This is a genomic window from Shewanella maritima, assembly GCF_004295345.1.
Classification (GTDB): domain Bacteria; phylum Pseudomonadota; class Gammaproteobacteria; order Enterobacterales; family Shewanellaceae; genus Shewanella; species Shewanella maritima.
Genome location: NZ_CP036200.1, coordinates 3,345,172 through 3,402,842, shown reverse-complemented (window position 1 = coordinate 3,402,842; position 57,671 = coordinate 3,345,172). Strand labels below are relative to the sequence as shown.

At 44.6% G+C, this 57,671-nt stretch carries 47 protein-coding genes and 2 pseudogenes (2 of these 49 only partly in view); 30 read left to right on the top strand and 19 right to left on the bottom strand.

Annotated elements, in window-relative coordinates; translation table 11 throughout:
• Both EXU30_RS14490 and EXU30_RS14485 read left to right on the top strand, forming a co-directional pair.
• A protein-coding gene (locus EXU30_RS14490) for a hypothetical protein (RefSeq protein WP_130601207.1) crosses the window boundary here: on the top strand, positions 1-649 show its end. It extends 1,244 nt beyond the left edge of the window; 649 of the gene's 1,893 nt are visible here — the last part of the coding sequence; its start codon lies off the left edge, out of view; it ends in the stop codon at positions 647-649.
• Between the two features lie 176 nt (positions 650-825).
• Complete coding sequence (locus EXU30_RS14485) at positions 826-1,524, top strand: 5-formyltetrahydrofolate cyclo-ligase (protein WP_130601205.1); 699 nt, start codon at positions 826-828, stop codon at positions 1,522-1,524.
• Between the two features lie 30 nt (positions 1,525-1,554).
• On the opposite strand, the gene folM is transcribed toward EXU30_RS14485, so the two are convergent.
• On the bottom strand, positions 1,555-2,280 hold the full coding sequence (folM, locus tag EXU30_RS14480) for a dihydromonapterin reductase (RefSeq protein ID WP_130601203.1): 726 nt from the start codon (positions 2,278-2,280) through the stop codon (positions 1,555-1,557).
• A gap of 442 nt (positions 2,281-2,722) precedes the next feature.
• Between folM and EXU30_RS14475 the strand changes: the two genes are divergently transcribed.
• The 4 genes from EXU30_RS14475 to EXU30_RS14460 all read left to right on the top strand — a co-directional run bounded on the left by EXU30_RS14475 (position 2,723) and on the right by EXU30_RS14460 (position 6,696).
• Positions 2,723-3,442, top strand: a complete 720-nt coding sequence (locus tag EXU30_RS14475) for a hypothetical protein (RefSeq protein ID WP_130601201.1) — start codon at positions 2,723-2,725, stop codon at positions 3,440-3,442.
• A gap of 332 nt (positions 3,443-3,774) precedes the next feature.
• Positions 3,775-4,596 (top strand): hypothetical protein, encoded by an 822-nt coding sequence (locus tag EXU30_RS14470; protein ID WP_207234073.1) that lies wholly within the window; start codon positions 3,775-3,777, stop codon positions 4,594-4,596.
• A gap of 324 nt (positions 4,597-4,920) precedes the next feature.
• Positions 4,921-5,895, top strand: coding sequence for a linear amide C-N hydrolase (locus tag EXU30_RS14465; protein WP_130601199.1), 975 nt, complete (start codon positions 4,921-4,923; stop codon positions 5,893-5,895).
• Positions 5,896-6,057: 162 nt separating this feature from the next.
• Positions 6,058-6,696, top strand: coding sequence for a cytochrome P460 family protein (locus EXU30_RS14460; RefSeq protein WP_130601197.1), 639 nt, complete (start codon positions 6,058-6,060; stop codon positions 6,694-6,696).
• A 111-nt stretch (positions 6,697-6,807) separates the two neighbouring features.
• On the opposite strand, the gene EXU30_RS14455 is transcribed toward EXU30_RS14460, so the two are convergent.
• Positions 6,808-7,683 (bottom strand): LysR family transcriptional regulator, encoded by an 876-nt coding sequence (locus EXU30_RS14455; RefSeq protein WP_130601195.1) that lies wholly within the window; start codon positions 7,681-7,683, stop codon positions 6,808-6,810.
• A gap of 248 nt (positions 7,684-7,931) precedes the next feature.
• Between EXU30_RS14455 and EXU30_RS14450 the strand changes: the two genes are divergently transcribed.
• Together EXU30_RS14450 and EXU30_RS14445 are read left to right on the top strand one after the other, a co-directional pair.
• On the top strand, positions 7,932-9,050 hold the full coding sequence (locus tag EXU30_RS14450; RefSeq protein ID WP_130601193.1) for an MFS transporter: 1,119 nt from the start codon (positions 7,932-7,934) through the stop codon (positions 9,048-9,050).
• Positions 9,051-9,345: 295 nt separating this feature from the next.
• Entirely contained in the window at positions 9,346-9,630 is a 285-nt protein-coding gene (locus tag EXU30_RS14445; RefSeq protein ID WP_130601191.1) for a hypothetical protein, read from the top strand.
• A gap of 168 nt (positions 9,631-9,798) precedes the next feature.
• Here the strand turns inward: EXU30_RS14445 and EXU30_RS14440 are convergent, their stop codons facing one another.
• The 3 genes from EXU30_RS14440 to EXU30_RS14430 form a co-directional block, all read right to left on the bottom strand.
• Positions 9,799-10,527 carry a hypothetical protein gene (locus tag EXU30_RS14440; RefSeq protein WP_207234072.1) on the bottom strand — a complete coding sequence of 243 codons (729 nt, stop codon included), beginning with the start codon at positions 10,525-10,527 and terminating at the stop codon, positions 9,799-9,801.
• A gap of 1,816 nt (positions 10,528-12,343) precedes the next feature.
• The gene (locus tag EXU30_RS14435; protein ID WP_130601189.1) at positions 12,344-12,619 is read right to left on the bottom strand and encodes a hypothetical protein; all 276 of its coding nucleotides are present in this window, start codon (positions 12,617-12,619) and stop codon (positions 12,344-12,346) included.
• A gap of 180 nt (positions 12,620-12,799) precedes the next feature.
• Positions 12,800-12,997, bottom strand: a complete 198-nt coding sequence (locus EXU30_RS14430; RefSeq protein ID WP_130601187.1) for a hypothetical protein — start codon at positions 12,995-12,997, stop codon at positions 12,800-12,802.
• 274 nt (positions 12,998-13,271) lie between these two features.
• Between EXU30_RS14430 and EXU30_RS14425 the strand changes: the two genes are divergently transcribed.
• The 5 genes from EXU30_RS14425 (at position 13,272) to EXU30_RS14405 (ending at position 20,129) form a co-directional block, all read left to right on the top strand.
• Complete coding sequence (locus tag EXU30_RS14425) at positions 13,272-14,492, top strand: efflux RND transporter periplasmic adaptor subunit (protein ID WP_130601185.1); 1,221 nt, start codon at positions 13,272-13,274, stop codon at positions 14,490-14,492.
• Between the two features lie 5 nt (positions 14,493-14,497).
• Complete coding sequence (locus tag EXU30_RS14420) at positions 14,498-17,617, top strand: efflux RND transporter permease subunit (RefSeq protein ID WP_130601183.1); 3,120 nt, start codon at positions 14,498-14,500, stop codon at positions 17,615-17,617.
• 118 nt (positions 17,618-17,735) lie between these two features.
• A complete protein-coding gene (locus EXU30_RS14415) occupies positions 17,736-18,044 on the top strand; it encodes a hypothetical protein (RefSeq protein ID WP_130601181.1) in 309 nt (102 codons plus the stop codon).
• Positions 18,045-18,446: 402 nt separating this feature from the next.
• Positions 18,447-18,866, top strand: coding sequence for a hypothetical protein (locus EXU30_RS14410; RefSeq protein ID WP_130601179.1), 420 nt, complete (start codon positions 18,447-18,449; stop codon positions 18,864-18,866).
• A 99-nt stretch (positions 18,867-18,965) separates the two neighbouring features.
• Positions 18,966-20,129, top strand: coding sequence for a BamA/TamA family outer membrane protein (locus tag EXU30_RS14405; RefSeq protein ID WP_242620218.1), 1,164 nt, complete (start codon positions 18,966-18,968; stop codon positions 20,127-20,129).
• Positions 20,130-20,263: 134 nt separating this feature from the next.
• On the opposite strand, the gene EXU30_RS14400 is transcribed toward EXU30_RS14405, so the two are convergent.
• Entirely contained in the window at positions 20,264-21,151 is an 888-nt protein-coding gene (locus EXU30_RS14400) for a LysR family transcriptional regulator (protein WP_130601177.1), read from the bottom strand.
• A gap of 156 nt (positions 21,152-21,307) precedes the next feature.
• Here EXU30_RS14400 and EXU30_RS14395 point away from each other — a divergent pair, with 156 nt between their 5' ends.
• A complete protein-coding gene (locus tag EXU30_RS14395) occupies positions 21,308-21,724 on the top strand; it encodes a thiol-disulfide oxidoreductase DCC family protein (RefSeq protein ID WP_130601175.1) in 417 nt (138 codons plus the stop codon).
• Between the two features lie 142 nt (positions 21,725-21,866).
• Here EXU30_RS14395 and EXU30_RS14390 read toward each other — a convergent pair whose 3' ends face one another.
• From EXU30_RS14390 to EXU30_RS14375, 4 genes and pseudogenes are all read right to left on the bottom strand, one after another.
• On the bottom strand, positions 21,867-25,001 hold the full coding sequence (locus EXU30_RS14390; protein WP_130601173.1) for an efflux RND transporter permease subunit: 3,135 nt from the start codon (positions 24,999-25,001) through the stop codon (positions 21,867-21,869).
• A 12-nt stretch (positions 25,002-25,013) separates the two neighbouring features.
• Positions 25,014-26,165 (bottom strand): efflux RND transporter periplasmic adaptor subunit, encoded by a 1,152-nt coding sequence (locus tag EXU30_RS14385; RefSeq protein WP_242620217.1) that lies wholly within the window; start codon positions 26,163-26,165, stop codon positions 25,014-25,016.
• A 207-nt stretch (positions 26,166-26,372) separates the two neighbouring features.
• Complete coding sequence (gene mdh / locus EXU30_RS14380) at positions 26,373-27,308, bottom strand: malate dehydrogenase (protein ID WP_130601169.1); 936 nt, start codon at positions 27,306-27,308, stop codon at positions 26,373-26,375.
• Positions 27,309-27,517: 209 nt separating this feature from the next.
• Positions 27,518-27,819 (bottom strand): annotated as a pseudogene (locus EXU30_RS14375) (hypothetical protein).
• Positions 27,820-27,957: 138 nt separating this feature from the next.
• Between EXU30_RS14375 and EXU30_RS14370 the strand changes: the two are divergent.
• Together EXU30_RS14370 and EXU30_RS14365 are read left to right on the top strand one after the other, a co-directional pair.
• Complete coding sequence (locus EXU30_RS14370; RefSeq protein WP_130601167.1) at positions 27,958-28,404, top strand: GNAT family N-acetyltransferase; 447 nt, start codon at positions 27,958-27,960, stop codon at positions 28,402-28,404.
• Between the two features lie 225 nt (positions 28,405-28,629).
• A complete protein-coding gene (locus tag EXU30_RS14365; RefSeq protein WP_130601165.1) occupies positions 28,630-29,334 on the top strand; it encodes a hypothetical protein in 705 nt (234 codons plus the stop codon).
• Positions 29,335-29,341: 7 nt separating this feature from the next.
• Here the strand turns inward: EXU30_RS14365 and EXU30_RS14360 are convergent, their stop codons facing one another.
• Both EXU30_RS14360 and EXU30_RS14355 read right to left on the bottom strand, forming a co-directional pair.
• Positions 29,342-30,106 carry a ribonuclease H1 domain-containing protein gene (locus EXU30_RS14360; protein WP_130601163.1) on the bottom strand — a complete coding sequence of 255 codons (765 nt, stop codon included), beginning with the start codon at positions 30,104-30,106 and terminating at the stop codon, positions 29,342-29,344.
• A gap of 159 nt (positions 30,107-30,265) precedes the next feature.
• The gene (locus EXU30_RS14355; protein ID WP_130601161.1) at positions 30,266-31,096 is read right to left on the bottom strand and encodes a DUF4097 family beta strand repeat-containing protein; all 831 of its coding nucleotides are present in this window, start codon (positions 31,094-31,096) and stop codon (positions 30,266-30,268) included.
• Between the two features lie 489 nt (positions 31,097-31,585).
• On the opposite strand from EXU30_RS14355, the gene yjjX reads away from it, so the two are divergent.
• The 7 genes from yjjX (at position 31,586) to fliB (ending at position 38,620) form a co-directional block, all read left to right on the top strand.
• On the top strand, positions 31,586-32,137 hold the full coding sequence (gene yjjX / locus EXU30_RS14350; protein WP_130601159.1) for an inosine/xanthosine triphosphatase: 552 nt from the start codon (positions 31,586-31,588) through the stop codon (positions 32,135-32,137).
• Between the two features lie 41 nt (positions 32,138-32,178).
• The gene (locus tag EXU30_RS14345; protein ID WP_130601157.1) at positions 32,179-32,742 is read left to right on the top strand and encodes a GNAT family N-acetyltransferase; all 564 of its coding nucleotides are present in this window, start codon (positions 32,179-32,181) and stop codon (positions 32,740-32,742) included.
• A 129-nt stretch (positions 32,743-32,871) separates the two neighbouring features.
• Positions 32,872-33,912 carry an NADP(H)-dependent aldo-keto reductase gene (locus EXU30_RS14340; RefSeq protein ID WP_130601155.1) on the top strand — a complete coding sequence of 347 codons (1,041 nt, stop codon included), beginning with the start codon at positions 32,872-32,874 and terminating at the stop codon, positions 33,910-33,912.
• A 178-nt stretch (positions 33,913-34,090) separates the two neighbouring features.
• Positions 34,091-35,446, top strand: coding sequence for an aminotransferase class V-fold PLP-dependent enzyme (locus EXU30_RS14335; RefSeq protein WP_130601153.1), 1,356 nt, complete (start codon positions 34,091-34,093; stop codon positions 35,444-35,446).
• 37 nt (positions 35,447-35,483) lie between these two features.
• The gene (locus tag EXU30_RS14330) at positions 35,484-35,927 is read left to right on the top strand and encodes a SufE family protein (RefSeq protein WP_130601151.1); all 444 of its coding nucleotides are present in this window, start codon (positions 35,484-35,486) and stop codon (positions 35,925-35,927) included.
• A 125-nt stretch (positions 35,928-36,052) separates the two neighbouring features.
• Positions 36,053-37,216, top strand: coding sequence for a membrane dipeptidase (locus EXU30_RS14325; protein WP_130601149.1), 1,164 nt, complete (start codon positions 36,053-36,055; stop codon positions 37,214-37,216).
• A 228-nt stretch (positions 37,217-37,444) separates the two neighbouring features.
• A complete protein-coding gene (gene fliB / locus EXU30_RS14320) occupies positions 37,445-38,620 on the top strand; it encodes a flagellin lysine-N-methylase (RefSeq protein ID WP_130601147.1) in 1,176 nt (391 codons plus the stop codon).
• 31 nt (positions 38,621-38,651) lie between these two features.
• Here the strand turns inward: fliB and cobA are convergent, their stop codons facing one another.
• Entirely contained in the window at positions 38,652-39,461 is an 810-nt protein-coding gene (gene cobA, locus EXU30_RS14315) for a uroporphyrinogen-III C-methyltransferase (protein ID WP_130601145.1), read from the bottom strand.
• A gap of 284 nt (positions 39,462-39,745) precedes the next feature.
• Here cobA and EXU30_RS14310 point away from each other — a divergent pair, with 284 nt between their 5' ends.
• The gene (locus tag EXU30_RS14310) at positions 39,746-40,690 is read left to right on the top strand and encodes a phospholipase A (RefSeq protein WP_130601143.1); all 945 of its coding nucleotides are present in this window, start codon (positions 39,746-39,748) and stop codon (positions 40,688-40,690) included.
• Positions 40,691-40,803: 113 nt separating this feature from the next.
• Here EXU30_RS14310 and EXU30_RS14305 read toward each other — a convergent pair whose 3' ends face one another.
• The 4 genes from EXU30_RS14305 to EXU30_RS14290 form a co-directional block, all read right to left on the bottom strand.
• The gene (locus EXU30_RS14305) at positions 40,804-42,510 is read right to left on the bottom strand and encodes a hypothetical protein (RefSeq protein WP_130601141.1); all 1,707 of its coding nucleotides are present in this window, start codon (positions 42,508-42,510) and stop codon (positions 40,804-40,806) included.
• A 580-nt stretch (positions 42,511-43,090) separates the two neighbouring features.
• Entirely contained in the window at positions 43,091-43,897 is an 807-nt protein-coding gene (locus EXU30_RS14300; RefSeq protein WP_130601139.1) for a phosphoadenylyl-sulfate reductase, read from the bottom strand.
• The gene (cysI, locus tag EXU30_RS14295; protein ID WP_130601137.1) at positions 43,890-45,581 is read right to left on the bottom strand and encodes an assimilatory sulfite reductase (NADPH) hemoprotein subunit; all 1,692 of its coding nucleotides are present in this window, start codon (positions 45,579-45,581) and stop codon (positions 43,890-43,892) included. The genes EXU30_RS14300 and cysI overlap by 8 nt, the downstream gene beginning before the upstream one ends.
• Before the next feature lie 117 nt (positions 45,582-45,698).
• Complete coding sequence (locus EXU30_RS14290; RefSeq protein WP_130601135.1) at positions 45,699-47,495, bottom strand: assimilatory sulfite reductase (NADPH) flavoprotein subunit; 1,797 nt, start codon at positions 47,493-47,495, stop codon at positions 45,699-45,701.
• A 437-nt stretch (positions 47,496-47,932) separates the two neighbouring features.
• Between EXU30_RS14290 and EXU30_RS14285 the strand changes: the two are divergent.
• From EXU30_RS14285 to EXU30_RS14275, 3 genes and pseudogenes are all read left to right on the top strand, one after another.
• Positions 47,933-49,458, top strand: a pseudogene (locus EXU30_RS14285) (Re/Si-specific NAD(P)(+) transhydrogenase subunit alpha).
• Between the two features lie 11 nt (positions 49,459-49,469).
• Positions 49,470-50,960 (top strand): Re/Si-specific NAD(P)(+) transhydrogenase subunit beta, encoded by a 1,491-nt coding sequence (pntB, locus tag EXU30_RS14280; RefSeq protein WP_130601133.1) that lies wholly within the window; start codon positions 49,470-49,472, stop codon positions 50,958-50,960.
• 279 nt (positions 50,961-51,239) lie between these two features.
• On the top strand, positions 51,240-52,571 hold the full coding sequence (locus EXU30_RS14275; protein WP_130601131.1) for an alpha/beta hydrolase: 1,332 nt from the start codon (positions 51,240-51,242) through the stop codon (positions 52,569-52,571).
• A 197-nt stretch (positions 52,572-52,768) separates the two neighbouring features.
• Here the strand turns inward: EXU30_RS14275 and EXU30_RS14270 are convergent, their stop codons facing one another.
• Together EXU30_RS14270 and EXU30_RS14265 are read right to left on the bottom strand one after the other, a co-directional pair.
• Positions 52,769-53,248 carry a TetR family transcriptional regulator gene (locus EXU30_RS14270; protein ID WP_130601129.1) on the bottom strand — a complete coding sequence of 160 codons (480 nt, stop codon included), beginning with the start codon at positions 53,246-53,248 and terminating at the stop codon, positions 52,769-52,771.
• A 306-nt stretch (positions 53,249-53,554) separates the two neighbouring features.
• Entirely contained in the window at positions 53,555-54,502 is a 948-nt protein-coding gene (locus EXU30_RS14265) for a hypothetical protein (RefSeq protein ID WP_130601127.1), read from the bottom strand.
• A 318-nt stretch (positions 54,503-54,820) separates the two neighbouring features.
• Here EXU30_RS14265 and EXU30_RS14260 point away from each other — a divergent pair, with 318 nt between their 5' ends.
• The 3 genes from EXU30_RS14260 to EXU30_RS14250 form a co-directional block, all read left to right on the top strand.
• Positions 54,821-55,747 carry an LpxL/LpxP family Kdo(2)-lipid IV(A) lauroyl/palmitoleoyl acyltransferase gene (locus EXU30_RS14260; RefSeq protein ID WP_130601125.1) on the top strand — a complete coding sequence of 309 codons (927 nt, stop codon included), beginning with the start codon at positions 54,821-54,823 and terminating at the stop codon, positions 55,745-55,747.
• A 247-nt stretch (positions 55,748-55,994) separates the two neighbouring features.
• Positions 55,995-56,885 (top strand): L,D-transpeptidase family protein, encoded by an 891-nt coding sequence (locus tag EXU30_RS14255; protein WP_207234131.1) that lies wholly within the window; start codon positions 55,995-55,997, stop codon positions 56,883-56,885.
• Positions 56,886-57,003: 118 nt separating this feature from the next.
• A protein-coding gene (locus EXU30_RS14250; RefSeq protein ID WP_242620216.1) for a M16 family metallopeptidase crosses the window boundary here: on the top strand, positions 57,004-57,671 show its 5' end (the start). 859 nt of this gene lie beyond the right edge of the window; 668 of the gene's 1,527 nt are visible here — the first part of the coding sequence; its start codon is at positions 57,004-57,006; the stop codon falls past the right edge of the window.

The window sequence follows — 57,671 nt, the reverse complement described above, 5'->3', positions numbered from 1 at the left end:
CCGCTTAGGCTTGTTAGATCATCATAGGTTCTATTTTGGCGCATTTATTGGAGACTTTGGCTTATTTGGTTTTCCTGTTTGGGCCAACTACCTCATCATCATTGCCTGGTTTGCCCTGCTATACCACTTGCTCCCTAAACTGTATTGGAAACAAATTAGCCAGCAAAAAAGATGGTTACTCACCTTATCAATCGGCTTTGTCATGTCATATTTCATGCTCTCATTAGTGTCGTTTAGTCTTTCTATTGGGTACTTTGTCATGGAACCAAGCAACATGATTGTAGGGCTAGCACTATTTGTTGGTATCTACATGGTGTTCTTTGGTGCCTTTAGTCCCCAAAAGTGGCACATGAAACTGCTGGGCGGTGTGATAGCAACTATCACTGCAATAGCGCTGCAATTTTTAATGATGTACTTGGATAAGCAAATGGGGTTATTACCAGATAATAATCAAGACTATATTGAGGGACTCGCAAATTTAATCATCCCTGCGGTGGGGTATGTTGTGTTTTCAGCTGTTGAAATTGCTGCTTTGAGTATTCCATTGGCAATTATGTTTACTCGAAGACGTTTTTGGCTAAACGCTAAATCAGCCATATCTGAATACAATAGCGCAGTGTTACTCAAGTCATTAAAGCTCGATAAATAACCGTATAACAGTAGACAATCGAGATGAACGAAGGCGGCCTAGGTCGCCTTTTTTATGCTAGTAGAAGCAATATTTTAATGATACGTTTATCAATAACGCTTGGCCGCTGTAACACGCTAACAGTACCATTGTGAGTTAATCCCCTCTTAATGCCATTCACCTCAAGAGATTATTGAATGACCTTAACCCGCTTTATGACTGAGCACATGCCTCACGCAGTTCCTGCCAAAGGCAATATCTCTATTAGCACTTTTGCCAACTCGGCAAGTCAAATTCAATTATTCGACTCAAACAATATGAGTCGTCAGGCAATTCGCCGCCATATTCGTCAAGAGCGCAACAGCATAACGCAAGATGAGCAGCAACAATTAGCACTTATTGCCAGCCGCCATTTACTGGCAGAAATTCAGCGCCTCAACGCCAAGCGTGTCGCCTTGTATTTAACCCATGACGGCGAGCTAGCTACTAACAAGATTATTGATGCGCTTTGGCAGCAAGGCGTCGAAACCTACCTACCAGTGGTGCACCCGTTTAGTCCGGGTAACTTGTTGTTTTTAAAATACGACAAGCAAACTGAAATGGTAGAAAACCAGTACGGTATTGGCGAGCCAAAGCTTGATGCATCTAAGGTGATGCCAGTTAATCACTTAGATGTCATCGTAACGCCATTAGTGGCATTTGATGCCAGTGGTAATCGCATGGGAATGGGCGGCGGTTATTACGATCGCACCTTAGCTCAGGTTGTCGAAAACCAGCCTCTGGCTGTGGGTTTTGCTCACGATTGCCAGCAAGTCAGTAAACTACCTGTTGAATATTGGGATATCCCACTACCGCTCATCATCACTCCAACGAGACGTTTTTCGAGTATTGGGTAGCGTGCAAGCCGAAGTAATCCAAACATTGGATTACTTCAAATGCCGACCACCATCAACAGCAAAACTGCGGCCTGTGACGTAGTGGCTGCTTAGCAAATACTCCACCAGCGAGTGAATTTCACTGTTGCCCGCCTCTTTTGGCAAAATCGCTTTGGCAAGGGTTTTGCTCTTGTATGCATCATCATCTGACTCATTAAACAAGATCATCGCCGGCGCAATGGAATTAACCTTTACCGCTGGGGCTAGGCTAGTTGCAAAAGAGAGGGTTAAGTTATGCAAAGCAGCTTTACTCGCTGCATAGGCAATGTGCTTTTTACTGCCCTTTTCTGCGACGTAATCGGTAATGTGGATAATATTGCTCGCGCCAATGCAGTCGTCATGCAGCTTAGCATTGGCTTGTAACAATTCACTCAGGCCCAAGTTAATTTGGTATGGGGCGTTAACATGTACCTGCATCATGCGCTGCATAATCTGCTGCGGCGGCATATCGGCATTGTCTGGTAACCAGTCAGATGCGTTATGAATAATGGTATCAAGTTGAGTATGCTGGCTAACTTGCTCTATTAGGGCATCGATGGCGCCCTCTTGGCAAAAATCACAAGGGATCACCGTTGCCCCAAGCTTAGCAAGCTGCTCAACACTGCTATAGTGTGTGCGATAAGTGCCAATCACTTTATGCCCTTTCGCTAACAAATACTTGGCTAATGAAAAGCCAATGCGCTTACCAATACCTGTTATTAATACCGTACGACTCATATCCCGCTCTCAACTTTGTTTTATATTGCCATCATGACTGATGTGTCAGAATTAAACCATTGCAATTTAATGAATTATTTAGTTTTTCTGCAAATTCACTTGCCTATGTTACTCACCAACCAATACGCATCTAGGGTAAATTCAGATCGCTTTTAGCCTTAACGGGCCACAATCACCTTTGAATAAGCTCGCCTCTCAAGCAGGCTTTTTACTGCTGGGCACACCAGGTAAAAAATAAGACAGAGCATCGACCAATTCTATTTCATTTATTTTCAATGGCTTAAGTTTACACAAAACTAACGTATTAATAGATCGAATAATACCTCATTAAATTAATACGTAAATCGATAGGATACTAGCCGCCACCAGACAAGGTAAACAAGCAATTTTTTTATCTAGTCGCTTGTTATTAAACATTATTATTAATCATGAGGGTTTTAAAATGAAGAAATCAGCAATTGCTGTTGCAGCACTGTTGGCATTGTCAACTGGTATGGCAAATGCGAGCGTACTTAACGGTTTTACCGGTAAAGTAGAAAGCGAATACACTACACAAGACAAATCAGCATATGTTGAAGGTCGTGTAGGTTACGACTTCAACTTTGGCGCGGTATCTGTAGTGCCATTCTTATCTGCTGAAACTAACTACAACGACCTTGGCGACAAGCGTTGGGACAGTGGCAACCTAGGTGGTGGTATCACTATCCAAACTAACTTTGACAACTTCTACGCGTACGTTGATGGCCGTGCAATGCGTAAAGACCGCATCAAGGTTCCAGCACCAACTGGTGAATTACCAGAGCTACCAACTCCAGAACTACCTGAAATTGGCGGTGCAACACCATATGCAAGTGGCGTTAACTCTCCAAATGGCATCAACTCAGTTCTAAAAGAGTACAAACTTGAGCTAGGTACAGGTTACAAGTTCGACAACGGCATCCAAGTTGGTGTTGAAGGTAGCTTCATCCGTGAGCGTTTCGAAGGTGTTAACAGCGATCAACGTGAGTTCTTTGGTGTACTAGGTTATGAAGCATTTGAAGGCTTCACTGTATACGGCAAAGTTGGCCGTGCAGACACTAAAGAGCCACAGCCACAGCTAATGTCTAGCAAGAAAGACGAGTGGGAAACTAAGTCAGTAATTGGCGTTTCTTACCGCTTCTAAGCAGCTAGCAACCAATTTGGGCTCAAGTGAATAAGCTTCATCTTTATCCAGTCCGTAATATGGATGAAGCTTAAGATCACTCACCGGTGCACACTCTCTCATCTGTATCGCATTGCGATCTTTGAGTGGTAAATGATTTTTAAGGGTCGCACTTGATAGTCACTGGGTTAGTTAATGCGCTCTGAGCATAAGCAGAGTCGTTAATTAAACAGTTAACTATACCGGTCATTTACTTCTCACACTTGAGCCCAACCTCTTTTTGTTAATTGAGCTTCTGGTCATTGAACCAGCTTTAGCTCTATTTTCACATCTATTGCATCAAGGTGGCTCTTATGAAATTCAGCAATCAAGCGCGTCTGCTGTCAGTATGTTTTGCAACACTTCTATGCAGCCAGACTGCGTTAGCAAGTGATACTCAAGCGAGCAACTCAACCCCTGAACAATCTAAAGTAGCGCAAGCTAAAAGTGGCGCAACTTGGGTTGGTATTCTCGGTTTTGAAACTGCCCGCACGGTTAAGCCAGAATCAAAGCAAGACATCCAACAGGTTGAAGCCATTGTAAATGGCATTGGAATTAACTTCGCTGGTCTAAAATGGGACAACACCCTAGCAGCTAAAGTCAATCGCCGAGGCGAAATCAGTGTCGCCCGCAACTGGGCATACGGCTACTGGAACGACAACTTTGGTGTATCGATAGATCTCATCAAGTCAGATTGGAAAGGCACAGGCCCAATTATTGGCGCTGTGGGTTTAGCCTACAAAAATCGCTGGGATAACTTGAGCCTACGCATTAATCCAACCGTCGCTAGATTATCTAACAAACTCACCAACGGCAGCACCTTTGATGATACCGGTATGCAGTTAAACGTGCGCATGGATTATCAAATCAACGATCGTTTGAGCCTAAGATTGCACCCGCAATATGCTAGCTGGCGCTCAGACCAAATGGGCGAAACTTTAAAAGTTGAACTTGGCGCGAGCGTCAACCTTACCGAAGACAAGCGTCATAAGTTGATGCTGGTCAATGAACACTTTTTAGTGAAGAACTCAGGTACAGGAATGCGCGTAAGATACGTTGGTGAAGACTCACCTATCGGCGGTTATGTACCAGGTACAGAGCAAACCTTCAAATTGCGTTATGCCTATGTATTTTAGTTAGAACAACAAGACCTTGAGTGCCCTACACTCAAAATAAAAATGAAAGCCCTTACCAGGCTGTCATCTGGGATTCTAATAACAACAAGCCGCTTGTTCGGTGAACGTCTCCCACTCGCCACCTAGATAGGTGGCTTTTTTTTGCCTTGCGAACTCTGAAACGTAATTCTGAAGCGTAACTGAGAAACAAGGCCTTCAACCTATTAGATAAACTTAAAGGTGCTAATTCGACCTAAAAGTCGAGTTTGGGGATAATTCACTCAAGCCAAACGGCACTGAGATTTAAAACCAAATTAGCTTACACAGCACATTGAGGACACTACTATGAAAAAGTCAATTATCGCATTCGCTATCGCTGCAACAGTTTCTGCAGGTTTCGCTCAAGCATGTACCACAGCAGTATATGGCAATGACCAAGCACAAATGACCATGCGCACTATGGACTGGTTTGGTCAAGACCAAGCAGTTGTAGTTGGCACAGGCAAAGGCATGGCGACTCAGTACAGTGAAACTGACGGTGTAGAAACCACCAGCAAATTTGCTGCGCTAAAAATTGAGTCTTTTAATCCTGGCGTTGTAGCAGAAGCCATGAACGAAAACGGCTTTGAAGCACGTATTCTTTACCTAGGTAAAGAAGCAGGTACCAAGTTTGCGGCTGACACAGCAGAAAAACCAAATGTAGATGCTGGCATGGTTCCAACTTGGGCGGTAGACAACTTCGATAATGTTGCTGACGTAATTAATGCTCTGCAACAGGTGGACGTAGTCCCAACAGGTATCTGTGACCTACCAAACCACGAAGGTGAATGTATTTACCCACCAGTGCACTACCAATTTGCTGATGCAAGCGGCAACGCTGCAGTCGTTGAGTTCATCGATGGTGAAATGAAGGTATACACCGAATATGGTGCAAACTACATGAGTAACGACCCAGCATTTGACCAACACTTAAAAGCTGACGCTGAAAAAGTAGAGCCTAACGCAACGATTAACCCATTAGATCGTCGTCTACGTGCCAAGGTCATTGTTGAGGACTTATATACTCGCAATGTAACCGACATTAACAAAGCTAAGCTGTCACTAAAAGCAGTTGGTGCAACAGTATTCGCGGGTTACGACCAGTTAGACAAAGAAGTGAACGATATCTTCCCAACACTTTGGACTAACTACACCGACCGTACTAACAAAACCTGGACGCTAGATCGCTACGACAGCTGGGCAGCAGAGCAATATAGCTTTGAGCAATTCGACACCACAGCAGCAAAACGTGTGGTACTAGGTCAAAACCCAAACCTATAACTCAATAGGTAACCCACTCAAAGCGCTAGGGTCTTTACCGCGGCCTTAGCGCTTTTTCCTTTAGGTCATGTTTCGTTTGTGGTTGTGAAAACAAGCATAGACAAAACATGACTCTAACTGTCACCTCTTTAATGACAAACATTGGCAACAAGCGAGCGGACTATGAGCAACACAATCAACAAATCACGAGTATTAATGGCTGTAACGGCATTAATTAGTACCATGGTGTTAAGCATGAATGCTAACGCTGAGGTTTCCTACAAAGACACCTTTGCTGATACCAAATCAAGAACAAGCATCGTGGACGAGCAAGGGCAAATTCATCTACCTGAAGACTATGCACTTCAAGGCTTTGTGCATCTAGGTAGCAATACAGTGACTCGTCCTGATGATGGCGTGTTGCAAAACATTAACTCAGCCTACACTCAAGCCGATGCGTTAATTGAATTCAACAAAACCGGTGTGTGGCCAGACGGCACAGTCATTATAAAAGACATCCGCTTTGTATCAGAAAACATGTCATTACTGTCAGGGGAAGTGCAACATCAAGCTAGCCGTGACATTGCCTTTGTGATGGTAAAAGATTCGACCATGCGTTTTTATCAGTCTGAGCACAAGCAGCTATGGGATAGCAGCTGGGGTTGGGCACAATATGATAATCCAGAGCAACCACTCACCAATACCAACAAGAATGCCGAGTATTGTCAGGGTGCCACTTACCGCAAAAGGCAAACGACTGGTTACATCTTGAAATTTATCATCGTATTAAATTGCCTAGCTTGCCCGCATCACCCAAGCTAAAAGCGCAAAGTAAACGCGCCAATCCAACACCTGTCATCAAGCTTATTGAAATTGAGCCAGGAAGTGATTTAACCAAGGTTGCAGATGATAAGTCTGAATAGGCTCTAGGCTTTACTCGTCAAGTAAGCTATCAATAAACCATTGACCCGCCTGCCCGATGGCCTGAGACCAACACACCTCAACAGGCCATTCGAGCAAATCTGAGTCGAAATCAACCTTGAGCACTTTAACGCTGCCGTTATCAACAAGCTCTTTGGCTAAACGTTTTGGATACATGGTAAAACCAGTGCCATTAAGCAGTAGTGAGCGGATTTGGTATGTTTGATCACATGAAATCACTTTAGGGCTGTAACGCAACGACTCTATTAACTCAGGTGTTGCCACACGGCCCTGAGACGACAACAATTGAAAATGTTCAATTAAGTCTAATTTAGTTAACTCGCCGCGGCGTTTCGCCAGCGGGTGGCTGGTCGCAGCCACGAACTGCCAGTGTACTTTATCAAACATTTTGCTTTCTAAACCGCGAAGCGGAACCAGCGATGCTGGCGAGATAACGATATCGACAGAGCTACTTTCGGATGTCAGGTCGGCCTGCTCACTATCAACAATATTCACCTGCAGCTGTGGAAACTCCTGGGTTAACTCGTAAATGGCATTATTGACCTGCTCGGTAAAAGTAAAACCATGAACGGCTATGGTTAAAGATGTCTCAACCCCATCTTTTAGCGACTGCACTTTCTTCTCAATCGCTTCAAATCTTGGCATTAACTCTTGCGCCTGAAAATAAATCGCCTTTCCTGCATTGGTCAATTTGGGCGCTTTACCTGCAGTTCGATCAAATAAGCTTAAGTCGAGATCGACTTCCATATTGTTGATCATTTGGTTCACTGCAGACGGGCTAACATTTAGCACTCTGGCCGCAGCCGAAAACGAACCTTGGTCGGCTACTGTAACCAAATACATTAAACGTTCAGATGTAATAAGCATGGCAACGCAGCCTCATTTGTTGTGGATTAAACAGTGGTACTAATCGTTTGAGAATCATTACCACAATAACAAGTCATCTAACTAATACCAATCCAATCAATTACCTTGCACATCTGACATCATTGCAAGCAACAGCTTTACCAAATCTTGCTCGGTAACCTAATATTGGAGATGAGCTGTACAAATGGTAACCTCCACCCCATACAACTCACAAATTTATACGCCTGCAAATATTTAAAAGGGATAATTTGAAATTCATCGGCCAAACAAACAGTAATAAGTGGCTTATTGCCAGTATAAAAATGGCGATTGCTTCGAGTGTGTTCCAATTGCTGCCTTTATATCTGGATGCTATTTCTCGTCATTTATCATTGTCACCTTTTGAAATCACCTATATCGCCACCATCGAGATCCTCGGTTTTGCGCTGGCATCCTTTATTTGCTTTATCGCCAAGAAAACAAAGTCTTTTGAAATTAAAGAAAACGTTGCTCTGATGGTATTAGTCGTTAGTCATGTGCTAAGTGCACTGGTGACCGCAGAAGCTATTTTCTTTAGCTTGCGACTGGTTGCAGGCATTAGCGCAGGGGTTGTTATCGTAAAAACTTATGAAGTGCTGGCCAACGAACCCAACCCAGACGTGGCTTTTGGTAAAGCAATGGCGGTGCAAATGTGCTATGCAGCACTCATGTTTGTCTGCTTGCCATCAATACTGCACGGCTTTGGGTTTGACTCACTATTCTACATCTTTGCCGCGGCAGCTTTTTTAATGCTACTAGTACCAGCCAGCCCAGACTTTACAATTAACCATGCTCCTAGCCAAACACCAACTGAAGCTGCTCAGCTTTTAAAAGGCCTCGCCGCACTATTTTTATTTTCGTTAACACACTCTGGAGTATGGTCAATACTTGCGGTACTTGGACAAAAGCTCAGTATCGAACCTCAAGCACAAGGTAATGCTCTCGCTGTAGGCACTATTATCAGTTTGTTTGGCGCCTTACTTGCAGCTTGGATAGGCAAAGGAAAACATAAAACTCAGGCATTGATGCTCTGCGTGGTATGCCAACTTGGCATTATCACCTTACTATTTAACAACCAATCCCAATTTGGTTATTTCATTTATATCTCGGTATTCATGTTCTTATGGAATACCATCTTGCCTTTATTCATCGGCACTATTTCGATTGCAGACAAGCAAGGGCAAGTAATTGGTTTTATGGTTGCAGCGCAAACGATTGGCGCAGCGATTGGCCCTTCTGCTCTGGTTCATGGCTGGATAGTTGTTGAGATGTCTGTATTAATTTTAGTCTCTGTATTTTTGCTCTACCCACTGTTACCAAAAGCAAAATGTCAAAACCAGAGTAACTAGATCACAGTAACTAAATTAGAGTCACTTGGCTCAACTAACTAAACAAAATCAAGCACGATAAGTGTTTCTGCTAACCCATCAATGAACCGAATACATACTGATTCGTTGTAAAAACGAAATCCCGCTAATATCAGCCGCAGCTGAGCTAAAAGCAAGAGCTTAGCTAAAGTAGTGCTTTCGGCTGCGCTTTGCGCTAACCCTCTCAGGTCGGGAGCGCTACTTCAGCTAAGCTTTAAGTCAAACTCCAACGCTTTCCCGGCAGCTCAGCCTTTCAGTTCCTACCTTAGGAGGCAATATGAGCATCAATAACAGCCGTCAAACTTGTACGAACGAGACTTCTAAAGTAAATATCAGGCGAGTAACTAAACTTGCTTTAGTAGGTATGATACTGACGATTTCAGCGTGCAGTAATACACCATCTGGCAATACGCATACCATTCATCATGGTTGTGACTTGCGCTGCCAACATGATCTAGAGATGGAACGCAGAGAACTGCGTGAGCGTAGACTAGTGGATGAGATAATCATTCGAGATATTATTGAACGTGAACAAGAGCCTATCCCTGAGCTATATGACTAAAGCTTGGGAAATCAACTAACTACCTATTCAACAGCGCTCTAAAATTTTACTCTGACCCAAATGTTAAAAAAGCTACCTTTCTCAATTAAGAAGGGTAGCTTTTTTTGTGCTAATTTCTGGTGCAGTTAAGTCAATCTTTGACTTAACTGCTGGCATTAAAGCCTTTGTTTAGAAGTAGTAGTTAGCTTGTAACCAAGCTACTGTGTCTTCTTTCATTTTGCCGTGCTCAGTTTTCACTTCGCCTGTGTACTCAACCTTGAAGCCTGCTGATAGCTGTGGTGCTAGCATAAAACCGCCACCCACTTCGATCTGGTTGATAAATTCTTTGCTCTTGAAGTGATAAGTCGACTTAGGGTTTGCATATAACCAGTGACCAGCATCAAACGCGTACATAGCATACACACCAGCTTGTGCTAAACCTGAGCGGTCATACTTATTGGTATATTTGTTCGCATCGTCGTCAAAACGCTTCGCCTGAGTACCACCTACGCTTAGCATAGGGAATACCATGACATTGTCAGATACTTGAAACTTGTAAATCATGCCACCAAGAACGGTTTGGTTGTTTTGATCGCCAATCACGTCAACAGAATAACCAAGGCCATCAGTCACGTGGAAGTAGCGTGCGCGGCCGCTTAAGTCGCCGGCTTTGCCGTCTCGAGCTGTATTTTCGCCGTCTTTGTTCTTAAAGGTTAGGTCTAACTGGAAGATGTTCGCACCTGCGCCATACATACCGTTGATTTGAGTGTTGTCTTTCGAAGCACTCACACCAAGCGTAGTAAAGCTTGCGGTAGGATCACCATAGTTAACGTCTTCTTTAGCTTCATCTGCCATTGCGCCGAAGCAAGTCATTGTAGATAAGGCTAAAACTGATAAGGCTTTGTTGATTGATTTCATTGTGTCACCCTCGTGTTGTAATCATTGACGGGAGACATTATCTCAGCACTATAGCGATACGTTTAATTAATAAGTATCAAATATATTAATACGTCAATCCAGCCCATGCTAATTTAGCAAAGAGTCATCAACCGGTTTGGCAAAGAGTCATCAACCGGTTTGGCAAAGAGCCATCAACAAAGTTAGCAAAGAGCCATCAACAAAGTTAGCAAAGAGCCATCAACAAAGTTAGCAAAGAGCCATCAACAAAGTTAGCAAAGAGCCATCAACAAAGTTAGCAAACAGCTATCAACAAAGTTAGCAAACAGCTATCAACAAAGTTAGCAAACAGCTATCAACCACTTTAGCAAGCAACCATCAACCAAAACGCTCGACCAAAAAAATTGAGGTAAAAAAAGCTGCCTCAATAGAAGCAGCCAAAACAGGGAGTATGATGAGAGGTTAGTCATTAACCTGGCTTTAGTATCTAATAGTTTTTTGAAAACCTTTAACCAGGTACTATTCGATTTACATATATATATTACTCACCTTCAGATTATCTCTTAAGCGGCCACCAATCTGGCACCATTAAGGTCAATGCCCCAATTCGTAGATGACACTAAAAAGTTAACACTGAGGACTAAACTGGAAAACAAGCAAAAAAAAGCTGCCTCAATAGAAGCAGCCAAACAGGGAGTATGATGAGAGGTTAGTCATTAACCTGGCTTTAGTATCTACTAGTTTTTTGAAAACCTTTAACTAGGTACTATTCAATTTGCATATACATCACTCGCCTTCAAATTATCTCTTAAGCAACCACCGACCAGGCATTATTAAGCTGAATGCCCCCATTTTTAGATGACACTAAAAAGTTAACACTGAGGACTAAGCTGGAAAACGAGCAAAAAAAAGCTGCCTCAATAGAAGCAGCCAAACAGGGAGTATGATGAGAGGTTAGTCATTAACCTGGCTTTAGTATCTACTAGTTTTTTGAAAACCTTTAACTAGATATTATTCGATTTGCATATATATCACGCGACTTTAAATTATCTCTTGAGCGACCACCAACCAGGCATCATTGCGGTGAATGCTCCAATACGTAGATGACACTAAAAAGTTAACATTGAGGACTAAGCTGGAAAACAAGCAAAAAAAGCTGCCTCAATAGAAGCAGCCAAACAGGGAGTATGATGAGAGGTTAGTCATTAACCTGGCTTTAGTATCTAATAGTTATTTGAAAACCTTTAACTAGATATTATTCGATTTGCATATATATCACGCGACTTTAAATTATCTCTTGAGCGACCACCGACCTGGCATCATTAAGCTGAATGCCCCAATTCGTAGATGACACTAAAAAGTTAACATTGAGGACTAAGCTGAAAAACAAGCAAAAAAAAGCTGCCTCAATAGAAGCAGCCAAAACAGGGAGTATGATGAGAGGTTAGTCATTAACCTGGCTTTAGTATCTAATAGTTTTTTGAAAACCTTTAACCAGGTGCTATTCGATTTACATATACTTATAACTCACAGCAACTAGCTTAAATCCGTCATTAACGGGAAGCCGAAGTTAACGACAAATTAGCGTTAACAGAATGCGATAGGTACGCTCAAAACACAGCTGGATATATAAAACTGTCATGACAAATGATACGGAGCTGAATTCAAATGGAAGTAAAATTTAATTAAGCGGATACATAGCAAGAATAAGCGGATTCACAATAACAAAACGAAGCCAGAAAGGAGAGCAAGGTTGCGGATATAAACCTAAGACAGAAATGTTGAACGATCGTATTTGTAACAGCGATACATCTTAGCAAAAGGATAAATTAACTCACTACACACCAAGCTTATAAAAAAGCCATGCAGCCACTTTTTGAGCAAAAGCAAATGCCATGCTTCCATAAAGAATTGCACTTAACACATATGTTGAAGAGGCAATTATACTCACTTCACGTATTGGTGCTTGATAATCGAAACCAACATACGTGGCGGCCAACGGCCATATGACATATATCGGAGTTAACACAAAAAACCAAAGGGTGAAATAGATAACATTCCGAGCAAACTTAGCTCGCGACGTTTTTGCATCTGTTACTTTATATGATCTCATGCACTCTTCCCTGATTAGTCAGCTTCAGCCAGCCGTGGCTATTGTTTGTATATGCTAAAAATGTAAGCGAGCGCAAATCATCTCTATCCACAAGCTAGAAGTCAATCATGTCTAACTAACCAAGACTTAACTTACAATGTAAAGTAAAACACTAGTAGATAAATTGACGAGTAAACTCAACTAAAAGGTTAACCAACAATACACTTCATTGGTTCGAACCAGCATTAAATCAAACAAAATAAAGCCAACCACTAAAATTGCACTCAAACCATAGTAAAATGTGGTTAACAGTTCGCTTCGATTACGCTTACTAGCACCTGATTTTAACTTCGCCAGTTGCGACTGAACTTGTCGGTTAGATGTATATTTGTTTAGCATTGCCTCTCTCCTGCTGTGCTTCGAGGCTGCTAATTATCTACCCGTTATTAATATCATTTTAATTAGCTTGTATTCAAAAACTATATACTTCAATTCAAAGCTCCACTGAAATCACACCTTGAGCGCAAGTACAAAAACTAAGCCTTTGTTTTTATACCAATAAATCAACCCATTCGTTTTACTTATAGTACCTAACTCAAAAGTAGTATTAATTCAGGTTAATGTTGCCCCATATGCCAATCCGGCCGTTTTCTATCGAGAGGGGATTACGCCAATGAAAAGCTCGACAACACTAACCAAGATTTACCGCAATGCTCACGGCTTAACTGCCCAAAATAGCGCGGCTACGCGCAAGCTAAACTCTACAAAGAAGCTAACCGCTGCATTAAGCCTAATTGCACTGAGCTGCATGGCTACCGGTTGCAGTGACGAAGACATGCAGCAAGCCGAAGCCGCGCTGGCTAAAGTTTCAGTGCAACAGGTTTCACCTCAGGCTATGCAACTAGAAGAAGAGTTCATGGGTAAAACTCAAGCTGTTCATTCACTTGAGATTAAACCTAAGGTTTCTGGTTACATCATCAATAAAGCGTTTGAAGATGGCGCAGAAGTCAAAGCTGGCACTTTACTGTTTGAGATAGACCCAACGCCATTTGAAGTTGAGGCGAATCGTTTACAAGCGGTACTGGCGCAAAAGCAAGCACTACTTACCATGAAGGCTAAGCTAGTCAACAAAGCAAGTGCACTGGTAGAGCAAAAGGCCCTGAGTCAGATTGAGCTGGAGCAACTAGGCGCTGAGTTCAACATGGTTAAAGCTGAAGCCAAAGCTGCTGAAGCGGCGCTTGATAACGCCTTACTGCAGTTGTCATACACCAAGATTTACGCACCATTTGACGGCCTAGTCAGTGACAGCCAACATACTATTGGCTCACTCGTTGGCCCACAAAGCGCCCCGCTAACTCGTCTTATCAGCTTCGATAAGATGCACGTTAACATCCACCTTGATGAAAAAGACTACCTCAATACACTGCAAGCTATGGCTCAATCTGGCGAGGAAATTACCAACCCAGCAATGACCTTAAAACTTGCCAACGGCACCCACTATTCACACAAAGGTGAAGTTGAATTTATTGACAACGAAGTCGACAGCAACAACGGTACGATTCGTTTCCGTATCACCTTCCCTAACCCAGACAGATTGCTGTTCCCAGGCCAATTTGTCTCGGTGACATCGCAACAAACCACACCAACTCAAGCCATTGTTGTACCGCAAAATGCTGTGCAAGAGGACCAAGGTGGTCGCTATGTGTTGACGGTTAATGAGACCAACACAGTACAAGCTAAATACCTAACCCTAGGTCAACGAGTAGGTAACGATTGGTTGGTCACCCAAGGGCTAACTTCTGGCGAGCAAGTGATTGTGAGCGGCCTACAGGGTGTTCGTGCTGGCGCGCAAGTTGAAGTCGAGCCTGTGATTAAGTTAGCAAATAAGGGGTAATCACTATGGTTGAGTTTTTCATTAAACGCCCCAAGTTTGCCATTGTGTTATCGATTGTGATGACACTAGCAGGCTTGATGAGCTTAATACGTATGCCGGTATCGCAATTTCCAAACATTGTGCCGCCGTCTATTGAAGTATTCGCCGTGTTCCCAGGCGCTGATCACAACACCATTCGTAACACGGTAGCAACTGTTATCGAGCAAGAGATCAATGGTGTAGAAAACATGATCTACCTGGAGTCGAAGTCCAATAACGACAACACCTATCTTGCTTATGTCACCTTTGCTATCGGCACTGATCCAGACAAGGCTCAGGTACTGGTGCAAAATCGAGTTAACAAAGCCATGGCTAAGCTACCTGAAGAGGTAAAGCGCCAAGGTGTCACGGTTGAGAAAGTCGCTAACTCTATCTTAATGACGGTTAACCCATACTCACCAAATCAGAGTTTTGACAATCTTTATCTGTCTAACTATGCCTCACTCAATATTAAAGATGCCCTATTAAGGGTTAATGGCGTGGGTAAAGTGCAGGTCATTGGTGAACAAAACTACGCAATGCGTGTATGGTTAAACCCAGAAAAAATGGCAGCCAAAGCCATTACTGCGGGTGAAATTGCAGATGCGATAGCCACGCAAAATACCACAGTAGCGGCAGGTAAACTGGGTGAGCGCCCATCAACTGGGCAACAAGTATTCCAATACACCATTCAAACTCAAGGCCGCCTAGTTAACGCAGAAGAATTTGAAAATATTATTCTGCGCGCTAATAACGACGGTAGCTTTGTGACCCTAAACGATGTCGCGACGATAGAGTTAGCAGCAGAGCAATACTCAGCATTTGCAACATTTGGCGCTAACGACAGCCCGATTCTGGCAATTTATCAGGCACCGGGTGCTAACGCGCTTGAGGTTGCACAAGGTGTACGTCAGGAGATGGAACGTTTAAGCAAACGTTTCCCTCAAGACATGGATTATGCGGTTACTTACGACTCAACGACCTTTATTGAAGTGTCGATGGATGAGGTATTTGAAACCTTATACATCGCACTAGGGCTCGTTATTGTGGTGACCTTCCTATTCCTGCAAAGCTGGCGCGCAACCTTAATCCCGACTATCGCGATTCCTGTATCGCTTATCGGTACCTTTGCGGTGATGGCAATGCTAGGGATTGATATCAACACCTTGTCTATGTTTGGTCTAATCCTCGCTATCGGTGTGGTAGTAGATGCTGCAATTGTTGTAATTGAAAACGTAGAGCGTTTAATGGCTGACGAAGGCCTCGCAGCGCCGCAGGCCACCTCGAAAGCAATGAAAGAAGTGACAGCACCGCTTATCGCGTCAGCGTTGGTATTACTGGCAGTATTTGGCCCAGTATCAGTCGCACCAGGTATGGTAGGCCAAATGTACCAACAATTTGGTGTAACGATTTCTGTTTCGACCATTATCTCTACCGTCGTTGCACTAACACTTACACCTGCACTTTGTGCCATCATGATGCGCCATGAGCATCCTAAAACCACTGGCTTTTTAGGCATGTTTAACCGCTGTGTTACCCGTGTCACTCAAGGCTATGTTGGCTCTGTGGGCTTTTTAGGTAAACGCTTAGCATTAAGTGCAGCCCTATTTGCCATGTTGATTGCGGCTATCGCGGTGTTTGGCAATAAACTGCCATCTGACTTTATTCCAGCAGAAGATCAGGGCTCATTTATGGTGGACTTAAATCTGCCTGAAGCCTCATCGCTGGACCGCACTGACGTGATGGTAAACGACATGCTCGCTAAAATTGAGCAGCTCGATGGCGTTAAGCACATAGTCGCCGCTAAAGGTTATAGCTTGCTAAAAGGCGCTGCGTCACCTAACTCAGGCATGATGATTGTTGTGCTAGAGGACTGGACTGAGCGTACTCGCCCAGAGCAATCTGAATTTGCACTAGTGGCACAAACTCAAGCGCTAATTGATGCAAACAGTGATATTTCAGGTATGGCATTTTCAATGCCTGCGATTCCAGGTTTAGGTACTGCTGGCGGTTTGACCTTACAAGTTGAAGACTTACAAGGCCGCAGTGTTGAGGCGATGGGCCCAGCCATTGAAGACTATTTAGATGCCCTAAATCAGTCTGAAAAAATTGCCATGGCATTTTCAACCTATAGCGCCAATGTGCCGCAGCTTTACCTAGATATCGACCGTCAAAAAGCCTTTGCACTTGGTGTAAACCTAGCTGACGTAAACCAAACGCTATCAGCCATGATGGGTAGCATGTACGTCAACGACTTCACTAAGTTTGGTAAGAACTATCAAGTCACACTACAAGCTGAACAGAGCTTTCGTAATGACGAGAAAGACTTAAGCCAAATCTATGTGAAATCTGCCTCGGGCGCCATGGTTAAGCTGTCAAACTTTGCCCAATACAAGTCGCTTGTAGGTGCTGACAGCACAGCAAGATACAACCTGTACAACACAGCTCAAGTGATTGCGATTCCGGCAGAGGGTTTTAGTAGTGGTCAAGCCATTGCTGAAATGGAGCAAATTGCAGATACCGTGCTACCAAATGGCTATGCCTATGAGTGGACCGGTATGACTTATCAGGAATTAGCAGCAGGTGACAGTGCCCCTTACCTATTTGCGCTAGCACTACTGTTTACTTACCTGTTCTTAGTTGCTCAGTACGAAAGCTGGATGATCCCACTGGCCATTATCTTGTGTGTACCAACAGCACTGTTTGGTGCCTTAGGTTACACCGCATTAGTTGGCGGTACGATTAACCTTTATACCCAGGTTGGTTTAGTGCTGTTGATTGGTATGGCGAGTCGCAACGCGATTTTGATTGTAGAGTTCGCCAAAGTGCTGCGAGAAGAGCAAGGATTGTCGATTCTTGATGCTGCAAAACAAGCCATTGCCCTACGTTTACGTGCGGTATTGATGACAGCATTCTCGTTCATCCTAGGTGTACTGCCACTAGTTATCGCAACCGGTGCAGGCTCGGCGAGTCGTAACGCACTAGGTGAAGCAAGCTTTGGCGGCATGCTCGCGGCAACGGTTGTGGGTTGTCTGCTAGTGCCAGTGTTCTTTGTCATGCTGCAAAAGCTGCGCGAGAAGCTTAACCCGCAAAGCAGCGCGCAATAAATCGAGCTTAAATTGCCACAAGCAAGTTAGCCGTTAACTCAAGTTACTAATCGCCTTTGGGCTACTAAAGGCGATTAGCGTTTCCATAAAATTAGAGCCATGCGCACCGGTGGAAGCCATGTCACAGACGATTTCTGCAAACTCAATCTATACGCAGTTCACTGCCGGTGAGCCACTGAATCGCATAACCGACTCAATAACAACAAGACTAAAGAGGTTTAGCCTGCCTATGCGCCGAATCAAATACATGAACTATCAAATCGAGTATCAATTCCAGGATGAGATTAATGGCAGCTGGCGACGCTTTGGTGGCAGAGTGATCGTTCGAGATACTAGCCTTAACAACGCGAAGAAACAGGTCATGTTGCGTGCTTTAGATAAGTCACTGCAACACTTCTCAATCTCTTCTGCCGAGCTGCTTATTTGAGCTGTTAATTAATTGATTAGTTGCTGGATTCAGTCATCAGTTGTCTAAGCTGCTTTTTGTAACGCCTCATTAAACCAATAGAAGCTTATCCAAAGTACGCGGTTTCATAACATTCCAATCAACGGGCTTTACTTAGGTAGCACTCTTCGCATGAGTGGCTATAATCACATGAGCCGTAATACCTGCTTACGCGCTAGTGTACTTGCTCGTCTTACTATTTTTACCGCTTGATAGCGGCCGCAAGTTACTCCCTCAACTTTGACGCTCAGCTAGCCCCTTAACTTTGACGCACTGTTAACCCATTAAAAAACTTAATACAACCTAATTATATCAATCAAAAAAACTCCTATAACATTCGCCTCAAGTTAAACCCCGAATCTGATTTTTCAGTAGGAGACAACAATGAATTTCAAGCAATTAATGATCGCATCAACCATGGGCGTAGCGATGGCATCGACCCCAGCATCTGCTGACTACTGTGACGATACCCTAGGTAACACTGTCGGCGGCGCTGTTGAAGGCGGTCTAGTTGGCGCAGCCCTTGGCGCAATTGCTGATGGCAAAGAAGGCGCTAAGCGTGGCGCTGCTATTGGTGCCGGTATTGGTGCAATCGATGGCCTAGTTGAAGGTGAAGTTCGTCGTGAGCGTTGCCGCCGTGACCGTGAAGACCTTGAATACGCCATTGTCGAAGGTGAACTTGAAGACATGTACACAGAAGAAGTTGTCGGTGACGCCATTGTCGAAGCCGAACTTGAAGATGCGTACGACGAAGCACTGATTGAAGACGCGATCATAGACGACGCGCTTTATGGCGACTACTAAGAAGCCCAGCTAAGTAAATTTAGACATTTTCCATCAGCATCAGCCTACGCAATTTGCAACAGGCTGGTGCTGATTTAAGTTTTGAGAGAGTAACTTAAAATGAACACACAAAATCAGCGAAACAAGTTTGTGCCGCTAAAAACCATTACAGCCGCAATTGCGCTACTAGGCTGTGTATCTCACAGTCAAGCTGATTTTATGGAGCAATTTCGCGACTCAAAAGATGGCAAGTTTGATGTCAGTCAATGGATTCTAGATAACGCGGTCGGTTTTATGCCAGTACCACTTATCGTAACTGAACCTGCCGTTGGCGCAGGTGGCGGTGCTGCACTGCTGTTTTTCCACGAAACAGACGAGCAAAAAGCGATCCGTCAACAAAACCCTGACGATGTTTCAGGTATTCCACCAAGTGTAACCGGTGTTGTTGGCTTAGCGACAAGTAACGGCAGTAAGCTTGCTGGTGTTTTTCACTCAGGCAACTGGAAAGAAGATAACATTCGTTATTTAGGTGGTTTTTTCGGTGCGAGCTTTAACCTAAAGCAATATGAAAATGGCAGCGATAAGCCCAATGAATTCAATATGCAAGGTCACTACTTTTTCCAAGATATTGATTTCAGAATCGCTGGCTCAAACTTCTTTGTCGGTGCTGACTACGTCAATATGTCATCAACTACCTTGTTCAAGCTAGCCGACCCAATTGAAGGGGTTCCGTCACCTGAATTTGATAGTGTTGATGCTCATGTGGGCGTTAAACTGACATATGACAGTCTGGACAATACTTTCTCAGCTCGCTCAGGAACTAAAGCCGGTATTAAAGCTAAGTTTCACGGCAAAAAAGTCGGTGGTGACTTTGACTATCAGGACTACCATCTATTTGTTAATAACTACACTAGGCTATCTCCAAAGTGGGGCTTAGGTGTACGCCTTGATGGTAAGTCTGCTACCGAAGGCGTGCCTTTCTATGCCAAGCCATTTATTGATATGCGCGGTATGGCAGCAATGCGCTACCAGGCTGATAACACTGCTTTAGGTGAAATTGAGCTGAGTTACGATATTGATGACCGCTGGACTGTGCTTGGTTTTGCCGGCACAGGTAAAGCCTTTGACCATAACCAAAGCTTTAGTGATGCAAAATGGCAAAGTGCGCAAGGCGGTGGTTTCCGTTACTTGATTGCAAGACAGCTAGGGATCCGCGCTGGTATCGATATAGCCAAAGGCCCCGAAGAGTGGACAACTTATATTCAGTTTGGCGGCGCTTGGTAAGCAAGCCTTTCAAAAACAAGGCGAACACCAGAATGTCTAACTCGCAATAATCAGCACTTAGACATACTGAGTTTGATAAAATAAAACAGGCGATGCCCTAACGGGTATCGCCTGTTTTGCTTGTTTGAGTGCTATTACTGTTTGCTGCCAAGCTCTGTTATTTGATCAATAAAAAACTGAGCTGCTGGGCCATGTTGAATATTGGTGCGCCAGCAAATATCCAGCGAGTTAATCATAGGCGCCAAGTTAAACTCAGGCTTAAATACATTGAGTGTGCCTAATGCTTGCCTATCGCCTAACATGGCTTGTGGAATAAAGCCCCAACCAATATCTTGCTCGATTAAGCGGACTACATCATCTTGATCAGATGCTTCCCAGACATCTTGCGACAATATCGACTGGGTTCTCATGACTGAATTGTCCATCAATCCAGAGCAAATAACCTGCCTATGCGAGATTAAAGTTTCGTTATCAACCACGTCCATGTCGGCAAAACTGGAGTCAGGACTACATACACAAACCCACTCAACATTCATACACGACAGAAAGTCTAAATGCTCTGGTACGCCCTCATCAGGGAACATCATGGCGACTTGTATTTCACCACTGTGAACGGCATTAGCCAATTGGTTATTTGCTAGCTTGATCAACTTAACATTGGTAAATGGGAACTTCTGTCCGAGCTTTTCCAGGGGAGCTTCGATGAGCGCTAAAGGTGCTAATGAATCGATCCCAATAACCAAGGTATCTTCAACTTCTTCGTTAACCCCAAGGGCGTAGCTTTCCATACGCTCAGCTTGACGCAGCAGAATTTTAGCTTGCTGATACAGGCGCTCACCTTGCACCGTTAAGGTTGGATACTTAGTGCTGCGGTCAAACAGTGAAATACCTAAATCTAACTCTAAGTTATTAACGCTAATACTCACAGAGCTTTGGCTTTTACCAATATGCCTTGCCGCGGCTGAAAATGATCCCTTCTCTGCCGCTGCCACAAACGCATTAAGTTGTTCAATATTTAACATCGGATATCCATTCGAAATTAATGTAGGTTAAGTATATAAAACCAGCGCAATTTAGCTAGTGCTATATTGAGCAGTTACAACAAAGATCGCTTTTTGCTTGCCCTACGTATAACTTAGTAATTATCCAAATTTCGCGACATGTAGCGGGAGGAAACTATGCAGTTAACGATTTTCTACGACAGTGCGTGCCCGCTTTGCAGCAAAGAAATGGCGCAGCTAAAGAGTTATGACAGGTTTAACAGCATAGTGCTTCAAGATCTCAATGCTGAAGATATTAACGAGCGCTTTCCTACACTAGACACTGATTATGCTAATACCATTTTGCATGGCTGGCTGCATAGCGGGCGATCGAGCGATATTATGGAAGACAGCGGTGAAATGCTATTGGGATTAGATGTAACGGCAAAAGCCTGGCAAATGGTGGGCAAACACCCCTGGATTCAACTACTGCGACTGCCCGGCATTAAATGTGTTGCAGACAAGGCCTACTTGAAATTTGCCAGTAATCGCTATCGTATTTCTTACCTACTGACAGGTCAAAAGCGCTGCGACGGAGATTCATGTTCGCTCTAGCTGTTCGTGCTAAATATGTTTTCAGGCAATACAGCCTTTCAAATTTAAAGCTTCTGGTTTTTCTGCCCTTAAACCCGTTTGAGAAAACAAAAAGCCCTCACATCATCGTGAGGGCTTTGTTAGTTAATCTTGGCATAAACGATTAGCTTTCGGCTTGCTCGGTTGAGTTCACTTTAGCTTTAGTGCGCTCACGCATCTTCTGCATAATCACATAAAACACTGGAACTAACAGCGTGCCGACTAGGGTTGCCGCTAGCATACCGCCAAATACTGAATAACCTAATGCACGGCGACTACCAGAGCCTGCACCAGTTGCAATAACCAGTGGTAATACGCCTAGCAAGAACGAAAATGCGGTCATCAATACAGCACGAAAACGCAGCTTAGCTGCAGTTTCAGCCGCTTCCAAAATGCTCTTACCGTCTTCACGCAGCTGCTTAGCGAACTCAACAATCAAAATCGCGTTCTTACAAGCGAGACCAATCAAGAGCACCAAGCCAATCTGGGCATATAGGTTCAAGTCTCCGCCCATTGCGAGGATGTAGGCGAATGCACCCAGTACCGCAATCGGTACCGCTAGCATTACCGCAAACGGAATAGTCCAGCTTTCATATTGAGCAACAAGGAACAAGTATGTGAACACCAGCGCTAAACCAAAGATAAGCGGTGCTAGGTTACCGGCTTTAATTTCCTGATAAGTCTGCCCTGTCCATTCAAAGCTGTAACCTGCTGGCAAGCTTTCATTTGCCGCGCGCTCCATTGCAGTAATCGCATCACCCGAGCTATAACCAGGTGCTGGGAAACCGTTAATGGTAGTTGAGCTAAACATGTTGTACGAGTTCATCACATCAGGGCCAAGAATTGGCGTCACGGTTACTAACGTGCTCAATGGGATCATCTCGCCATCGCCAGAACGGACATAGAACTTATTAATGTCACGGTCTGAGTTACGGAACTCACCCTCAGCCTGCAACATCACCCTAAACACCTTACCGAAACGGTTAAAGTCGTTCACGTACATAGAGCCAAGCATGGTCTGCATGGTGGTGAAAATTTCGTTGAGTGAAATGCCTAATGCTTTCGCTTTATCACGGTCAACATCAACATACATTTGCGGCACATCAGCACGGAAGTTACTAAATGAGAAGGCTATCTCTGGCTGCTCATTGGCTTTCATAATCAGCGCGCGCATGACTGACGATAGCTCTTGTGGACTGCGCCCTTGGGTATCTTGCAGCACAAACTCAAAGCCACCGACGCTACCCACACCAGGAATTGGCGGCAGCGAGAAAGCCATTGCCTTAACCGATGGGTTAGCTGAATACTTGGCTTGCAACTTAGCCACAATCGCCGACTCTGCAAGCTCTGGTGTGGTGCGCTCTTCCCAGTCAGACAAGGTGACAATCATCAAACCACCGTTTGACGATACCGAGCCCGTCAAAATACTAAAGCCACTGGCGTGAATAACATTTTCAACCCCAGGCTCTTGAAGCGTTAAGGTCACTAGCTCACGCATCACAGCTTCAGTACGGTTGAGCGATGCGCCATCTGGCAGCTGAATATCCACCATAAAGGCTTTTTTATCTTCCATAGGCACAAAACCTGTTGGCAGAATTTTCGCCGCGCCGCCAGTTAAGCCAATCAGCACTACATAAGCAATACCCACGAGTGTAAGTTTACGAACCAGACCAGACACCAGCCCCATGTACTTGCCAGTGGCAAAATCAAAGTACTTGTTAAATGTGGCGTGGAATCCTTTGGTATGCTCTTTTGGTGGGCGCATTACCGAGGCGCACAATGCCGGACTTAAGGTTAATGCGTTGATTGATGAAATTAACACCGAAATACAAATCGTCACCGAGAACTGGGCATACATCTGCCCGGTAATACCAGGCATAACAGCCGTAGGCGCAAATACCGCGAGCAGTACCAGCGTAGTCGCGATAATCGGCCCAGTAACCTCTTTCATTGCTTTAGAGGTCGCATCTTTAGCAGACAAGCCTTCGTCTTGCATCAGGCGGGTAACGTTCTCAACCACAACAATTGCGTCATCTACTACCACACCAATAGCCAGGATTAGTGCAAACAAAGAGACGGTGTTGATGCTCATACCAAACAGCAGTAAGAAGGCAAACGTACCAATCAGTGATACCGGAATTGCAATAGCGGGTACAAGTGTGGAGCGTGCATCTTGCAAGAAGATAAACACCACGAAAATTACCAGCAAAATAGAGATAACTAAGGTTTCAACAACTTCTTTAATCGAGGTTTCTACGAAAGCTGTCGTGTCGTAAAGCACATCGTAAGTAAGATCATTAGGGAAACGCTGTGACAGGTTTTCCATCTCTGCTTTTACCGCTTTGGCCACTTCAAGCGCATTAGCATCTGGTGACTGATAAATCGCGATAATCGCCGATGGTTTATTGTTTAGCTTACCCTGAGCGTCATAGGTTTGTGACCCCAGCTCCACGCGAGCGACATCAGACACCGTCACCTTTGAGCCGTCGTTATTAGCGCGGATCATCACTCTGCCAAACTCTTCCACGTCTTTTAAACGACCTTTGGTTTGTAGCGTGTACTGGAACTGCTGATTCGGGTCGACTGGCGCTGCACCAATACGACCAGCCGCCACCTGAATGTTTTGCTCTTGCAGAGCAGCAATGACATCGGTAGCAGTCACACCTAAACTTGCCATGCTATTGGGGTCAAGCCAGATACGCATGGCGTAATCCATACCACCAATAACCTGTACTTTCGATACACCACCCTGACGGGCCAATGCATCTTTAATGTTAAGGCCGGCATAGTTGGTAATAAACAGTGAATCGAAGGTTTCTTCAGGTGAATAAACGTTGACCACCATCAGCATATTAGGGCTTTGCTTCTCTACTTTCACCCCTTGTCGCTGAACCTCTTGAGGAAGACGTGGCGTAGCTTGTTGCACTCTATTTTGTACTTGCACCTGCGCCATGTCAGGGTCAGTACCCACCTCAAAGGTCACGCTGAGCGAGTATGAACCATCATTAGAGCTCTTTGACTCCATGTAGATCATACCTTCAACACCATTTACTTCAGCCTCAATAGGTTGAGCAATGGTGTCTTTTACAATCGCAGCACTTGCTCCTGAATAGCTAGTTGAAATGTTAACCTGTGGCGGCGCAATTTGCGGAAACTCAGCCACCGACAATACTGGAATGGCAATCAGCCCCACCAGGGTGAGAATAATTGAAATAACAAACGCAAATTTAGGTCTGTTAATAAAAAAATCACTAATCATAGCAATCCCTCACTAAGACGCATCGGCGTTTGATTTGTTTAACTCTTCGAAAGGCTTCACATCTTGCTCGACAGCGTCAACCTGAATGCCTGGGCGAATTTTTTGTAAACCATCAACTACAATACGTTCGCCTTGTTTTAGGCCGCTAAGAACGCGCCAGTCGATACCAAAACGCTCACCAAGCTCAATTACACGTTTCTCAACCTTGTTTTCACTAGTCAAAACCATTACAAAGCGACCCTGTTGGTCTTCTTGGACCGAGGCTTGCGGAATAAGAATGGCTTTTTCAACAACAGGTGACTCAACAATCAAGGTGACAAACAAACCAGGCAATAGCAGGCTATTGGCGTTATCAAAACTTGCTCGTAGCTCTAGCGTACCGGTTGCGGCATCAACACGGTTACTAATAAAGTCAATATGACCTATCTCATCGAAGATGGTGTCATTTGGTAGACGCAGTTTAATTACTACGTCTTCAATTTTGACATTGAGATTTGGGTTTTTAGCAAGTTCCTGCTGGAATGAAATCAGTGACTTTTCAGCCACCTGAAAGTTAACTCGCATAGGTTGAAGCTGAACCAGACTCGCCATTTCCGTTTGCGGGGTGATAATGTCACCAGTACTCACTTTAGAGCTACTAATACGACCTGAAATTGGCGCGTATACCTTTGTATAACTAAGTTGCAATTCAGCCGCTTCCAGTGCAGCTTCCGCTTCAACAACACCCGCTTCAGTGGTTAGCTTACGACTAGTTAGCTCATCCATATCTTGCGCACTGATCATGCCGTCTGGCAGCAAACGTTTACCACGCTGCCAGTTCATAATAGCAACATCTTTAGACGCTATCGCCTGCTTTAACACCGCTTTTTGTTGAGCAAGCTTGGCTTCATATGTTGATGGGTCGATTTCAAACAACAAGTCGCCAGCAGCAACATCTTGACCTTCTGCAAAAACGCGTTTTAGCAGCTGACCCTGAATTTGCGACTTAATCACCACGTCTTCAGATGCGCGGGTACGCCCAACAATTTCTGACATTGGGCGAATTTCTTTCAACTCAGCTGTATTAACAATCACACTCGGCAGGCTTTGCGCTGCTTGCTGCTGCGGTGCATCCGAGCAGGCCGCGCCGAATAACATCACACTCAGCACCAGGCTGATTTTCATCCAAGAATTTCCAACGCGAACCATACAAGCCTCCAAAGACTTTCGATAAATCAGTATCATAAATGAGGTTATTGAAACACCTTTACACCTCAATAACAATAGCACCCAACAACACAACATACGCAACAATTACGCTTCAGTTATCGAATTTGAAGCATAAAAAAACGCGAAGTAAAAACTTCGCGTTTTTTCAATATCATTGTGAGCTTATTTTACAAACTCAACGCCGATTTTGATGTCACCTTTTAAGGTGTCTAGCATTTCGTCACGCGCATTCGCTTCGAACTCGCTAACATCACCATAAGGAAGTACTTTCTCAACACCGTTCTTACCAAGTAGTACTGGTTGAGCGAAGAATTCAGCGTGCTCGCTGCCACCATCAACGTAGGCACACTCAACAACGTTTGCTTCACCTTGAAGACCACGAACAAGTGATAAACCAAAGCGGCAAGCTGCTTGCCCCATAGAAAGTGTTGCGCTACCGCCGCCGGCTTTAGCTTCAACTACTTCAGTACCTGCGTTTTGAATACGCTTAGTTAGTGAAGCTACTTCTTCATCAGTAAAGCTCACGCCTTCAACCTGTGAAAGTAGTGGAAGAATAGTCACGCCGCTGTGACCACCGATAACGTTTAGCTTAACGTCTGCAACGTTCAAGCCTTTTAGCTCAGCAATGAAAGTTTCGCTGCGGATAACGTCTAGTGTTGTCACACCGAATAAACGGTTTTTGTCGTAAACGCCAGCTTTCTTTAGTACTTCAGCAGCAATAGCAACAGTTGTATTAACTGGGTTAGTGATCACACCAACTAGCGCTTTAGGACAAGTAGCAGCAACTTTTTCAATTAGGCTACGAACGATACCAGCATTGATGTTAAATAGGTCGCTGCGATCCATACCGGGCTTACGTGCAACACCCGCAGAGATAAGTACTACATCAGCACCCTCTAAAGCAGGAGTTGGATCTTCACCAGCAAAACCTTTTACTTCAACAGCGGTAGGAATGTGGCTTAGGTCAACAGCAACACCTGGTGTTACTGGTGCGATGTCGTATAGAGACAATTGTGAGCCCGCAGGCAATTGAGTTTTCAATAGTAAAGCTAAGGCCTGGCCAATACCACCAGCAGCACCAAGTACAGCAACTTTCATAATTATCTCCATCAATTATATGCAATTTGTGACATAGATCTTATTTCTATGGGCGTCACATTACTTCAATGTCACACTAATTTCAATTATCCATTAGTCGCTGAGCGCAATTAAGCAAAGGCTTAAGCGTAAAGCTCAGTCACTGGAATACATTAAACACTTTATGAAAATTTGGACTTGTCTAGAAGAAAACAAACTAGAGGAATTTATTACGCCTCAAACTTACCTTGGGCACGTGGGTTAACTCGAAGTTGATAGAGCGCAGCAGGTGGCTGCTCACGTTCAATAAGGTAACTCCAATAATCATCGTCTAGCGCTGTGATAAAGTTATGCTCGCCGCGACTTTTGAGGATCAGGTGCCACCACACTATCCCCAAAAGCCGAAGGTACAGATTGTTAAACAAAAATGAAGAGGATGGTTAATACTCGAAGGAAGATTAGACGCCGCTGCGCCGTGAGGAAGTCGACGTACCCGAAAACGATACCGTTTAGCATCATGTCGAATGGCCATTTTCACCTCCGGCGGCATGTTTTCTAAACCAAACATTAACAGCGACATGTTAAGCATAGTAGACTTTAGTCGAATGCCAAGTTTATAAGCTCGACATTTACTTACGACTTAACACTGCCCACTTTGGAACAGCCAAAAATGATAATTAGAAAAGCGCTTAATACCGACCTTGATTCACTAGTTGCCTTTAATCAGGCTATGGCACTAGAAACCGAAGATTTAAAGCTAGATGAGCAAACCCTGCAACGCGGAGTTAAGGGAATGCTAGAACACAGTGAACGCGGCTTCTATTTGGTCGCAGAAGTTGAAGGAGCAGTCATAGGCTCGCTGATGGTGACATTTGAATGGAGTGACTGGCGCGCCGAACAGTATTACTGGATCCAAAGCGTTTATGTGAGCCCAGAATATAGACGCAAAGGTATATATAGCGCCTTGTATAATCAGGTAAAACAAATAGCCAGAGACAAAAACGACGGACGCTGTTTTAGACTTTACGCCGAGCACGACAACCACAATGCTCACAGTACCTACAAAAAACTGGGAATGAGTGAAAGTCACTATCTGATGTTTGAAGAAACTATTTGATAATAGAACGAGTCATATATTCACTGAAGGCGCTTGAATTAAATCTGATGGTAAACTTTGCCTCGCCACACTGAAATACAACCCATACCAAACAAAAAGCATACATTCATCCAGAGCTAGTTACATCTAATGTTAACTAGCCCTTAGTTATGGGTAATAGTGATGCTTAGAATTCCAACCAGATAGATAATTCTCTTCCAATTCTTAACGGTTTGAGAGGCCGATATGTCAAGTTATTCAAAAGCTAATTCAATTGATAGTGCTCAACACACTCGTCAAGCTGAAAGCAAACACAATGACTATAGCCCTCAAACAAAGCCTTTAAAGCAAGCACATGAACAGGCACTAGAGCTATCTACTCAATCGTCTCCATCACTCGATCAACAAGCTCAGCAGCTTTTTAAACAAGATCAACAACTAACCAATGAGCAACTATCCCTTGAACAGTTGTCTCCAGAGCAAGTGGCACGCTTAGCAGTCATTGAACAACGCCGCGACCACATTGTTTTGCTGGCTATGAAAGGTAAAAAATTTAGCGATATGCCCTTGCTAACGGCTCTGGCAAACAAGTATCACTGTAGTGTACTGGATATCATGGATGACCTAGAACTGTTGACGCAACCAGCGGTTTGGAAACAACATAAATCTCGCCTTAAATCGACACAAGAGCTGCAAATTATGCGCAAACAACAATTGCAAAAAGAGCGTAAAAATACAGTTGGTGAATTTATGGATGAGTCGGTTAAGTTCAATTCAGACTTGCTAATCGCTTTATCTAAGCAGTTTGAATGCAAACCAAAACAGATTGTAGCTGACATCATGCACTACAAGAGCTATGACAACTTAATAAGCGGCTACAAACAAGCCAAGGCCAGCTTGCCCGGTGTCCGTGCTGCACTTCGTTGCGCTAAGTTAAACCTTAAATACTAAAACCAAATTAGCCAGCTCTAAGTGCCAATACTGCACTAACATCAATAGGTTGAGGCAAAGCCACAAAATCTAACTCAGTTTGGTCGACTGCGTAAATCGACATGCGGTCGGCTAGCTCATTGCCCTCAATACCCACGTGTGCGGCAACATGTTCAAGCTCAATCGCATCTTTTAAACTGTCATAAAGCTCATGGGCCTGTTGGATCAACTCAAGGTTGGCAATCTCGCCACCTTTACGTGTCCAGCCTTTGGCTTTCCAGCCATAAGCCCAATTGCTAATACAGTTAATTGAGTACTGAGAGTCACTAAAAATCTTCACTGACTTACCTTGAGCACTTGCTTGCTGAGCCATCTGTAAAGCTTGCGTTAATGCGTTAAGCTCAGCGGTATTATTGGTGCCATTCGGGTTATACAGCCCGTACCATAGATTAGTCAGCACGCCAGATTGATACTCAGCAACACCTGAACCTGCTTGCCCTGGGTTTGGGTCACAGCCGCCATCTGTGTATAACACAACATCATATTGCCCCAATACTACTTGATGCTCTGAAACCCCAGCTTTCGATTTTGCCGCAGAAGGCTTAACAGCCTTACTTGCCTGACCGATACTCTTATCAGCCGCCTGGCCAAAAGCCGCTTTTGCTTCAGCAAAGCTTGGAAATGATTTGTACTTGGCACCAGCAAACTTATCGACTTGCGCCTTGGCCTCGTTCCAATTGTCATAAATGCCAGGCTTGCGTCCTTGCCACACTACGTAAAACTTCTTCGCCATTCGGTTTGCCTTAATTTGCAATCAATGAGTGCATATGATGCCACAAAAAAACGAGCCTTAAGCTCGTTTTTAATCTGACCTTTAACCTGTTGGCTGAGATTTAGCTCATAACAAGTTATTGCACTTACGTTCTGAATTCAGGGCTTTTACCGCAATCGACTACATACGCTTGTGCTTACTCGGAACAGATATTGGGCCATTAATGTGCTCATAAGCCACTGAGCCGGAGCCTGCAGCAGGAATATTCAAACCTTGAGTGTGGGCAACATCAATACCGCCTGAACCATCATTAATGGTTACCATGCCAGCAATATGCTCCACCGTGACGCTACCTGAACCGTCATTGATATTTAAATCACCTTTAACATGCTCAACTTTAATTGAGCCTGAGCCATCATTAATTGAAACGTTACCGTGCGCTTGCTCAAGCGTAATTGAACCAGAGCCGTCATTAATATTCACAGTGTTACCGCCGCGAATATCAATACTACCCGAACCATCATTAATATTTAGATCTGCACCACCGTCAATTTTAATCGAGCCAGAACCGTCTTTAATATTGATGTTATTGTTCACTTTACTGATCTTAATCGGCCCCGAACCATCCTCAATTTCAAGTAACATCGAATTAGGTACAGTCACTTCAAGGTCGATATAAGGTGATTCTGAAGATAAAGAAAATAACGACATACCGGCTTCTGCATCCGCCTTCAGTATCGCTTTATCACCACGACGTTTTAAACTCAGCTCAATGTCACTATTATCTGTTTGGTAAATATCGGCAACCACAATCACCTGTTCGATATCTGCACCCGTTATCACCAGTTTACCTGCGCCAACCTTTGCTTTTAACGCTTCTAGATCGCTAGCTTTAAGTTCTAGCTGTTGTTGGCTATGCTGCAATTCATCCGCTAACGCAGCGCCACTTGTTGTTAATGCGCCAGCCAAACACAGCGCGACAGTTAATGGTTTGATTAAAGAAGAGCTCATAAAAATTTATCCTTAAATTCGTTTGCTTAAGCCTTACCTAAACTAATGATAACAGCTTGGCATTTATTATTGTTTACAGCACATAGGGCATTCGACTTAAATCAACAATTTTATCCTTGTGCAGCCTTACTCCAATCAAAGAAGCAAAGACTTTGCCAACTTACAGAAAAGAAAAATAAGCCAATACAAACAACAGATTAAGATTGGCAGGCAAACAAATAGGCTCTGTTAAAAATTAAATAATTAAGTCAGATCCACAAATTTTAGTGAAACTCACCAACTCAGTCAGCCTTGAAGCCCTAACCCCTGAAACCCTGAACTCCTGAAACCCTGAAACCCTGAAACCCTGAAACCCTGAAACCCTGAAACCAAAGTAACACTCCAACACTTGCTTGGAATAACCATGATTCAATCAGTAGGCAGTGACCAACACTACTGCTATGATTGCCCACATCAAGTTAAAAGCCGTGTTGATAGAGATCCCGCCAAATGACCACAACTACCATTCGCCTTATCGTTGGTTCAAAAAATCCGGTTAAAGTAAATGCCGCCAAAGAAACCTTAAACCTGTACTTTCCTGATGCCGAAATTGACTGCATGGGTATTGCGGCACCATCAGGCGTAGCCGACCAACCAATGACAGATGCTGATACCAAGCTTGGCGCCATTAATCGCGCCAAATATTGCCAGCAGCAACATCCAGAGGCTGATTTTTTTATCGCAATGGAAGGCGGCGTTGACTTATTTGACCATGGAGCCGCAACCTTCGCTTATATGGCAATCATTCATCAGGGCAAACTTTCAGTTGGTCGCGGCGCTATGCTACCTCTCCCTAAGCAGGTCTATCACGCATTAGAGCAAGGCGAAGAGTTAGGTCATGTAATGGACAGACTATTTAATACCGACAACATCAAACAAAAAGGCGGCGCGATAGGCTTGCTGACAAACAATCTAGCCACTCGTACTAGCAACTACACCCATGCCTTGATATTAGCCATGGCGCCATTTGTTAATCCTGAGCTGTTTGTTAATCACGAGTAATTTGTTCCCCCAAGAGTTGTTTGAATAAAACGTGGAAAAGAATGACTAATATCACCACCGACAATATAAATCAGGTTAGCGATCAAGACTGGCAAATCCGCCCAATTGAAACGCGAGATAATCCAGCTGTGGCAGAGGTTATCCGCAGCGTATCCGGAGAGTATGGATTAACGGCAGACAAAGGCTATGGCGTAGCAGACCCAAACCTAGATGATATGGAAGCAACTTATGCTGCAGATGGCTGGCAATATTGGGTGATTGAATATCAAGGCAAGGTACTGGGCGGCGCAGGTATCGCACCACTAAGTAGCTCATTGACGCAAACCCAATGTCAAACTAGTACCACTGGTATCGCCGAGCTACAAAAAATGTACTTTAGCAAAGCTATTCGCGGTAAAAAACTTGCGCTACCTATGTTTGAAATCTGCCAACAATTTGCCATCGCAGAGGGTTATAGCCAGCTTTACCTTGAAACCACAGCCCTACTGCCCGAAGCGTTAAACTTTTACAATCAGCTTGGCTTCAAGCGCTGCCGACACCTTGGTGACACAGGCCATGATGCCTGTGAAATCGCCATGATACTGCAGCTGACTGCTGATAAATAAAATCATCACTTCAACACTCAACGCTTGCTTATAACCTAAGCAGCTAAAACGGATACAGCTCGTCACCACTTTTCAACTCCCACAAAGCTTGTTAGGGTGAAATTACCTATCATCTTGCGGGAGTAACAAATGGAATATCAACGACTTGGTCTATCGACCTTAGAAGTCAGTAAATTGTGCTTAGGCACAATGACATGGGGTGACCAAAATACTCAAGCAGATGCATTCGAGCAGCTTGATTATGCTATCGCCCAGGGCATTAACTTTATTGATACTGCCGAGATGTACCCAGTGCCGCCACAAAGTTCAACTCAGGGCGAAACTGAGCGCATCATAGGCAACTATTTAAAACAACGAGGTAATCGCGATAATCTCGTTATCGCCACTAAGGTTGCCGCTCCCGGCGTCAAAGGCGACCCACTCAGACCTAACATGGCGCTAGACTGGCGCAATATTCATCAGGCGGTTGAAGAGTCGCTTACCCGCTTGCAAATCGACACCATTGATTTGTATCAGGTGCATTGGCCTGAGCGTAACACCAACTATTTTGGCCAGTTTATGTATGAGCATGATGAGGATGAACATGCTACACCAATCTTAGACACCCTTGAAGCGCTGTCGGAATTAGTCAAGCAAGGCAAAATTCGTTACATAGGTATTTCCAATGAAACCCCTTGGGGCTTTATGAAGTATCTAAAGCTTGCTGAAAAGCATGAATTGCCAAGAGTGGTGAGTATTCAAAACCCTTACAGCCTGCTAAATCGCAGTTTCGAAATGGGCAATTCAGAGATCAGCTTACGCGAAGAAGTACCACTGCTCCCCTATTCTCCAATGGCATTTGGTGCATTAAGCGGTAAGTACCTTAACAATCAAGCACCAGCAGATGCGCGCATGACGCTCTCGCCACGGTTTACTCGCTATACCAGCACGCCGATGGCAATTGAGGCAACTCAGGCTTATGTGGATTTAGCCCGAGAGTTTAACTTATCGCCCGCGCAAATGGCGCTCGCCTTTGTACAATCACGTAAGTTTGTTGGCAGCACGATTATTGGTGCATCAAAACTTGAGCAATTAAAAGAGAATATTGCCAGTCAGGAATTAGTACTGTCTGGTGAGCTACAAACAAGAATCGATGAGTTATCTGCACTCTATCGCTTCCCTTGCCCTTAGTCGTTTCCCTTGACCTTGATAAGAGAACGCTGGGTAAAAGCATATATAGCCAGTTTGATAGGCAGTAAATCAACTTAGAGGAAGCAAGCTTAACTTCTACTTGCAAAGGGGCGGCAATTACTTGAAGATCTTCAAGTACTGTCGTCTTTTTTATTGCCATTTATAAGCGCCACTTGCTATGACCTCTGCTAATCAATCAACCTCTACTCACTTACAACCTGCTTCCACGGAGTTTGACCACAACGCTGTTCGCGCTCAATTCCCTTTGCTTACCCTAGGGAATACTCAACAAGATGGCGACAGCGATGGCGACAATAGTGGACAAGGTGAGCAGCAAGTTTGCTATTTAGATACCGCAGCCACTAGCCAAAAACCACAGTGCGTGATTGACGCAATGACGGCTTATTATCAACGCAGTAACGCTAACGTGCACCGCGCCGCGCACCAGTTATCAGCCGCGGCCACTCGTGATTATGAAGCAGTACGAGAGCAAGTCGCCAGTTTTATTAACGCCGCCAGCAGCCGCGAGATCATCTTTACTCAAGGTACGACAAGCGCGATTAATATGCTTAGCTATGGCCTAACTGAGCAATTTGCGAAAGGCGATGTCATTTTAGTCGACGGCGCCGCCCACCACGCCAACATAGTACCTTGGCAGGAACTCGCCAAACGCACAGGCGCGATTGTTAAACCCATTCCGCTAACGAACAATGGATTAATCTGTCAGCAAGGTTATCAAACCCTACTAGTGCAAAAGCCAAAACTTGTGGCACTAGCCCACGTCACCAATGCGTTAGGCACAATCAATCCTGTGGCAGATATGCTTGCCCAAGCTCAGCAAGCAGGCGCAATGACGTTTGTTGATGGCGCACAAGCAGTGGCGCATTTAACGGTTGATGTTAGCGCACTCAATTGCGACTTTTATGCCTTTTCAGGTCATAAGATGTATGGCCCTACAGGCATCGGCGTACTTTACGGTAAGTTTGAGCAACTCGATAAACTCACGCCTATGCTCACTGGGGGCGAGATGATCAAAACGGTGAGTTTTAGTGGCACCACATTTGGTGAGTTGCCAAATCGCCTCGAGGCCGGCACCCCAGCAATTGCAGAAGTTATAGGTTTAGGTGCAGCGATTGAATTTTTAAACTCACTAGATAAAACCCACGTATCTAACCATGAGCGCGGCTTAATGAGTTATCTTCAGCAGCAGTTAAGCTTGTTAGAGGATATTAACCTATATGGTTTGGACGATAGTAGCGAAGATGGCAGCTGTGGCACACAGAGCGTTCAGCCGCAGTCAACCAATGTCGGCGCCCTTGCCTTTAACATCAAAGGTGAGCACCATCAGGATGTTGGCATCTTGCTAGATCAGCAAAACATTGCCGTGCGCTGTGGTCACCACTGCGCTATGCCATTGATGGAACATTTAGCTTTAGCGGGCTGCTGCAGAGTTTCGATTGGGGTCTACAGTAACAAAGCCGATATCGATAGATTTATTAATGGCTTAAAAGAAGTCATCGACATTTTGGTATAGAATCTCAGTAATCGTATTTAATAAGAGATAAACACCCATGTCAGCGCGCCCAACAGCTGAATCATCGTTATTCGCCGAGCTTCCACCGAGTATTTTTGATGGCGTCACACTCATCGAAAATGCCAAGAACTGGCAAGAAAAATACCGCCAAATTATGCTGCTAGGTAAGCAACTGCCAGAGCTACCTGAAAGCCTAAAACATGAGTCAGCTCAAGTAAAAGGCTGTGAAAGCCAAGCTTGGTTGTATCATCAACTAATTGATGGTAAACATTATTTTATTGCTAGCAGTGATGCACGAATCGTAAAAGGGCTCATTGCAATCATCCTAAGTCATACTCAAGCGAAAACGACCAAAGAGATTGCCGATTTCAGTATCTCAGATGAGTTTCAACGCTTAGGATTAAGCGGTCAATTGAGCCCATCAAGAACCAATGGCATTACCGCACTAGCGAACGCAATTGCCGCGTTTAGCCAAGAATAAGCACAGGTAGCCAAAAATAGACCAGGCTAGACAAACGTCGCTAAGTCTATGTTACAAAACCAAATGCAAGCCCGTATTATAGAGAACCCAAACAAGCAGATATATTCAGCATAAGAGGACACGCCATGCCAGGCTCGTTATATGACCCGAAACGCCGTCATTTACTTCAAGGGCTTGGCGCGTGTGCGCTACTCTCTCCCTTTGCCTCCATGCCAGCATGGGCAAGAAGGCAACGGCTTTATATCGACGGCCTATGCTTCCTACCAGAAGACGTAAACGACGTAAAAGCCTCTAAGCTCAACGCCTTTATTGCTGATATTTCAGATATTGAAGCGGTAAAACAAGCCGATGGCACCACCAACTACAAGCGTACCTACAACGCCTGTATCAAGAGTATTGCCAAAGCCAATGCGACTGTCGACGCTCACCCAGATGTGTATCAAAGAGGCTTAACCGGGCTGGATATCGAAAAAGCTGTCGCCCAGGACAAAACAGCGGTGTTCTTTCAAATCCAAGGCGCGGATTGCGTTGAGGGTGACAGCAACGCCAACAACTGGCAACAGCTAGAAGAGTTTCGCCAGCAAGGTTTGCGGGTACTGCAGCTAACGCACCACTATGGCAACGAGTTTGCGGGTGGCGCGTTAGACAATGATGGTAGCCTGGGGCTCGATAAACCGCTGACAGAACAAGGCCGTGAGTTGATTGCTGCGCTAAACCAAAAGAACATGCTCATCGATGTTAGCCATTCAAGCGTACAAACCGCACTTGATACTGCACGTTTAAGCAATAAGCCAATAGTGCAGTCACATGGCGCAGTGCGCAGCATCGTCAACCACGCCCGCTGTAGCCCAGATGAAGTTATCCGTGCCATTGCCGACACTGGCGGCGTATTTGGCGTATTTATGATGAGTTTTTGGCTAACTAACAACCCTGTTCCTACTGTTGATGACTTTGTACGTCAACTTGAGCATGTATCTCGCGTGGGCGGCGTCGAGTCTGTCGCCATCGCCAATGACTATCCACTGCGCGGTCACTTAAAGCTGCTTGAGCTAGAGAATGATAACGCCCAAGGGGTTAAACAATACCTGGATTGGTGGCATAGCTTGCGGGCTAAAAATGTGCTTGGGTTTGATGTTGAGCCAAGACATGTGGTGATACCAGAGCTTAATCATATTGATCGCATGAGCCGCATTGACGATGCGCTGCGCAAAGCGCGATTCAAATCTTCCGATCGCGACCGCTTTATGGGAGGCAATTTGGCTCGAGTATTGCAGTCAGTCGTTGTTTAACACCATATTAGCCAGTTTCGTCAAAAAGCTGGCTAATACCAATTAGCACAAGTATGTGATCTTTCTTACTGGCTAAAATCGCTTATAACTTCGTTAAAAATTTTGTGGGTAGAGCAACTAGCTAGCTGCAATTTCCGCCTTGTTCTAAACGATTTTTCCTGCGTAATATCTGAACACTTATTTATCCCAATTGGTATAACATCGTTTAGCAAAGACCTAGGGAATACTATGGAAAGCCTGATCATCAAGCCAAGTTACGTCGAAATGTTCAACTGCATTGGCCCGCATTGCAGTGACAGCTGTTGCAATGACTGGATGATCACCTTCGACAAACAAAGCTACAAACGCACAGTAGGCAATAAGCAACTTGCAGATATTGCCAAGTTTGCATTGACCGAAGTCAAAGACAATGAATCAACCTGGGCCATCGTTAACCTTGACGAGCAAGGCGCTTGCCCATTTCTTGATGAGAAAAAGTGGTGCCAAATCCACAGTAAAGCAGGTGAAGATGCGCTAAGTTACACCTGCAAAACCTACCCTAAACGAAACCAAATTATTGACGGGCATAAGTACATGAGCTTGTACCTGTCATGTCCTGAAACTGCCAGGTTAGTGCTGTTTGAAGATGCGTTTCAATTTAGTGCGAACCCTAGTGGAAACAATGCACCTGCAAAACCCGGCGCGCCATGGTTAGAGAAAGCCTATGACTATAGCTTAGATTTATTGGTCAACTCAGGTCTTCCGTGGCAACAAGCCTTACTGGCAATAGGCTTTTTAATTAAAACGGCTACGCAGGTAAAGCTGCGCCAAGCGCCACTATCACAACTTGATAGCCGTCATCAGCAACTATCAGCGATGGCACAAGCGGGTATGTTCAGCCAAAGTTATGGGCAAATTCCTTATACTAGTGCACCGCAGAATCAAACCTTCGTTGCGATTCATGACGCGGTAGCTAAGCTGCACTCTAGAGGGATTAGGGACAGATTCTCATCGTTAAATGACATTATTAACCAAGTATGTAATGAGCAAAACAACTACTCTATTGAGCAGTTAAATCAAGCTTGGGAGAAGGGTGTCACTAAAGTGGTGACTGATCACGACGAGCTGTTTACGCGTTTTATTTTGTATTCTATTTATCACAACCACTTCCCTATGGACGAGCAGCATGATCCAGAGTTTATGCTGCAACAACTGATCATCGACTGTTTTATGGTTCGCTGTTATTTAAGCGCACTATATTTCAAGCAACAAACACTCAGTCAAGATGATATTGTCAAATGCTTCCAAACTTATCACGTGGTTAGACAACACAAACCTAAGTTTACCGACCGTTTAAAAGAAGTGTTACTGGCAAATAATCTGACATCACTGCCAGCGGCGATTAGTTTGTTGAAAACAACATAAAATATGCATCAACAACAATAGAAGCACTCAATTACAAGGCTAGCGATTGCTTGCCTTGCAAGGATGTTGAGTTCGGTTCAAACCAATTTAAACTGTCAGAGAGCTCTACCACTTCACCGATAATCATCAGCGCTGGCATTTGCAGTTCAGGATGCTTTGCTAGGGTTGCGAGCTCACCTAAGCTGGCTTTAAATACTTGCTGCTCTTGAGTGGTCGCTTTTGAAACAATGGCGACAGGAGTTGACGCTGCGCGACCTGCATTGAGCAAACCGTCACGAATAATCTCGGCGTTTAAAATTCCCATGTACACTACTAGCGTATTATTTGGGTTGGCATAGCCTTGCCAGTCCATTGGGCGAGACTCAAGCTGGCAATGACCTGTAATAAAAGTCACCCCTTGGGCGTGATCGCGATGAGTTAATGGAATACCTGCATATGATGAAGTCCCGCTTGCTGCAGTAATACCCGGCACGACTTCAAATGGCACCTTAGCGTCGACTAAAGTTTGCAGTTCTTCACCGCCGCGGCCAAAAATAAATGGGTCGCCACCTTTTAAGCGAATGACACTTTTACGGGTATACGCTTTGGTCACTAGTAGTTGGTTTATTTGATCCTGACTTGCACTGTGTTTACCGGCGCGTTTTCCCACGGCAATTTTCTCAGCACTTGCTGGCAACAAGGCTAAGATTTCCGGACTTACCAGTGCGTCATAAAGCACCACTTCTGCTTGTTGCAGCAAACGAAAGGCTTTTACTGTCAGTAGATCGACATCACCAGGCCCTGCTCCTACGAGCCAGACCTTGCCGATTGCCTGTTGATTGGGGATTGAAATTAGCTCCATCACACCTTCCGCTATGTTTGATTTGGATCAAATATAGCGGCTTACATATTCCATATATAATAGTTAATAGTTAGTTTTTATAACCATAATGAATATATAGAGGATTTGTGATTATTAAGCGGGGCAGAAGAAAAACAAGCTAGACGCATAATTTTCATGCAGATTACTTAAAAGTTTGTTTAAATCAGAAACTAAAGAACCTCAAAAACGCAGGATACAAGCTCGACACTAGATAACATTTTTGGTGACAATATCAGCGCTGTACAACTTAGCTAGGAAGCAAGATGAATAAACAACAGTTTGGAACTATATCAAGTCGTGGGCCAGTTAGATGGGTGGCACGAAGCGTAAAACACACTATAAGCATATTACTGTTAACACTGGGCATAACTTCAGTTGCAAGCGCACAAGACTCGCTGCTAGAAGCTCGAGTTAAAGATGAGCTTGAAACCTCAGATCACGCCTTTGTGATCACCCCGCACAAAGCCAATTATATTTTACCTGTGACTTACCAAACTCGAACTAACTTTGAGCCTTTTAGGGAAAAGTACCCAGATGAAGAAGGTAAGGTCGACAACATTGAAGCTAAGTTTCAGATTAGCTTTAAATTTCCATTGTGGTACAACATGTTTGGCGACAACGGTCACCTATTTTTTGCCTATTCTAACCAGTCATATTGGCAGGTGTATAACAAAGACGTCTCATCACCATTTAGAGAAACCAACCATGAACCGGAAATGTTCATGCTGTTCAATAACGACTGGGAAGTGGCAGGCCTAACCAACTCATTTTGGGGTTTTGGTATGGTGCATCAATCTAATGGCCAATCAACAACACTGTCACGCAGCTGGAACCGCATATACGGCACCATGGTATTCGACAAAGGCCCTTTCGCACTTGGTTTAAAGGCATGGTGGCGTGTACCTGAAGATGACAAAGAGTTCGACACTGACCCTCGCGGCGATGATAATCCAGACATTGGCGACTACATGGGTAACTTCGAACTGACATCAATTTATGGTTTGGGCGATCATCGCTTTACCATGATGCTACGCAACGATTTATTTGGCACTCAGCGCGGCGCAGTAGAAGTCACCTGGAGCTATCCGATTGTCGGTAACTTGCGCCTGTATACTCAGTATTTTAACGGTTACGGTGAAAGCCTTATCGACTATAACCACCATAACCAACGTATTGGTATTGGCTTAGCGCTTAACGATATTTTGTAAATACTTCATCGAGCAAGCAACAAAAAAGGTGCTAATTAGCACCTTTTTTATTGTGATTATATGTTTATAACCAAGCTTGATAGTCTATTTAGGGAATAGGGTTATAGTACAGCTTATTTATCGCCATATTCCACTTTAGAGCCTAGTTCAATACCATTGTCGGTAAAGCGAATATCCATCGACATGTTCATATCATAGTGCTTGAACATCTCAAGCTCTGGTGGCATTTCTTCACCACTATTTTCAATCACATCAATTAACGGACCAATGGCTTTCTTGTAGTCGATTTGTGTCGCAATAAAGCCATTATTCTCAAGCTTTTGACTTGCTAAATTATCAACCATAGCAGCGCCCTTCTCACCACTGAATAACACTAAGTGGTTGCCGCGAAGCGCAAGCTTAGCCGTTACACCGTACTCAGGTGGTAGCATCAGCATCGAAGATACATCGACAGCCTCACCACCATCAGTTAATTGCACTTGGGCAAGCGGCGGATAAAACGGCGCTACCATATTCAACAACAATGATGGGTCTTGAGCAGAGACCGCAACTAATGCATCGAGGTTATCAACCTTTGGCTGGCCATTTTGCTCAGACAATTGATAACCATTGACGCTGATGCTGATACCTTTAACACCATCAGCCATGCCAGTCATCATGCCAAGCATCATAGGATTTTGCTGGGCTATCTCCTGCTGCATTTGCGCTAGCGGCGCACACTGATAGCTCGGAGTTTGTAAATCGCTCCAAATTGCATTGATGCTAGATGAAACTTCACCAACATCAATACCTAAGCCCATAGCAAACAAACTTTGCTCGCCAAAGCTAGGTACAAAACCTTGTAGCTTACTCAACGCCTTTAAAATTTTTGCGTTCTTTGACTCAACAATCACTCTGCTTGCCATGGTTGAATAACCAGATTTAACTTCTAGCTTATCGATACCCATGACAGTTTTTGGCCAATTGTTAGCAATCGACATTAGCTCAGTGTGACACTCAGTACTGCGCATCATAGCCAGCTCTTGTGAGCCTTGTAGTGCGGCGATACCTGAGATTTGTTTCGCCAGCGTATTGCCGCTCTCTGACGTCAAACCATTCACAAGCGCCTGATGGTTAATAAAGCTCACGCCATCTTTAGTGAAGTTATATTGCTTGAAAATATCTTCAACATAGCTAGTTTGCGTAATCGGGTTGCTAACTTGAGCAAGATCCAATGCTTGTGCGGTGTACTCTTCATCGATCAATGACGATTTAAAGGTAAAAGTAACCCAACCGTCTTTTTCTGCAATAACCAAATCAATTGACTCTGGCTCGCCGCTATCTAGCACAGGATAACTACGCACAGCCAAACCGCGGAGGTTTTGCGCTTGATGTAGCACACCACTTTCTACTTCAGCTCGGTCAATTTCAGCCCAGAAAGCCGCAGGATTTGTCACTTCGAACTTCATTACAGGCAATGCGCCAATAAAATAAGATGAACTACGCATGGTATCGGCGATACCAAACTGAGCCAGCACAGCTTGTGGGTCGTCTAACTTTGCCATTGCACTATTAAACAAACTAATAAACAGTGGCGAGATAGGTAGCTCTGGCGCCACATCTAACGGAATAGGCTCATGTGGCATCGCCTGATATTGCTTAGCAGACGAGGCTAAATACTGCTTAATAGGAAACGGCGTTAACTGGGCCGATAGCATCACAGTGTCTGCCGGTACATTGGCAAGCACCTGGCTATTGCTCGAGGCAGAATCTTGCATAGTGGCGACATAACCTAATGCGGCGAGTGAGACAATCCCTGCCCCGACGACGAGTTTTTTCATCTTTGCTCCATTTTTATTGTTGGACTATTGCGACTAGATTTTTAACTATCTTTAAATTAACAATCTATAAAGCGCGCATAAAACAGTGAGTTATTGTGACCTATATAAGATTTAAGTGCTATGAATTGTTGAAGTTTGTTTATGGCGGGGCGATAAAAAATAAAATCCCCAGCAGGGCAATCTTGCCCTGCTGGGGATAACTGATTTGATTTTCCTGCGCTAACAAGTCAATCAAGTGCTCGTGGAAGCGAGCGAAGCTTTTGGAGGTACTTGGATTGCAATTACAGTCCTAAAGTGTCGACAAAAACCGTCTACGGGAACTTCTAAATTTAGACCACCCTAGAGGCTTTTGCATGAGTTTTTTAACAAAAATTCATAAAAACAGCCTTTAACAGCGATTTATATGCCTATCTCGCAAAAATACCACAAGGATATCGGTCATTTAGTAAGTTCTAGCATAAATAACTGACAAGGCGTTTTTATTACAGTTTCATCGTCACTGATAAAATTCACCAAATTCACACTTTTGGACTAGCGCTATTTGACCTATCAATTAGCGCTTAAGCGCACGCAATATAGGTTAGATCTCGTAGTGCAAGCCACACTCGCGTTTCATACCGTTAAAACGTGTTTGCTCCTCTGTCATACCAGCTTCAAGTGGTTGAGATGAGTGTGTATCACCGACCGACACATAACCTTGCTCCCACAGAGGGTGATACGGCAAATCATGCTCAACTAGGTACTCGTGGATCTGCTTATTTGACCAATCAATAATCGGTAAGAATTTAAATCGTTTACCGTGAATCGCCAAAATAGGCAGCTCTTCTCGCGTACTTGACTGACTTCTGCGCAACCCTGCAAACCAGGTTCCTACACTTAATTGCGCTAGCGCTCTTTGCATAGGCTCTACTTTGTTAATGCGATTGTATTCATCTAACGCATCTAGGCCTTTTTCCCATAATTTTCCTGTAGTTGCCTCTTGCCAAGCAGCACTTTTGGTTGCGCTAAACACATGAAGATTTAACGACAAGCGCTCTGTTAGCTCTTCAATAAAGCGATAGGTTTCAGGAAACAGATATCCCGTATCTGTCAGTATCACCGGAATGTTAGCTTTAGCGCTATTCATCATATGCAACATCACTGCAGCTTGGATCCCAAAGCTTGACGACAAAGCGTGACAGTCAGGTAAGTAGGCAAGGGCCCATTCCACTCTCTGCTCGGCTGATAAGCCTTCAAGAAACTGGTTAACCTTCGCTAACCCCTGCTGCGCGGTCGCTTTTGGCGCTGCGAGCAAACTCAACAATTCATCTTTAGATATTGGCGAATTTATCGAGCCACTAACGCTTAGGGATTCATCGCCAACAGCTTGCGTGACTTGGTTATCCATGAAAATCCTTAGCGGCATCAACAACGGCCTTTACTACACCAACACGCACAGTAAAGTTACCGAAAGTTTCGCCTGCATCTCGCTCGGCTGCATAACGGCCAAATAATTCGTCTAACTCAGCCAATATTCGCGCTTCTTGGATGTTTTCTTTGTACATTTTATTCAGGCGCGTACCTTCAAAACTTGCACCCAGATATAAGTTGTAACGCCCTGGCGCTTTACCCACTAAGCCGATTTCTGCGGCAAACGGACGCGCACAGCCGTTAGGGCAACCCGTCATTCGCACTACAATAGCTTGGTCTTCAATACCATGCTTTTGCTGTAGGGCATCAACGTGGTCGATAAACTCAGGAAAGTAACGCTCAGCTTCTGCCATCGCTAGCGGACAAGTTGGCAATGCCACACAAGCAATTGAGTGGCCGCGAGTTGCCGATAGTACTTTACCTAATAATCCATGCTTACGCGCTAAGCCTTCTATTTCAGCTTTATCTTGCTCTGCAACACCGGCAATAATCATATTTTGGTTTGATGTCATGCGGAAATCACCTTTATGGATTTTGGCAATTTCGCGCAGGCCAGTTTGCAATGTTTGCCCTGGCATATCTTTAATTCGACCGCTTTCGATAAACAAGGTTAGATGCCACTTGCCATCGATACCTTCAACCCAGCCGTAACGGTCACCGCGATCGCCAATCACCACATCGCGCTTAGGCTCAAACTTCACACCAGCGCGTTTTTCAACTTCAGCTTTAAAGGCATCATAACCATGGTCGACAATGGTATATTTCAAACGCGCACGCTTACGCACCACGCGGTTACCCCAGTCGCGCTGCACAGTCATCACAGCTTCGGCAAACTTGATCACATCTTGGGTTTTAATAAAGCCAAAATCATCAGCCAGACGTGGGAAGGTTTCCACCTCACCATGGGTAGAACCCATGCCACCGCCAGCTACCAGGTTAAAGCCAACTAACTCGCCGTTTTCAGCTACGGCAATAAAACCAAGGTCATTGGTATAAACATCAACGTCGTTATCAGGTGGCACTGATACCGCCATTTTGAACTTGCGTGGCAAGTACGTTTTGCCATAAACAGGTTCATTGGTTTGGGTATCAACTAGCTTTTCTTCATCGAGCCAAATCTCAGCATAAGCGCGGGTGTGAGGCAGCAGGTGATCAGATAGCTCTTTTGCCACTGCGTACGCTTGCTCATGCAACTTTGACTCAATCGGGTTTGGATTACACATCACGTTGCGGTTTACATCACCACATGCGGCAATTGAGTCTAACGCAGCTCTATCTAGCCCCTGAATTAGTGTTTTAAGATTACGCTTAGGAATACCATGGTATTGGAACGTTTGACGAGTAGTTAAACGAATACTGTTTGATGTAGTTAAGGTAGATGAAATTCTATCGACATCTAACCACTGCTCCGGCGTACAAATACCACCTGGTACACGGGCACGCAGCATGAAGCTATATAGCGGTTCAAGCTTTTGTGCTTTACGCTCATTGCGTAAGTCTCGGTCATCTTGCTGATAAAAACCGTGGAATTTAATTAGCTGCTGATCGCCATCACTAAACGAGCCCGTCACCTGAGTATCTAACCCCTCTTGAATGGTGCCGCGCAAGTAATCACTGTCGGTTTTTAAATATTCATTTACTGCTAACTTTTGCTCACTCATGTGAAACCTCAAAATTTGTCTTGGCCGCGCCCATCGTTATTGCTTTTAGTCTGACTAATTAGTGGCGTGACGAATAATCTGTTTGCGTTCTCTAGTTCTTATCTCTAGTGAGAAAAGTTAATAAACGTCTTTCTGGTAACGTTTTTCTACGCGTAATGTATCTAGGTAACTGGCGGCATCATCGCTTGATAATCCGCCCTGAGTTTGGGCAACATCTAACAAGGCTTGATGCACATCTTTTGCCATACGCTCAGCGTCACCACATATATATATATGCGCGCCATTTTGCAGCCACTGCCATACCTGCTTAGCTTGTTCACTGATACGGTGCTGCACGTAAATCTTATGCTCTTGATCACGGGAGAACGCCACATCAAGCTGAGTTAACTCGCCCGACTTAAGGTACTGCTGCCACTCGGTTTGATATAAGAAGTCTTGCTCAAAATGTGGGTTACCAAAGAACAACCAGCTATTGCCTTCAACGCCATCACTGCTGCGTTGTTGCATAAAGGCACGAAACGGCGCTACGCCAGTACCAGGGCCAATCATAATCACTGGCGTGTCAGGGTTTTCTGGCAAGCGGAAGTTGTTGTTAGGCTCAACGTAGACTTTGACTTGTTGGCCTTCCTCGGCAGAGGCTAGGAAATGTGACGCGCCGCCAAAGCGAGCCTGACCATTACGCTCATCTTCAACTAACGCCACGGTAAGGTGGACTTCTGCTTCTACTTCAGCCTGACTTGAGGCGATAGAATATAAACGCGGCGTTAATGGGCGCAGTAAATCAACAAAAGCCTGCGCCTCAACTTTGGCAGGATAAGCCTTAATGATGTCTACCACTTGCTGAGTCAGCATAAACTCTCTGGTTTTACTCTTGTCGCTCGCAAGTGCTTGCAAAGACTTATCAGCGCTGAGTTCAGCCCAGTTTTGAATAAAGCCAGGATATAGCTGAGTTAGCTCTTTGCTGTTGATAAGTGCCTGCTTCAAAGTCGTGCTTTGTTTGCTCACTTCAACCGACTCATCACCAGATAACTCGAGCTGAGCTAATACTTCATCAACTAACTCAAGGTTATTACTAAACCATACACCTAGGGCATCACCCACCTGATACTCAATACCTGAATCACCTAAGTCAATTTCAACATGGCGCACATCGCGATCTGAGTCGCGGCCAGTCAGCTTCTGACTCACAAGGATTTCAGCTGTATATGGCGCTTTTTTGGTGTATTGACTCGCGCCTGCTTGCGCAGCAGAAATCGGTACTACACTCGCTGAGGCTGCGTTAGTTGAAGATTCAAGATGAGGTTTTACCGCCTCTAATACAGAGTCAGTCCATGCATCAGCGCTATCCTCATAATCAACGTCACACTCAACCATTGGTGTTAACGCTTTCGCACCTAACGCAGCAAGGCGCGCATCAAAGTCTTTACCGGTTTGGCAGAAGAACTCATAGCTAGAATCACCGAGCGCCAATACCGAGTAATGTAGGTTATCCAGCTTCGGGGCGCGTTTTGAAGCTAAAAACTCATGTAGCTGCATAGCATCATCTGGCGCTTCACCTTCACCATGGGTACTGACCACCACCAACAGTAAGGTTTCTTGTTTTAGCGCGCGAGCTTTGTAATCGGCCATTGAGGTCAAATTAACACTGTAGCCTTGCTCCTGCGCTTTTTGCGCCAGAGTTTCGGCCACGCCACGACCATTACCCGTTTGGCTGCCATATAAAATGGTGATGATTTGACTAGCTTGCGCTGCGGGTGCACTCGCCACAGCGCCAACAGCATTAGCACTAGCAGCAAGATAACCACTCACCCAGGCTTGCTGGATTGGATTTAGCTCGGCGGTAAATTGCTTTAGCTTTTCTACCTGCCCCTGTGATAGGGGGGAAGCTAATGCAGATAATTCTTTTAACAACATAGGGCGGCCTTATAACAAAATAATGCTGTTAGCTTACTCCTTGGCCAAATTGTCAAAAAAGAATAAAAGATAATTCTTTATACGTTTATGGAATATGCAAAGGTTATTTTTTGAGCTACAAAAGTGTGGCTTAGTTAAAAGTTTTAGTGATCTACAACGCAAAACAGTGGGATTTCTCTAACTGGCTCTTGTCACGTTTATGGCTAATGCTTCAAGCTAAGGGGCTAATTTCTTATTGAATTTACGCCACTTCGATTGTCACAAAAACAGAACAACAATCACAAAACGCGATACAAGTAAGAACTAAATCCTGGTTTCCATCACTAAGATGGGTCTGGGTCACACCATCATGTTCGACCTTACATAATGGGATGCCGTAACCGCCTAAACATCAAGGTTTAGGTACAGCCTTTTTTATTAACCATCAGGGAACAGTCATGCAGATTGGAATACCGAGAGAAAGTATTGCAGGTGAAACCCGCGTCGCAGCGACGCCGGCGACTGTAGTACAACTACAAAAACTCGGCTTTAGCGTGGCCATCGAAAAAGCAGCAGGCAATTTGTCTAGCTTTGATGATGCTGCGTTTGAAGCTGCTGGGCAGAAGTTGTAGATAGTGCGTATCAAGCTGACTTAGTGTTTAAAGTTAACGCACCAACGGATGACGAAATCGAGCAAATGCAAGCAGGCACTATCTTAGTGAGCTTCATTTGGCCTGCACAGAATCCTGAGCTGGTTGAAAAACTTTCACAAAAGAACATCACAGTAATGGCAATGGACATGGTGCCGCGTATTTCTCGCGCCCAGTCATTAGATGCGCTTTCGTCAATGGCCAACATTGGTGGCTACCGAGCAGTGGTTGAAGCAGCACATGAATTTGGTCGCTTCTTCACCGGACAAATCACTGCCGCAGGTAAAGTACCACCAGCTAAAGTATTGGTCATTGGCGCAGGTGTTGCGGGCTTAGCCGCAATTGGCGCAGCAGGCTCACTAGGCGCGGTTGTGCGTGCATTCGATACCCGCTTAGAAGTTGCCGAGCAAATCGAGTCAATGGGCGGTGAGTTTTTAAAACTTGAGTTTGAAAACGAAGAAAGCGGCTCATCAGACGGTTACGCTAAAGTGATGTCGGATGAATTTATCGCTGCTGAAATGGCGCTTTTTGCCGAGCAAGCAAAAGAAGTCGATATCATCATCACCACCGCGCTTATTCCAGGTCGCCCTGCTCCTAAGCTTATCACCAAAGAAATGGTTGATAGCATGAAGAGCGGTAGCGTGATTGTTGACCTTGCAGCGGCAACTGGCGGTAACTGTGAGTACACAGTAACAGGCGAGAAAATCGTTACTGATAATGGCGTTAAAGTACTTGGTTACACTGACCTTCCAGGTCGCCTACCGGCGCAATCATCACAGCTTTACGGTACTAACCTAGTTAACCTAATGAAGCTTATGTGCAAAGAAAAAGACGGCAATGCAGTCTTAGACTTTGACGATGTTGTCATGCGTAACATGACAGTGACTCGCGATGGCGAAATCACCTTCCCACCACCAGCAATTTCGGTTTCTGCCGCGCCGCAACAAGCCGCGCCCAAAGTAGAAGCACCCGTTAAAGAAGAGAAAAAGCCATCTAAGCTCAAGTACATTCTTGGCGCAGCAGGTATTGCCGCCTTTGGCATGATTGCCCAGGTTGCACCACCTGAGTTCCTGTCACACTTCACGGTATTCGTACTGTCTTGTGTGGTTGGTTACTACGTCGTTTGGAACGTAACCCACGCACTGCATACTCCGCTAATGTCGGTCACCAATGCTATTTCAGGCATCATTGTGGTGGGCGCATTACTGCAAATAGGAAGTGGCTCAGCACTGGTCACCGCACTATCGTTTATCGCGGTTCTCATTGCCAGCATTAACATTTTTGGTGGCTTCACCGTCACTCAGCGCATGCTGAAAATGTTCCGTAAAGATTAAGGGGTATTATCGTGTCTCAAGGACTGGTTACAGCATCATATATCGTTGCCGCAGTATTTTTTATTCTCAGCCTAGCTGGGTTATCAAAACAAGAAACGGCTAAGAACGGTAACATATTCGGTATCATCGGGATGACCATTGCGCTTGGCGCGACCATCCTAAATCCAGAAACACACGGCGTTCACTGGATCATCCTGGCGATGGTTATTGGTGGCGCAATTGGTATTCGCTTCGCGCTTAAAGTTGAAATGACTGAAATGCCTGAGCTAGTGGCAATTTTGCATAGCTTTGTCGGTATGGCAGCAGTATTAGTTGGCTTTAACAGCTTTATTGACCTGCACCCACAAGCGGTCAATGAAGTAGTGGTAACGCTAGGTGATGACGTTCATGCGTCACTGCAAGCAGCCAAAGCCGCGATTGTTGAAGCAAGCCAGCAGGCAAGCGCTCATGACGCGCACCTCACTGGCGCTATGCTAAACATTCACCTAGTTGAGGTGTTCCTAGGCGTATTCATTGGCGCAGTGACCTTCACAGGCTCTGTGGTAGCTTTTGGTAAGCTGCGCGGTTTAATTCCATCTAAAGCGCTAATGCTACCTCACCGTCATAAGCTCAACCTGGCTGCCGTTGTTGTGTCATTAATCCTAATGATCCAATTCGTACAAGCTGGCGGCGCTATGACACCGCTGATCATCATGACGCTAATTGCTTTTGCCTTTGGTTGGCACCTAGTTGCATCGATTGGCGGGGCAGACATGCCAGTTGTCGTCTCTATGCTCAACTCATACTCAGGTTGGGCAGCAGCTGCTGCAGGTTTCATGCTATCAAACGACCTACTGATTGTAGTCGGTGCGCTAGTAGGCTCTTCTGGTGCAATCCTGTCTTACATCATGTGTAAGGCGATGAACCGCTCATTTATCTCGGTCATTGCAGGTGGCTTTGGTAGCGATGGCACTGCAGCATCTGGTGATGAAGAAATGGGCGAGTTCCGAGAAACTACAGCTGAAGATGTAGCTGAGCAGCTAAAAGCATCTAGCTCAGTTATCATCACCCCAGGCTATGGTATGGCGGTTGCCCAGGCGCAATATCCAGTTGCTGAAATCACTAAAAAGCTACGCGATTTAGGTATTACTGTGCGCTTTGGTATTCACCCGGTTGCGGGTCGTCTGCCTGGTCATATGAACGTACTGCTTGCTGAAGCAAAAGTACCTTATGACGTAGTGTTAGAGATGGATGAGATTAATGATGACTTCTCAGACACAGATACCGTACTGGTTATCGGCGCTAACGATACGGTTAACCCAGGGGCAATGGAAGATCCAAACAGCCCAATCGCAGGTATGCCAGTATTAGAAGTATGGAACGCGCAAAACGTAATTGCCTTTAAACGTTCAATGAATACAGGTTATGCCGGCGTGCAAAACCCATTGTTCTTCAAAGACAATACCCAAATGCTATTTGGCGATGCGAAAGACAGCGTAGAAGCGATTCTTAAAGCGCTTTAAGCTAAACGTTAGATAGAAAAGCAAATACCAGCTCGTTGTTAACTATGCGAGCTGGTATTTTTTTACCTAAAACTCAACACTCGCCTGCAGATAAACGGCACGCCAGTAAACTTAAGCTAACACTAAACAAGTGTTTCAGCGTTTAACACTTTAGTCTAACAGCTAGCATTTTCAGTCACTTAAGCGATAAAGTGCCTGCCGACCTTTGTTTATTAACCTTTTTCTTCTCAACCCATTTTTTCAGTTTATAGAATTAGCTTTTGCCAAAAGGAGATCGGCATGCGCACTGTTTCTTCTCTGCTTAACGCCGTTATCGGTTTATTTACTGTGGTAGCTCTGCTTAGCTATAGCGCTAAGGTAAATGCAGACGACACTCACAAAAACCCTGTTTCACATAGCCTTGCTTCACAAACCCCTGTTTCACAAAGTCTTAGCTACGGTCAGGTGTTTGAACATCAATCTCAAATATTTGCCGCTAAACGCCGCTATATGGTTGCATTGCCTGAGCGTTATCACATGCAAATTCCGGGCACCCAAAGACACTACAGCGTGCTGTATGTTATTGATGGCGACTTCCAGTTTCGCCACGTTTCTGCCGCAGCCCACACCCTTGCGCGCATGGGCAAAATCCCACCGCTAATCGTTGTGGGCATCGCTATGCAGGGGCAAAAAGATTATCTGTACGCCAATACCTGGGAGTCTGAAAAAGAAGGCAGCGAATTTGGCGGCTCAGATAAACTGCAAGCCTATTTAAGCCAGGAATTAATCCCATTAATCGATAGCGAGTATCGCACCACTGACGCTAAAGCCCTGTCAGGCTATTCATTGGGAGGGCTATTCACCTTGTATAGCATGATACAAGAAAGCACACCTTTTAACGCATTTTTGGCTTTTAGCCCAAGCGCGTGGTACGACGGCAACAATATAGAGCAGCAACTACAGCGCTTTTTGAAAACTAAACCAAAAACCGAGCTGTTTATGACACTCGCTAACGAGAAAGGGATGGGCGTTGCCGAGTTGGATAAACTTTTTAGTGCGCATACAGATCAAAACTTGCGCTACGGCTATCAGGTGTTTGCTGATGAAACCCATTATTCGACAGCTATGCCATCCATTGTTGCGGGATTGGAGTTTCTTGCGCCCAACTATTACGTTGATTTAGACCCAATGCTGGAGTTTGCTGACTATCAGGCACTGTTGGCGCACTTTAAGCGAAAGCAGTCGCAATGGGCAGGGTTTCGCTTTGATTGGCTACAAGCCTATCACCTAGCAAAATACCTATTTCGCTCTAAACAGCACACCAAAGTTGACCAAGTATTAGCAGCTATCAAACAGGACTTTCCAGAGTCGTATTTAGAAGTTGTCATCGCATTTTCAAAGGGCTTTGTCGCCACCAAAGATCCACAAAAGTCACTGCAAATCTTAAAGCAAGTTAGCGCTCAAGGTGAGCATCACCCGAACTGGCATCAACAAATGAGTAAAACATATGAAGCCCTTGATAACAGTAGGCTTGCCAAACAACACCATCAACAAGCTGTTAAGCTCGCCAAGCAATATCAATATGAGTCATGGGGTTATTGGGAGTTGGCGCCAGATGCTTTTACCGACTAAACGCATTTACCAACTAGAGATACTTCAAGCGGGTTGAAACTATCTTCACCGCTTCGTTTGCTAGCAGGCTGAGTGACTGAGTTATAGGCATTAAAAAAGCGCTTGCTGTTTCCAGCGAGCGCTTTTTATCAGTAGGTAACTGACTTGAATTCGAATGTCTAATGCCTGATATCTAATGCTCAGGTCATCAATCATTACTACGCAGCAAGTTCTTCTACATTGTTAGTTAGTAACATCACTGAGCTACGGCCGATCAAGTTATCGATACAGCGCTCACCTTCTGCGCCTAATAACTCACCAGCTTGTTCTTTAGCATGCTCAATTGCAGTGAAGAAACTAATGCCTTTTTGACTCGCACCACACAAGCTAAAGTACAGCTTTAACACAGCAAGGTGTCGTGGCTGTTTCATAGCAGCATTCCATGACGATTCAAGCAGTTCCAGTGATGTGAAATTTAACTCATCAACAAACAACTGACCGATACGCATGTCCAGCTTAGCTAGAAACTCGGTTTTACGAGGAAAATGATGACTGATCCCGGTTCGACTTATCCCTGTCGCATCTGAAAGCGTCGTGTAAGACATGGCTTCAAATCCGATCGTCAAAATTTGGTTTAAGGCTTCATCTAAAATGTAGTTAACTGTGCGTTCAGTTTCTACGCGTGAACGTTTTGCCATACAACTAGGTCTCTCTCATCTAATTTCAAAATGAGCTTACCAGACGGCATTAGAAATATCTGCTAACTAATTTCGATTTAACAACATTTTTAACCGCATAACATACCAGCACATAACACTTTACCGAACAATAGGCTTGTAAATAATTTTTTTGCTTTAAAAATCAAAGACTATCACTTTCACAATATGTTCAGTAAATACACAAAATTGTAATCGTAAATAAATGTTTCAAAGATCTAATATTTCACAAAAAGCTTACAGAATAGCCACCAAAATACACACATGTATAGCTTGTTAATCTATGATTTATAGCGATAAATTTTCAGCCATTACAAACTGACGGCTAAGCCAAAGCTGAGTTTTGTGCTTACCCATTAATTTAACGAGGGTTGGCGTTAAGGTATGGATCAACTGCTCTTGACGCCAAAACATATAGCGGGGAAGAATTTGTATGACATCATTACCAAAAGTGCGCTGCACTAAGCTTGTAAACTCGGCAAGCTCATCATCATTCCAGTTTGGGATTTGTGCCAACGCATCAGTTGCAAAACTCGCATACCCCGTAAAACTTTGCAGTATCTGCGGCGAATATGTCTGTAACAAATACTGCAACTGCGGCGCACTCCAATGGCTAATACGACTACTATCACTCATCATCGCCAAATTACGTCTATGCAATTGCTGCCAAATTAAATCACGCCCAGCTTGATCTCGCGCCATGTGCCAAAACAAGTACATATCGGCCAGCCACTCATGCTGATAGCGGGAAAGCCGCTCGGAAAACAAGGTATCTTGCAGCAGGATATTCTGCAGGTGCCCTAACTCATGAATAATCGATAGCTTTGTCTGCTGCTCAAGTGGGATGTGATAAGGAATGAGATCAACCACACCAATGGCGCTTAACTGAGGGGCTTGTAAGTTATAGATAATCACACCAAGTAAATCACTCTGCCCTAGATGCAGCACCATAGCATGCTTGAGCCCAAGCTGACGCTTTACCGATGCTGAGCTAAACAAAGCGCTTTGACTTAAAGCTGGCGACTGAGCGAAACACTCGGTTAGCGTCAGGGCAGAACATAGCAACACCTTGTGAGCATCTATATCAAGCCAGGAGTGAGACAGCTGGTGCGCTAAGTGATGGTCAATCTTAGCGATAATATCTTTGTGGCTGTAACGTGTTGCTATTTGACCACTTGAAACCGTGTCACTCATGTCCTGGCTACTGACTTCCTGGTTACTGAACTCCTGACTCATAGAGGTTGACCTAGCTTCGACGCTGATACTCTGTCCCACTGTATTTGGCGCAAGCATTAGATTTGATAAAACCAACATGAGACAAAACCACAAACGTGCACTTAGACTGAATAAGCCAGTCGCCAATAAGTTAACGCTCGCTAAACGAGACTTAATCTTGATCATCGAGCCAAATCCATTGGGCTAAGTTTTCAGCAGTGACGAGTGTTAAGGGCATTTTCAATTCACGTATCTTAGAAATTAACCATGATTGTAACCAATATTGCCCTAGAAATGAGTTAGAATAAGCATAATTTTTAATTGTTAGATGAGTGATTTGTGGTCGAGCAAGCTCAATTTTCGGCAAAGTTATGCCACCCAAAATATTGGCTAATGTGGTTTGCAGTAGGCATGATGCGTCTTACCTTATTGTTACCATTGCGCTGGCAAATGAAAATGGGCGCTGCGCTTGGTCGCGCAGTGCAAAAGCTAGTCAAAGGCCGCTCAAAAACGGCTCGGCGCAATTTAGAGCTTTGCTTCCCAAATATGACGACAGAGCAACAACAACAGTTGCTCGATGCAAACTTTGAAGAAACCGGTAAAGCAGTATTTGATACCATCAATGCTTGGTGGTGGTCTGATGCGAAAATCCAGCGCCACATGACCATTAAAGGCAAAGAGCATGTCACCAACAATATCGACAATGGCACGGGAGTGATCTTGTTTGCAGTGCACTGCTTACCATTGGAGATGGGCGCACGTATTTTTGGTCAGTTCCAACCTGGTATTGGCGTTTATCGCCCCCACGACAACCCGGTTATGGAATACCTACAGGTCAAAGGTCGTCTGCGCTCAAACAAGGGCTTAGTCCCTAAACGTGACTTAAGGCAAATGGTAAAGTCACTTCGCAAGCCTGACGTCATTTGGTACACCGCAGATCAGGATTTTGGCCCCTCAAGCGCAGTGTTCATCCCATTTTATGCTGTAGATCAAGCTGCCACTATTACTGGCGCAACCACCCTCGCTAAACTGGGACGCGCTAAAGTGTTGCCATTTTTTGTTGAGCGTAATCAAGATGATACTGGTTACAACATTGAGATTATGCCTGCATTAGATAACTTCCCAGGTGAAGATGAAGTGAGCGATGCCATTCGCGGCAATAAAATTATCGAACAGATTATCGATAAGAATCCAAGCCAATATATGTGGCTGCACCGTCGCTTCAAAACCCGCCCGCCAGAAGCGCCAGCTTCGTTGTACGATTAATGCTTGGCTAATCTGAACAAGAGAAACATAAACAACAATGCCCCTGATACTCACATCTGGGGCATTTTTTATGGGCAAGAATTACAAGAGCAACCAAAGCGAGTCGTCAAAACTATTGAATTTTGGCAGTAAATAAGTGACGATGCGCGTTAAGTAGTATTGCCCTCTCACTCAGGATCCAGACTGATACATGAACACCCTGTTTTCACGCTGTGCAAAGTTAGTAAAATCAACCATTAAACCAGCTATGATTGCGAGCTATGCTCTGTTAAGCATTGCAGCTCACGCCGTTGAGTATCGACTACCAACTAATGGCAATAGCGTGGTAGGTGAAAACCAGTACTATGTAGTACCTGAGGGCAAAACCACACTCGAAGCAATTGCTGCTAAATTCCAGCTAGGTTTGACCAACATGATGCAAGCTAATCCGGGTGTAGACCCTTACCTGCCTACTCCAGGTAGCACCCTGATTATTCCGCATCAACTGATCCTGCCCAATACTAAGCGTGAAGGGATTGTCGTTAACATTGCTGAAATGCGTCTTTACTACTATCCCAAGAACAGCAACAGCGTTACCGTGCTGCCAATTGGTATTGGTCAAGTGGGTCGCGACACACCGGAAAACTGGGTAACTAAGGTCTATCGCAAGCGCGCGAACCCTACCTGGACACCAACAAAAAACACCCGTGAAATTTACGCAGCAAAAGGTGTCACCCTGCCGGATGTATGGCCTGCAGGGCCTGACAACCCAATGGGCTTATTTGCTTTATATGTAGGAAACTTATTTGCGCTGCATGGCACCAATGCCGACTTTGGTATTGGCCTGCGTGTAAGTCAGGGTTGCGTACGTCTGCGAGATGATGATATCGAGCATCTATTTAATAGCGTGCCAGTTGGCACTCGAGTTGAGTTTATCAACCAGCCAGTTAAAGTCGCAGAAGAGTCTAACGGAGGCCGCTACGTTGAGGTGCACGAGCCACTATCTCGCACCCAGGAAGAGTTTGAGTCTAATGAGCCAGTAATGCTGGAACTGGACCGCAAAGTCACCCGCTTTATCGCCCATGCTGAAACTGACTCATTTGTGATCAAGCGTTTACTTGAGCAACGTACAGGCATGCCAACGCGTATTAATCCATGATACCTATAATGTTAGTGTCATGACGAAAGTTAAAAGGCTTTGTTGAGAAAGCCTTTTTTTATGGTTAACCTAAATCCATTAAGTTAAGTAAACGCCTTAGATTGCTAATGGATTGCCTGTGTTAAGTCGTGACAAACTCCCCAATATTGCCAGCCCTTTGTCAGTGCTCGTCAAGTCGTTACTATTATCGAGCATCTTTGCGGCCAGCACGCTTATCTCTGCGAGCGGCTATGCAGCTAATACTAGCCATGTACCTAATACAAACCATGCCCCTAATGCAAAAAGTGCCCAGCAGTGCCAGCTCGATAGTTTTGCCAAACCGCTATTCGAACTTGAACAAAACATCGAGTATCACCAGTTAGAAAACGGCCTTCGCGTACGTTTATTGCCGCAACCACAACAGCAAACCGTAAATATTTCAACCTTGTTTAATGTGGGGTCTCGCAACGAGCCTCAAGGGCAAACAGGCTACGCGCACCTGTTTGAACATCTACTATTCAAAGGCAGTGAAAACTTGCCTGGCGATGGTTATGCCCAGCAAATGAACCGCATTGGCGCCCGCTTTAATGCCAGCACCTTTTTTGACTTCACTCGCTATTATGCTCAGCTGCCAAAACAGGCTTTAGCGCTAGGCTTATACCTTGAGGCTGACAGGTTAAGGCGACCAGTTATCACCGAGGACACAATAGCCAACCAGCAAGGCGCTGTGCTACAAGAAATGGCTGGCGCGATTGATAACCAACCTTATGTACGTCAAGCCATGGAGTATTTACTCGAGCAAGTAAA

What these genes read in the sequence shown, in the direction of transcription:
- EXU30_RS14485 (WP_130601205.1), top strand. Translation starts at nt 826, where the DNA reads ATGACCTTAACCCGCTTTATGACTGAGCACATGCCTCACGCAGTTCCT.
- folM (WP_130601203.1), bottom strand. Translation starts at nt 2,280, where the DNA reads ATGAGTCGTACGGTATTAATAACAGGTATTGGTAAGCGCATTGGCTTT.
- EXU30_RS14475 (WP_130601201.1), top strand. Translation starts at nt 2,723, where the DNA reads ATGAAGAAATCAGCAATTGCTGTTGCAGCACTGTTGGCATTGTCAACT.
- EXU30_RS14470 (WP_207234073.1), top strand. Translation starts at nt 3,775, where the DNA reads ATGAAATTCAGCAATCAAGCGCGTCTGCTGTCAGTATGTTTTGCAACA.
- EXU30_RS14465 (WP_130601199.1), top strand. Translation starts at nt 4,921, where the DNA reads ATGAAAAAGTCAATTATCGCATTCGCTATCGCTGCAACAGTTTCTGCA.
- EXU30_RS14460 (WP_130601197.1), top strand. Translation starts at nt 6,058, where the DNA reads ATGAGCAACACAATCAACAAATCACGAGTATTAATGGCTGTAACGGCA.
- EXU30_RS14455 (WP_130601195.1), bottom strand. Translation starts at nt 7,683, where the DNA reads ATGCTTATTACATCTGAACGTTTAATGTATTTGGTTACAGTAGCCGAC.
- EXU30_RS14445 (WP_130601191.1), top strand. Translation starts at nt 9,346, where the DNA reads ATGAGCATCAATAACAGCCGTCAAACTTGTACGAACGAGACTTCTAAA.
- EXU30_RS14440 (WP_207234072.1), bottom strand. Translation starts at nt 10,527, where the DNA reads ATGAAATCAATCAACAAAGCCTTATCAGTTTTAGCCTTATCTACAATG.
- EXU30_RS14435 (WP_130601189.1), bottom strand. Translation starts at nt 12,619, where the DNA reads ATGAGATCATATAAAGTAACAGATGCAAAAACGTCGCGAGCTAAGTTT.
- EXU30_RS14430 (WP_130601187.1), bottom strand. Translation starts at nt 12,997, where the DNA reads ATGCTAAACAAATATACATCTAACCGACAAGTTCAGTCGCAACTGGCG.
- EXU30_RS14425 (WP_130601185.1), top strand. Translation starts at nt 13,272, where the DNA reads ATGAAAAGCTCGACAACACTAACCAAGATTTACCGCAATGCTCACGGC.
- EXU30_RS14420 (WP_130601183.1), top strand. Translation starts at nt 14,498, where the DNA reads ATGGTTGAGTTTTTCATTAAACGCCCCAAGTTTGCCATTGTGTTATCG.
- EXU30_RS14415 (WP_130601181.1), top strand. Translation starts at nt 17,736, where the DNA reads ATGTCACAGACGATTTCTGCAAACTCAATCTATACGCAGTTCACTGCC.
- EXU30_RS14410 (WP_130601179.1), top strand. Translation starts at nt 18,447, where the DNA reads ATGAATTTCAAGCAATTAATGATCGCATCAACCATGGGCGTAGCGATG.
- EXU30_RS14405 (WP_242620218.1), top strand. Translation starts at nt 18,966, where the DNA reads ATGAACACACAAAATCAGCGAAACAAGTTTGTGCCGCTAAAAACCATT.
- EXU30_RS14400 (WP_130601177.1), bottom strand. Translation starts at nt 21,151, where the DNA reads ATGTTAAATATTGAACAACTTAATGCGTTTGTGGCAGCGGCAGAGAAG.
- EXU30_RS14395 (WP_130601175.1), top strand. Translation starts at nt 21,308, where the DNA reads ATGCAGTTAACGATTTTCTACGACAGTGCGTGCCCGCTTTGCAGCAAA.
- EXU30_RS14390 (WP_130601173.1), bottom strand. Translation starts at nt 25,001, where the DNA reads ATGATTAGTGATTTTTTTATTAACAGACCTAAATTTGCGTTTGTTATT.
- EXU30_RS14385 (WP_242620217.1), bottom strand. Translation starts at nt 26,165, where the DNA reads ATGAAAATCAGCCTGGTGCTGAGTGTGATGTTATTCGGCGCGGCCTGC.
- mdh (WP_130601169.1), bottom strand. Translation starts at nt 27,308, where the DNA reads ATGAAAGTTGCTGTACTTGGTGCTGCTGGTGGTATTGGCCAGGCCTTA.
- EXU30_RS14370 (WP_130601167.1), top strand. Translation starts at nt 27,958, where the DNA reads ATGATAATTAGAAAAGCGCTTAATACCGACCTTGATTCACTAGTTGCC.
- EXU30_RS14365 (WP_130601165.1), top strand. Translation starts at nt 28,630, where the DNA reads ATGTCAAGTTATTCAAAAGCTAATTCAATTGATAGTGCTCAACACACT.
- EXU30_RS14360 (WP_130601163.1), bottom strand. Translation starts at nt 30,106, where the DNA reads ATGGCGAAGAAGTTTTACGTAGTGTGGCAAGGACGCAAGCCTGGCATT.
- EXU30_RS14355 (WP_130601161.1), bottom strand. Translation starts at nt 31,096, where the DNA reads ATGAGCTCTTCTTTAATCAAACCATTAACTGTCGCGCTGTGTTTGGCT.
- yjjX (WP_130601159.1), top strand. Translation starts at nt 31,586, where the DNA reads ATGACCACAACTACCATTCGCCTTATCGTTGGTTCAAAAAATCCGGTT.
- EXU30_RS14345 (WP_130601157.1), top strand. Translation starts at nt 32,179, where the DNA reads ATGACTAATATCACCACCGACAATATAAATCAGGTTAGCGATCAAGAC.
- EXU30_RS14340 (WP_130601155.1), top strand. Translation starts at nt 32,872, where the DNA reads ATGGAATATCAACGACTTGGTCTATCGACCTTAGAAGTCAGTAAATTG.
- EXU30_RS14335 (WP_130601153.1), top strand. Translation starts at nt 34,091, where the DNA reads ATGACCTCTGCTAATCAATCAACCTCTACTCACTTACAACCTGCTTCC.
- EXU30_RS14330 (WP_130601151.1), top strand. Translation starts at nt 35,484, where the DNA reads ATGTCAGCGCGCCCAACAGCTGAATCATCGTTATTCGCCGAGCTTCCA.
- EXU30_RS14325 (WP_130601149.1), top strand. Translation starts at nt 36,053, where the DNA reads ATGCCAGGCTCGTTATATGACCCGAAACGCCGTCATTTACTTCAAGGG.
- fliB (WP_130601147.1), top strand. Translation starts at nt 37,445, where the DNA reads ATGGAAAGCCTGATCATCAAGCCAAGTTACGTCGAAATGTTCAACTGC.
- cobA (WP_130601145.1), bottom strand. Translation starts at nt 39,461, where the DNA reads ATGGAGCTAATTTCAATCCCCAATCAACAGGCAATCGGCAAGGTCTGG.
- EXU30_RS14310 (WP_130601143.1), top strand. Translation starts at nt 39,746, where the DNA reads ATGAATAAACAACAGTTTGGAACTATATCAAGTCGTGGGCCAGTTAGA.
- EXU30_RS14305 (WP_130601141.1), bottom strand. Translation starts at nt 42,510, where the DNA reads ATGAAAAAACTCGTCGTCGGGGCAGGGATTGTCTCACTCGCCGCATTA.
- EXU30_RS14300 (WP_130601139.1), bottom strand. Translation starts at nt 43,897, where the DNA reads ATGGATAACCAAGTCACGCAAGCTGTTGGCGATGAATCCCTAAGCGTT.
- cysI (WP_130601137.1), bottom strand. Translation starts at nt 45,581, where the DNA reads ATGAGTGAGCAAAAGTTAGCAGTAAATGAATATTTAAAAACCGACAGT.
- EXU30_RS14290 (WP_130601135.1), bottom strand. Translation starts at nt 47,495, where the DNA reads ATGTTGTTAAAAGAATTATCTGCATTAGCTTCCCCCCTATCACAGGGG.
- EXU30_RS14275 (WP_130601131.1), top strand. Translation starts at nt 51,240, where the DNA reads ATGCGCACTGTTTCTTCTCTGCTTAACGCCGTTATCGGTTTATTTACT.
- EXU30_RS14270 (WP_130601129.1), bottom strand. Translation starts at nt 53,248, where the DNA reads ATGGCAAAACGTTCACGCGTAGAAACTGAACGCACAGTTAACTACATT.
- EXU30_RS14265 (WP_130601127.1), bottom strand. Translation starts at nt 54,502, where the DNA reads ATGAGTCAGGAGTTCAGTAACCAGGAAGTCAGTAGCCAGGACATGAGT.
- EXU30_RS14255 (WP_207234131.1), top strand. Translation starts at nt 55,995, where the DNA reads ATGATTGCGAGCTATGCTCTGTTAAGCATTGCAGCTCACGCCGTTGAG.